General features: G+C 27.5%; 47 protein-coding genes, 1 other RNA gene and 2 pseudogenes. 13 read left to right on the top strand and 37 right to left on the bottom strand.

Translation table 11 applies throughout. The features are described from left to right. Positions 1 to 683: 683 nt before the first annotated feature. A complete protein-coding gene (locus KJQ97_RS02605; RefSeq protein ID WP_214117584.1) occupies positions 684 to 902 on the bottom strand; it encodes an XRE family transcriptional regulator in 219 nt (72 codons plus the stop codon). Between the two features lie 294 nt (positions 903 to 1,196). Here KJQ97_RS02605 and KJQ97_RS02600 point away from each other — a divergent pair, with 294 nt between their 5' ends. Beyond that, positions 1,197 to 1,520, top strand: a complete 324-nt coding sequence (locus KJQ97_RS02600) for a hypothetical protein (RefSeq protein ID WP_214119866.1) — start codon at positions 1,197 to 1,199, stop codon at positions 1,518 to 1,520. Positions 1,521 to 1,683: 163 nt separating this feature from the next. Here the strand turns inward: KJQ97_RS02600 and ssrA are convergent. From ssrA to rho, 3 genes are all read right to left on the bottom strand, one after another. Further along, positions 1,684 to 2,035, bottom strand: a transfer-messenger RNA (tmRNA) gene (gene ssrA / locus KJQ97_RS02595). 383 nt (positions 2,036 to 2,418) lie between these two features. Further along, on the bottom strand, positions 2,419 to 4,161 hold the full coding sequence (gene dnaX, locus KJQ97_RS02590) for a DNA polymerase III subunit gamma/tau (RefSeq protein WP_214119865.1): 1,743 nt from the start codon (positions 4,159 to 4,161) through the stop codon (positions 2,419 to 2,421). Between the two features lies 1 nt (position 4,162). Beyond that, complete coding sequence (gene rho / locus KJQ97_RS02585; protein ID WP_214118675.1) at positions 4,163 to 5,482, bottom strand: transcription termination factor Rho; 1,320 nt, start codon at positions 5,480 to 5,482, stop codon at positions 4,163 to 4,165. An 87-nt stretch (positions 5,483 to 5,569) separates the two neighbouring features. On the opposite strand from rho, the gene KJQ97_RS02580 reads away from it, so the two are divergent. Further along, positions 5,570 to 7,909: a heavy metal translocating P-type ATPase gene (locus KJQ97_RS02580; protein ID WP_214119864.1), complete on the top strand. Its 2,340-nt coding sequence runs from the start codon at positions 5,570 to 5,572 to the stop codon at positions 7,907 to 7,909. Between the two features lie 13 nt (positions 7,910 to 7,922). On the opposite strand, the gene KJQ97_RS02575 is transcribed toward KJQ97_RS02580, so the two are convergent. Next, positions 7,923 to 9,926: an ATP-dependent helicase gene (locus tag KJQ97_RS02575; RefSeq protein WP_214119863.1), complete on the bottom strand. Its 2,004-nt coding sequence runs from the start codon at positions 9,924 to 9,926 to the stop codon at positions 7,923 to 7,925. Next, positions 9,919 to 11,676, bottom strand: a complete 1,758-nt coding sequence (locus KJQ97_RS02570) for an LTA synthase family protein (protein WP_214119862.1) — start codon at positions 11,674 to 11,676, stop codon at positions 9,919 to 9,921. The genes KJQ97_RS02575 and KJQ97_RS02570 overlap by 8 nt, the downstream gene beginning before the upstream one ends. Positions 11,677 to 11,879: 203 nt before the next feature. Here KJQ97_RS02570 and KJQ97_RS02565 point away from each other — a divergent pair, with 203 nt between their 5' ends. Together KJQ97_RS02565 and purU are read left to right on the top strand one after the other, a co-directional pair. Next, the gene (locus tag KJQ97_RS02565) at positions 11,880 to 14,489 is read left to right on the top strand and encodes a valine--tRNA ligase (RefSeq protein ID WP_250325846.1); all 2,610 of its coding nucleotides are present in this window, start codon (positions 11,880 to 11,882) and stop codon (positions 14,487 to 14,489) included. A gap of 3 nt (positions 14,490 to 14,492) precedes the next feature. Then, the gene (gene purU, locus KJQ97_RS09805; RefSeq protein ID WP_250325845.1) at positions 14,493 to 15,320 is read left to right on the top strand and encodes a formyltetrahydrofolate deformylase; all 828 of its coding nucleotides are present in this window, start codon (positions 14,493 to 14,495) and stop codon (positions 15,318 to 15,320) included. 137 nt (positions 15,321 to 15,457) lie between these two features. Here the strand turns inward: purU and KJQ97_RS02560 are convergent, their stop codons facing one another. The 4 genes from KJQ97_RS02560 to KJQ97_RS02545 form a co-directional block, all read right to left on the bottom strand. Continuing rightward, positions 15,458 to 16,099: a hypothetical protein gene (locus tag KJQ97_RS02560; RefSeq protein ID WP_214119861.1), complete on the bottom strand. Its 642-nt coding sequence runs from the start codon at positions 16,097 to 16,099 to the stop codon at positions 15,458 to 15,460. Positions 16,100 to 16,108: 9 nt separating this feature from the next. Next, on the bottom strand, positions 16,109 to 17,122 hold the full coding sequence (locus KJQ97_RS02555) for a Cj0814 family flagellar-dependent secreted protein (protein ID WP_214119860.1): 1,014 nt from the start codon (positions 17,120 to 17,122) through the stop codon (positions 16,109 to 16,111). 15 nt (positions 17,123 to 17,137) lie between these two features. Next, positions 17,138 to 18,073 carry a hypothetical protein gene (locus KJQ97_RS02550; RefSeq protein WP_214119859.1) on the bottom strand — a complete coding sequence of 312 codons (936 nt, stop codon included), beginning with the start codon at positions 18,071 to 18,073 and terminating at the stop codon, positions 17,138 to 17,140. A 160-nt stretch (positions 18,074 to 18,233) separates the two neighbouring features. Further along, positions 18,234 to 18,989 (bottom strand): hypothetical protein, encoded by a 756-nt coding sequence (locus KJQ97_RS02545; RefSeq protein ID WP_214119858.1) that lies wholly within the window; start codon positions 18,987 to 18,989, stop codon positions 18,234 to 18,236. 157 nt (positions 18,990 to 19,146) lie between these two features. On the opposite strand from KJQ97_RS02545, the gene tatB reads away from it, so the two are divergent. The 4 genes from tatB to KJQ97_RS02525 are packed head-to-tail and all read left to right on the top strand — an operon-like array spanning position 19,147 to position 22,505. Further along, entirely contained in the window at positions 19,147 to 19,590 is a 444-nt protein-coding gene (gene tatB, locus KJQ97_RS02540; protein WP_214118044.1) for a Sec-independent protein translocase protein TatB, read from the top strand. Next, on the top strand, positions 19,583 to 20,347 hold the full coding sequence (gene tatC / locus KJQ97_RS02535; RefSeq protein ID WP_214119857.1) for a twin-arginine translocase subunit TatC: 765 nt from the start codon (positions 19,583 to 19,585) through the stop codon (positions 20,345 to 20,347). Before tatB ends, tatC begins: the two co-directional genes overlap by 8 nt. Continuing rightward, complete coding sequence (gene queA / locus KJQ97_RS02530) at positions 20,340 to 21,353, top strand: tRNA preQ1(34) S-adenosylmethionine ribosyltransferase-isomerase QueA (protein ID WP_214119856.1); 1,014 nt, start codon at positions 20,340 to 20,342, stop codon at positions 21,351 to 21,353. Before tatC ends, queA begins: the two co-directional genes overlap by 8 nt. Positions 21,354 to 21,362: 9 nt before the next feature. Next, complete coding sequence (locus tag KJQ97_RS02525) at positions 21,363 to 22,505, top strand: hypothetical protein (RefSeq protein WP_214118037.1); 1,143 nt, start codon at positions 21,363 to 21,365, stop codon at positions 22,503 to 22,505. Between the two features lie 8 nt (positions 22,506 to 22,513). Here the strand turns inward: KJQ97_RS02525 and KJQ97_RS02520 are convergent, their stop codons facing one another. The 4 genes from KJQ97_RS02520 to KJQ97_RS02505 are packed head-to-tail and all read right to left on the bottom strand — an operon-like array spanning position 22,514 to position 25,101. After that, the gene (locus KJQ97_RS02520) at positions 22,514 to 23,053 is read right to left on the bottom strand and encodes a DapH/DapD/GlmU-related protein (protein ID WP_214118035.1); all 540 of its coding nucleotides are present in this window, start codon (positions 23,051 to 23,053) and stop codon (positions 22,514 to 22,516) included. 2 nt (positions 23,054 to 23,055) lie between these two features. Then, positions 23,056 to 23,523, bottom strand: coding sequence for a DapH/DapD/GlmU-related protein (locus KJQ97_RS02515; RefSeq protein ID WP_214119867.1), 468 nt, complete (start codon positions 23,521 to 23,523; stop codon positions 23,056 to 23,058). 2 nt (positions 23,524 to 23,525) lie between these two features. Continuing rightward, positions 23,526 to 23,972 (bottom strand): cyclophilin-like fold protein, encoded by a 447-nt coding sequence (locus KJQ97_RS02510; protein WP_214119855.1) that lies wholly within the window; start codon positions 23,970 to 23,972, stop codon positions 23,526 to 23,528. Then, positions 23,938 to 25,101, bottom strand: coding sequence for an iron-containing alcohol dehydrogenase (locus tag KJQ97_RS02505; protein WP_214119854.1), 1,164 nt, complete (start codon positions 25,099 to 25,101; stop codon positions 23,938 to 23,940). The genes KJQ97_RS02510 and KJQ97_RS02505 overlap by 35 nt, the downstream gene beginning before the upstream one ends. A gap of 111 nt (positions 25,102 to 25,212) precedes the next feature. Between KJQ97_RS02505 and KJQ97_RS02500 the strand changes: the two genes are divergently transcribed. Next, positions 25,213 to 26,076, top strand: coding sequence for a LysR family transcriptional regulator (locus KJQ97_RS02500; protein WP_214119853.1), 864 nt, complete (start codon positions 25,213 to 25,215; stop codon positions 26,074 to 26,076). Between the two features lie 30 nt (positions 26,077 to 26,106). Here KJQ97_RS02500 and cetZ read toward each other — a convergent pair. The 23 genes and pseudogenes from cetZ to KJQ97_RS02395 all read right to left on the bottom strand — a co-directional run. Next, positions 26,107 to 26,535, bottom strand: a pseudogene (cetZ, locus tag KJQ97_RS10025) (energy taxis response protein CetZ); the annotation flags it as partial. Positions 26,536 to 26,640: 105 nt separating this feature from the next. Beyond that, positions 26,641 to 27,399, bottom strand: a pseudogene (locus KJQ97_RS10020) (PAS domain-containing protein); the annotation flags it as partial. Positions 27,400 to 27,542: 143 nt separating this feature from the next. After that, positions 27,543 to 29,489, bottom strand: a complete 1,947-nt coding sequence (locus KJQ97_RS02490) for an HD domain-containing phosphohydrolase (RefSeq protein WP_214118019.1) — start codon at positions 29,487 to 29,489, stop codon at positions 27,543 to 27,545. Between the two features lies 1 nt (position 29,490). Beyond that, positions 29,491 to 30,222 carry a 3'(2'),5'-bisphosphate nucleotidase CysQ gene (locus KJQ97_RS02485; protein WP_214119852.1) on the bottom strand — a complete coding sequence of 244 codons (732 nt, stop codon included), beginning with the start codon at positions 30,220 to 30,222 and terminating at the stop codon, positions 29,491 to 29,493. Then, positions 30,222 to 30,656 (bottom strand): DUF2147 domain-containing protein, encoded by a 435-nt coding sequence (locus tag KJQ97_RS02480; protein WP_214118015.1) that lies wholly within the window; start codon positions 30,654 to 30,656, stop codon positions 30,222 to 30,224. The genes KJQ97_RS02485 and KJQ97_RS02480 overlap by 1 nt, the downstream gene beginning before the upstream one ends. 4 nt (positions 30,657 to 30,660) lie before the next feature. Next, the gene (gene tsaD, locus KJQ97_RS02475; RefSeq protein WP_214119851.1) at positions 30,661 to 31,671 is read right to left on the bottom strand and encodes a tRNA (adenosine(37)-N6)-threonylcarbamoyltransferase complex transferase subunit TsaD; all 1,011 of its coding nucleotides are present in this window, start codon (positions 31,669 to 31,671) and stop codon (positions 30,661 to 30,663) included. Further along, complete coding sequence (fumC, locus tag KJQ97_RS02470) at positions 31,668 to 33,056, bottom strand: class II fumarate hydratase (RefSeq protein WP_214119850.1); 1,389 nt, start codon at positions 33,054 to 33,056, stop codon at positions 31,668 to 31,670. Before fumC ends, tsaD begins: the two co-directional genes overlap by 4 nt. Positions 33,057 to 33,067: 11 nt before the next feature. Continuing rightward, positions 33,068 to 34,327 carry a zinc-binding metallopeptidase family protein gene (locus KJQ97_RS02465; RefSeq protein WP_214119849.1) on the bottom strand — a complete coding sequence of 420 codons (1,260 nt, stop codon included), beginning with the start codon at positions 34,325 to 34,327 and terminating at the stop codon, positions 33,068 to 33,070. A 152-nt stretch (positions 34,328 to 34,479) separates the two neighbouring features. Next, positions 34,480 to 35,592 carry an NAD(P)/FAD-dependent oxidoreductase gene (locus tag KJQ97_RS02460; protein WP_214119848.1) on the bottom strand — a complete coding sequence of 371 codons (1,113 nt, stop codon included), beginning with the start codon at positions 35,590 to 35,592 and terminating at the stop codon, positions 34,480 to 34,482. Positions 35,593 to 35,603: 11 nt separating this feature from the next. Beyond that, positions 35,604 to 36,362 (bottom strand): AMIN domain-containing protein, encoded by a 759-nt coding sequence (locus KJQ97_RS09790; RefSeq protein ID WP_250325844.1) that lies wholly within the window; start codon positions 36,360 to 36,362, stop codon positions 35,604 to 35,606. After that, positions 36,362 to 37,612 carry a coproporphyrinogen III oxidase family protein gene (locus KJQ97_RS02455; protein WP_239802643.1) on the bottom strand — a complete coding sequence of 417 codons (1,251 nt, stop codon included), beginning with the start codon at positions 37,610 to 37,612 and terminating at the stop codon, positions 36,362 to 36,364. The genes KJQ97_RS09790 and KJQ97_RS02455 overlap by 1 nt, the downstream gene beginning before the upstream one ends. Positions 37,613 to 37,683: 71 nt before the next feature. Next, on the bottom strand, positions 37,684 to 38,658 hold the full coding sequence (locus KJQ97_RS02450; RefSeq protein WP_214117998.1) for a putative transporter: 975 nt from the start codon (positions 38,656 to 38,658) through the stop codon (positions 37,684 to 37,686). A 67-nt stretch (positions 38,659 to 38,725) separates the two neighbouring features. Continuing rightward, complete coding sequence (gene mrdA, locus KJQ97_RS02445; protein WP_214119847.1) at positions 38,726 to 40,537, bottom strand: penicillin-binding protein 2; 1,812 nt, start codon at positions 40,535 to 40,537, stop codon at positions 38,726 to 38,728. Between the two features lie 451 nt (positions 40,538 to 40,988). Continuing rightward, complete coding sequence (gene yihA, locus KJQ97_RS02440) at positions 40,989 to 41,567, bottom strand: ribosome biogenesis GTP-binding protein YihA/YsxC (protein WP_214119846.1); 579 nt, start codon at positions 41,565 to 41,567, stop codon at positions 40,989 to 40,991. Further along, the gene (lptA, locus tag KJQ97_RS02435) at positions 41,564 to 42,016 is read right to left on the bottom strand and encodes a lipopolysaccharide transport periplasmic protein LptA (protein ID WP_214119845.1); all 453 of its coding nucleotides are present in this window, start codon (positions 42,014 to 42,016) and stop codon (positions 41,564 to 41,566) included. The genes yihA and lptA overlap by 4 nt, the downstream gene beginning before the upstream one ends. Continuing rightward, positions 42,001 to 42,498, bottom strand: coding sequence for an LPS export ABC transporter periplasmic protein LptC (lptC, locus tag KJQ97_RS02430; RefSeq protein WP_214117990.1), 498 nt, complete (start codon positions 42,496 to 42,498; stop codon positions 42,001 to 42,003). The genes lptA and lptC overlap by 16 nt, the downstream gene beginning before the upstream one ends. Further along, on the bottom strand, positions 42,492 to 42,968 hold the full coding sequence (locus KJQ97_RS02425) for a KdsC family phosphatase (RefSeq protein ID WP_214117989.1): 477 nt from the start codon (positions 42,966 to 42,968) through the stop codon (positions 42,492 to 42,494). Before KJQ97_RS02425 ends, lptC begins: the two co-directional genes overlap by 7 nt. A gap of 2 nt (positions 42,969 to 42,970) precedes the next feature. Beyond that, the gene (locus tag KJQ97_RS09900) at positions 42,971 to 43,726 is read right to left on the bottom strand and encodes a septal ring lytic transglycosylase RlpA family protein (RefSeq protein WP_284444073.1); all 756 of its coding nucleotides are present in this window, start codon (positions 43,724 to 43,726) and stop codon (positions 42,971 to 42,973) included. Next, on the bottom strand, positions 43,723 to 44,805 hold the full coding sequence (locus KJQ97_RS02415; RefSeq protein WP_214117987.1) for a lytic transglycosylase domain-containing protein: 1,083 nt from the start codon (positions 44,803 to 44,805) through the stop codon (positions 43,723 to 43,725). The genes KJQ97_RS09900 and KJQ97_RS02415 overlap by 4 nt, the downstream gene beginning before the upstream one ends. Further along, complete coding sequence (locus tag KJQ97_RS02410; protein ID WP_214119844.1) at positions 44,802 to 45,557, bottom strand: TatD family hydrolase; 756 nt, start codon at positions 45,555 to 45,557, stop codon at positions 44,802 to 44,804. The genes KJQ97_RS02415 and KJQ97_RS02410 overlap by 4 nt, the downstream gene beginning before the upstream one ends. 2 nt (positions 45,558 to 45,559) lie before the next feature. Continuing rightward, a complete protein-coding gene (locus KJQ97_RS02405; RefSeq protein WP_214117982.1) occupies positions 45,560 to 46,807 on the bottom strand; it encodes a GGDEF domain-containing response regulator in 1,248 nt (415 codons plus the stop codon). Further along, the gene (locus KJQ97_RS02400) at positions 46,804 to 48,324 is read right to left on the bottom strand and encodes an AAA family ATPase (RefSeq protein ID WP_214119843.1); all 1,521 of its coding nucleotides are present in this window, start codon (positions 48,322 to 48,324) and stop codon (positions 46,804 to 46,806) included. The genes KJQ97_RS02405 and KJQ97_RS02400 overlap by 4 nt, the downstream gene beginning before the upstream one ends. Continuing rightward, entirely contained in the window at positions 48,321 to 49,157 is an 837-nt protein-coding gene (locus KJQ97_RS02395; protein ID WP_214119842.1) for an NAD(+)/NADH kinase, read from the bottom strand. Before KJQ97_RS02395 ends, KJQ97_RS02400 begins: the two co-directional genes overlap by 4 nt. Positions 49,158 to 49,244: 87 nt before the next feature. Between KJQ97_RS02395 and aspS the strand changes: the two genes are divergently transcribed. The 4 genes from aspS (at position 49,245) to KJQ97_RS02375 (ending at position 53,982) form a co-directional block, all read left to right on the top strand. Next, positions 49,245 to 51,002, top strand: a complete 1,758-nt coding sequence (aspS, locus tag KJQ97_RS02390) for an aspartate--tRNA ligase (protein WP_214119841.1) — start codon at positions 49,245 to 49,247, stop codon at positions 51,000 to 51,002. Positions 51,003 to 51,032: 30 nt separating this feature from the next. After that, the gene (locus tag KJQ97_RS02385) at positions 51,033 to 52,952 is read left to right on the top strand and encodes a capsule polysaccharide biogenesis protein (RefSeq protein WP_214119840.1); all 1,920 of its coding nucleotides are present in this window, start codon (positions 51,033 to 51,035) and stop codon (positions 52,950 to 52,952) included. Positions 52,953 to 53,026: 74 nt separating this feature from the next. Then, the gene (locus tag KJQ97_RS02380) at positions 53,027 to 53,413 is read left to right on the top strand and encodes a hypothetical protein (RefSeq protein ID WP_214119839.1); all 387 of its coding nucleotides are present in this window, start codon (positions 53,027 to 53,029) and stop codon (positions 53,411 to 53,413) included. 329 nt (positions 53,414 to 53,742) lie between these two features. Beyond that, positions 53,743 to 53,982, top strand: coding sequence for a hypothetical protein (locus KJQ97_RS02375; protein ID WP_214119838.1), 240 nt, complete (start codon positions 53,743 to 53,745; stop codon positions 53,980 to 53,982). The last annotated feature ends 99 nt before the right edge of the window (positions 53,983 to 54,081 follow it).

The raw sequence follows: 54,081 nt of genomic DNA, 5'->3' as shown, positions 1-54,081 counted from the left end.
CTAAAGAATTGTCTAAAAACCTAGCAAAAATCGGCGAAAACACTTATTTTTAAAGTTAAAAACCATAAAAAATAAATTTTTCCTTTCGGTGGGGGGGCGGCGAATTTTTAAAAGCGTAAAAAAAATCTGATGTGGCGAGTTTATAAAATATGCTTTTAAATTAACAAAAACATATCTAAAATCGTTTTAGATATAAAATTAGTATCTTAAGTATGTTTTAGTAAAGATTTTTGATTTTAAGCGTAATTTTGAAAGATTTAAATCATCCAATTGCTTATAAAAGCTTTCACTCTTATAAGCATTAAAACCGCACCGCAGTTTTTTTGGATTGATTTTGCCTTAAGCTAAAGCTAAGCAGTGCAAGTTTATAATGCCTTTAGGTTTTTTTGAATTGTGCTTTACTTAGAAACTTTTTAAAGTTTTAAGTAAAGCGATTACAAGAATTAAAAATAAAATATATTCTATCATCTTTAATCCACCATATCTTTCCACCCAAAAAAACAAAAATTAAAAATAATTTTTAAATCATCTTTAACTCTTAAGCTTTAGCAAAAGACACAAGTATTTTACCAATTTTTCCTTAAAAAAATTTAAATAATTAATCGTTTGTTAATTTTTTTGTGGTATGTGGGGTGGCGAATTTAAATTCTTAAAAAATAAAGAATTTAAATTCAGAATTAGGATTATTTTTTATCAATTTCTAAAAGCTTATCGTTTATTATTTTTTCATACTTCATAGCTTTTTCATAGTAATAAATAAATGCTTCAACCCAAGCAGGTGCTTCTTTTCCATCTCTATGCCAACCATAAAGAGTACTTACAGGCAATTTTACAATTTCAGCAAAATCGTTTATTGTTAGTTTTAATTCTTTTAATTTTAATAAAAAATCTTTTTTTGTCATTTCTACTCCTTAAAAAAAAATTATGAAGATAATAGCATTTTTATATATATTTGTCAAATTACAAAATATTTTTTTGTAAATAACAAATAATTAAGTTTAATTTAAGAATATTATGTTACATTTCGCTTATATTTAGTTAAATACAAAATAAAAATAAGTAAATTACTAAATAATTACAAACGAAAGGAGACTAACCAAATGCCATAAAAAAACAAAAAAAAGATTTTAAAACGGATAAAAAACAAGTTGCTTTAAAAAACCAAAAAACCAAAAAAAATTAAAAGGATAAAAAAAATGAATTATTTAGATAGAACTAAATTAAGCGTAGAAACAAGACTAGCAAGAGAGATTAAACAAGAACTTGCAAATAAAGGCACTAATTCAAAAGTAGCTAAAAAGTTTTTAAAGTTTTTCACTCAAAACAAGTTAAACATTTGCGAGTATCAAAAAGCAAATGGGTTTAATTTACATCAAGTGCTAAAAGCTGAAAAACTGATAAACACTGATTTAATGGTAATTTTTAACGATGAGATATTTATTGAAAACATCTCATCTTTAAAACCAGACGAAAACATAGAAAATCATATGTTTTCAGCAATCAAAAGGCTTTTTGCTTAAGAGCCTTTTAGCCCTTGTTACGAGCAAGGGCTTTTATTTTAAGTAAAAATTATAAATAAAAGGATAAAAAATGTAAAACTTGTTAAAATAATAATATTATATAAATTAGATTAGTTTTTATATATATCTAATTAGCTTTAGAAAAGAATGGAAAAAATAAGAATGGTGGAGCTGTGGAGATTTGAACTCCAGTCCAAAACTAGCTCAAAACCAGCGTCTACATGCTTAGTAGGCTGCTTAAATTCATTTTTGCCAAGTGCAGCTTACGACTTTAGCAAAAACTAAGGCTTTTATTTTATTTAAAGTCTAGCCAAAGCTTTAAACTAGCTTGAATGATGACCCGCTAATGCTATTACAAGCTTTAAGCATCGCAGGGCTCAACTGAACTTACGCAGCGTAAGCGTAAGCAGGAGCTAATTCTTTTTTGTTTGCGTTTAATTTTAATTTAGCGTTTAACGTAGCAACACGGCATGCAGCTAATCCCTTACTAATCCTGTCGAAACCTAGTCAGCCCCAAGAAAAGTAAAGTTGTGATTATATCAAATTAACATTATTTTTCAAGGTCTATTTTCACTTAAAGGTCCTAAAGCATTTGTAATTAAATCTAATTTTTTCTTAATTTCTAATTGTTCTTTACTTAATTTTAAATGCTCTATTTCTAAATTTATATTTTTTTCTTCAATATTTTCAGGCTCTATTACAAATTTAGATAATTCTAATTCGCCTAAATGCCTAGATATATTAAAATCTTGCTCTTTATTAAACTCATTAGCCTTATTTTCTAAATCAATACTACTTTGAAAATCTGGCTCTATTACAAATTTAGATAATTCTAATTCGCCTAAATGCCTAGATATATTAAAATCTTGCTCTTTATTAAACTCATTAGGTTTAGTTTCTAATGAAGTTTTTTTTTATCTAGCTCTGCATTGATTATTTTTGCATTTTTAGTTTTAAAAAACGCACTACATTTAGCTAAAACATTTTTAATATTATCTCTTAAAATAACCTTTTCTTTCTCATTATAAGGCGGCATTACATGTAATTCTAAAGTATCATTTTCTATTTTAATTTTTACTAATGATTCAAATAAAATATTTTGAAGTTCAGGTTCGTATTGCTCTAAAATATCATCTGGTATTTCATAAATATTATCTTCGTCTTCAAAAGCCATATTAGAATCTAAAAAATCATCGCTTTGATACTCAGGATATTTAATCTCTTCTTCATAAGTATTGTAATTATTTTGAAATTCCTGTTTTAAATTCTTATTTGAATTATTTTCAAAATTAGTATTATTTATTTTAGGATAATTACTTTCTTCTTTTATTGCTTCATTTTTTACATTTTGTTTCGTTAAATCACTAATTAAAACTAATTTTGCATCATTAAAGATACTAGCAAATACATTCTTTACAACGCTTGTGTAATATTGTTTAAAATACTGCTTATCTTCTTCATTTTTAGGGTTTATTTTAATACAAAACTCACTACCATCAAAACTCACAAAAGAAGCACATTCTTTAAATATTTCTCCTAATTTATAATCTCTTTTAGCAATCATAGTTACAAAATTTAAGTAATCTTGCTCGTTTTTATTTATATTTTCTACTTTTAAATCTTCATCTATGCTTTTTAATTTTGTAGCGTCTTTTAACATAAATGCTAAAATGTATAAAATAAATTCATCATCATCGCTAATCTTTGTCATATTTTTAGCCTTTGCTAAAATATGAAAAAATCTATCGTATAAAATTAAAGAAAAATTTGGATTTTTATTAGCAAAACTATCTTTTAAAAAAGAACTCATCTCATCAATTACTACACTTGCTTCATAAGATTTAGCAAGTTCTAAAAATCTAAAAATACCATTATCATTTGAGCTTAAAACATCAGCAAAAAATTGCTTTATAATATTTGGCTCTATTAAACCTAGCATTAAAGCTATGCTTTCTTTATTAAGTTTTCTTTGAGAATAAATTATGCCTTGCTCTAATAAAGTAAGACTATCTCTTAAAGACCCGCCACCGCTTCTAGCAATAAGAGTTAAAGCTTCTTTTTCATAAGGAATTTGCTCATTTGCTAATATAAATTCCATTCTACTCACAATATCTTGTAAAGGAATTTTTTTAAATCTAAAATGTAAAACCCTGCTTAAAATAGTAGCTGGTAATTTATGCACATCGGTTGTTGCTAAAATAAATTTAACATGACTAGGTGGTTCTTCAAGTGTTTTTAAAAGCGCATTAAAGGCTTCACGAGTAAGCATATGCACTTCATCAATTATAAAAATCTTAAATCTTGAATGAAGTGGTGCATATTTTGTATTTTCTATTAAATCTTGAATACTATCAATACCACGATTACTAGCCGCATCAAGCTCATAAATATCTATTCCATCATTACTAACGCAACTAGCACACATTCCGCAAGGTTTTGAGCTAATCCCACGCTCACAATTTAGTGCTTTTGCTAATATCCTAGCAGAGCTAGTCTTTCCACTCCCGCGAAGACCAGAAAAAAGATAAGCATTAGCTATGTTTTTACTATCTAGTGCATATTTTAAACTCTTACTAACAGCACTTTGCCCTACTAAATCATCGTAATTTTTTGGACGATATTTAAGTGATAAATTTTGCATATTATTCATTTAATCCTGACAATAATTCTTCATTATTTTGAGTTTTTAGCATTTTTGCATATAAAAATTTAAGTGCTTCTACATCTTCCATAGAATTCATAGCTGAACGAATTGCCCAAATCTTAGGTAAGTTAATTGGCCCTTGTAATAATTCTTCTTTTCTCGTTCCACTCTTTGTAATATTTATAGCTGGATATATTCTTCTATCTGAAATATTTCTATCAAGAACGATTTCGCTATTTCCTGTTCCTTTAAACTCTTCAAAAATCACATCATCCATTCTTGAACCCGTATCAATTAAAGCAGTTGCAACTATTGTTAAGCTTCCACCATGCTCAATATTTCTAGCAGCTCCAAAAAATCTTTTTGGCTTATGAAGTGCATTTGCATCAACACCACCACTTAAAACCTTACCACTACTAGGAGTTGCAGTATTATAAGCACGAGCAAGTCTTGTGATACTATCAAGTAAGATTATTACATCTTTACCCATTTCTACTAAACGCTTAGCTTTTTCAATCACAAGTTCAGCCACACGCACATGATTTAATGCAGGTTGATCAAATGTAGAGCTAAAAACTTCACCTTTTACACATCTTTGCATATCAGTTACTTCTTCAGGTCGCTCATCAATTAAAAGCACTATTAGTTGGCTTTCAGGATGATTTTTAGCAATTGCAGTTGCTAATTCTTTCATTAATTCAGTTTTTCCTGTTCTAGGTGGTGCTACTATTAATCCACGCTGACCTTTTCCAATAGGTGTGAATAAATCAAGCACCCTACCCGTTAGCTTTAAAGGGTCGTATTCAAGTTGTAATTTTTCTGTTGGAAAAATTGGAGTTAAGTTATCAAATAAAGCTCTTTTTTTAGCTTCTGCTAAAGGCAAATAATTAATCGCTTCAATTTTCAAAAGTGCATAATATTTTTCTTGTTCTCTTGGCTCTCTTACTTGACCTGTTACGATATCACCCACTCTTAAAGCAAATTTTTTAATCTGTGAATTACTAACATAAGCATCGTTTGCACTATCGCTTAAATTCGCATCCATAGCTCTTAAAAAGCCGTAACCTTCTTGGTTAATCTCTAAAATACCTGTAAAGAGTATAAAACCACCTTTTTTTGTTTGAGCTTTTAATATTTCAAACATTAGCTCTTGTCTTCTAAATTCCATCGGATTTTCAACACCAGCTTCGTTTGCGATTTCTATTAGTTTTTCAAGAGTTAGTAGTTTTAATTCTTCTATTTTATATCCATCTACTGGAATATGCTTTTTTTGATTTTTTTTATCTTGCTTTTGTTCTGTTTGTATATCTTTATCCATTGATTTCCTTATTTGTAAAAAACGAAGTATTAAAAATTATTTTATAAATTAAAAATAAAATTGTCAATAAAATTAAAGGAAATTATCTTGAAGTGCTCTCATTGTAAAATAGATTTTGATAAAAATAGTATGATTTTTCAAGGCAATAACGCATTTTGCTGTAATGGTTGTAAAAATGTTTTTAATCTCATAAATGAAAATAATTTAGAAGATTTTTACAAAAATGCTTCAAATTTATCTAAAATTAATGAGCAAATTTCTTATGATGAGAACTCTTTTTTCATAGAAAAAGAAAATAATTATGAAAAAATTTTAATTTTAATAGATAATTTACATTGCGCAGCTTGTGTATGGCTTATTGAAAAAATGCTGCTTAAAAATGAAGGTGTATTAGAAATTAATATAAATTATCAAACAAAAAGAGCAAGTATAGAATATAATCCTAATAAAACTAAAGCAAAAGATATATTAAATATAATAATATCTCTAGGCTATATCCCACTAGCTTACAATCCAAATACAACAATGAAAGCTAAAAGAACTCATATTGAGTTTTATTCAAAACTAATTGTAGCAATTGCTTGTGTTATGAATATTATGTGGCTTAGTATCGCAAGATATGCTGGGTATTTTTCTAGTATGGAGCAAAGCGTTCAAGATATTATTAATTTTGCTGAATTTGTTTTATGTACTCCTGTGCTTTTTTATAGTGCTTCATCTATGTTTAAGAGCGCAATTTCTGCTTTAAAAAATAAGATTTTAAATATGGATTGTCTAGTTACTTTTGGGGCTAGTTTGGTTTATATTTATAGTATTTATGCTATGTTTGCAAGACTTTCTTATGTGTATTTTGATAGCGTAGCTATGATAATTTGCTTTGTTTTTATAGGTAGATTTTTAGAACAATTATCATATAAACAAGCTTTAGAAAATATTGATTTTTTAAGTGATTTATTAAACGCTAGTGTAAATATTGTTAAAAATGACAAAATAGAAAAAATAAGCGTTACTAAAATAAAAAAAGATGATGTAATTAGAGTGTTTTTAGGGGATAAAATCTTAATAGATGGCACTTGCAAAAGCTTACAAGCTAGATTAAATCTAAGTGCTATTACAGGAGAGAGTGAATTAGTTGATATTAAGCAAGGAGATTTTATAAAAAGTGCTAGCGTGGTTGAATGTGCTAGTTTTGATTACATAGCAAATTGCACTTTTCAAGATAGCTATATTAATAAACTTGCAAAATTACTAAATAAAACCAAAAAATCAAACCTAGAAAAACTAACTGATAAAATTGGTGTTTATTTTTGTTATGCGATTTTTAGCATTGCGTTTTTGTGCTTTTTATATAATATGAGCGATATTCAAGAAGCAATTATTAGAAGCGTTAGTTTATTAATTATTGCTTGTCCTTGCGCTCTTGCACTTAGCGCTCCTGTTGGAAATCTTTTATGCTTACACGAAGCTTTAAAGCTTAAAGTATTATTTAAAAACTCAAATTATATTGAAAATCTTAGCAAAATTGACATAGCTGTATTTGACAAAACTGGGGTTTTAACAAAATCAAAATTAGAATTATTAAGCCAAATAAATCTAAATGATTATGAAAAAAGCATTTTAAAAGCAATTTTAGATAAAAATAATCACTTCATAGCAAGTTCGCTAAATGAATATATAAAAGATACTAAGCCTAGTTTAAAAGACTTTAAGCTCACGCAATTAAGCGGCTTAGGAGTGATTGCAGAATTTGAAAATGATAAATACTATCTAGGCTCTGCAAAATTATTAAATAGTCATAATATTAATGCAAATTCTAAAAACGAAACTGAAATGTTTTTTGCTAAAAATGATGAGATTTTAGAGCATTTTGTATTTTCTAATCAATTAAATGATGATGCTTTAGAGCTAATAAATTATTTTAAAAAGCAAAATATAAAAGTAATAATGCTATCAGGAGATAAGCAAAAGCCTTGCGAAAAAATAGCAAAAGAACTACAAATTGATGATTTATATAGTGAATGCTTGCCCGAAGATAAGCTTAAAATAATTCAAAATCTTAGTAAAACTAATAAAGTCTTAATGGTAGGTGATGGCATAAATGACGCACTAGCTTTAAAATTAGCATTAGTATCAATTAGCTTTAAAAACGCTACTAATTTAGCCCTTAATTCAAGTGATATAATTATGCTTGATAATAAATTAATAGGCATTAAAAACTCTCATTTATTAGCAAAAAGAACTTATAGACTAATAAAAACAAACCTAGCATTAAGCTTTTTATACAATATAATTAGCATTCCACTAGCTTTTATGGGGCTTATAAATCCATTAATTGCTAGCATTTTTATGTCGCTTAGCTCAATTTGTGTGATACTTAATTCTATAAGAATTAAAAATTATGCTAAAAAAATAAAGAATTTAAAATAAGGTTTAAATTCTTTTAATTTTTCTTACCTTCATCAATAAAAATTGAGCGTATTGCGTCTGTTTTATCATCTTCTTTTTGCCTTTTAGCCCAGCTCATAATAAGTTCATCTTTTGCCCTTGTAAGTGCTACATAAAATAATCTTCGCTCTTCATCAATACCCCCAGCACTTTTGCTAAGCTTTAGATTTGGAAACCTACCTTGCGCTAAGTCAATCAAATAAACAATTTCAAATTCCAAACCTTTACTAGCATGAACGGTTAAAAGCTGAACTCCTTTAGTATTTTCATAATCAATATTTAAAATAGTTTTTTCATAAAATTCTTTAAAAGTATTATAGTTTTTCGCATCGTCTAAAATATATTTACAATTATTTTTAATATTTTCTAGCTTTTGCTCTTTTATCTCATTTACTATTTTTGCACCTTTAAAAGAACGCTTAGCTGCAAGATTATTGATAATCAAGCTAAAAATCTTAGATGAATAAGCATTGTTTAATAAAACGCTAGGATTATCAATATTTTCATTTTCTTTTAAGAATTTATAAAGTTCTTCAAGAAAGGTTACATTATCAAATTTTAATTCTTTTAACAATAAAACAGGATTATTTTTAAACTCGGTTGCTAAAAAGCTAAACTCACTTTGCTTAGCTTGATTTTGAGTGCTTGCAAACAGACCAAAAGCCTCATCGCTTTTAGCTAAAAAATCGTAATTATCTTTTTTAATAGGTCTTAAAATACCTTCTAATAAAGAGCCATTTCCTAATTCTAAAAATGCTTTATAAATAATATTTACCTTAGCATTTCCAACGCCTTTACTCTCTAATAAAATCCCTAAAAAGCTTAAAATATCACTATTTTTATTAGTTAAATTAGCTAGATTTATAAGAGTATTTATTTCTTTTAATTCATAAAAACTACTGCCACCTTTTCTAGCTATTTTAATACCCTTTTGCTTTAGGCTTCTTTCCATTAAATCACCACTTGAATTATTGCGATAAATCACTGCAATATCAGCTCTATTATTTGCTTCAAGTTTGCTTAAAATATCATTGGCAATGAATTCATATTGTTCGTTTGCTAGATTAAAACTATGTAATTTAATAGGTTTTGTAGCTTCTTTTCTAGTTACGATTAGCTCTTTTGGATATAGCCTTTCGTTTTTTGTAATAACCCTATTTGCAAATTCTAAAATATTACTAACACTTCTATAGTTTTTATTAAGTGAATAAATTCTAGCATTTTTATATCTGTCTTTAAAACTTCCAATTATTTCTATATTTGCCCCATTAAACGCATAAATGCTTTGGTCATAATCTCCTACGCAAAAAAGAGATTTTTTAGGGATTGAGTCTAAAATCGCACTTTGAAGATTATTTGTATCTTGATATTCATCTACTAAAACTTCATAAAAAGGCTCATTTTTATAATCATTTGTGAAAAAATCCTTAGCATTTAGTAATAAATCATCAAAATCATAATAATTATGAGCTTTTTTTTGTTCTTCGTATTCGCTTAAAACTTTGCAATAAAAATTAATATTATCGCCTTGCTCTTCATAATTAGCCTTCAAATATCCACGAAAATCATCAACTAAATTAGTATTATTAAACCTTGAATAAATATCGGCTAAATATGAATAATCAAACAAATCATCTTTATTAGGAGAATATTTTTCGTAAATACTTTTTAGCAAGGCTCTTAATTCACTATTTCGCTTAAGCTGAATATTTTTATGCTTTTTAAGATATTCAAGACTAATTGCGTGAAATGTCCCACTTACAATGCCTTTTATCTTGCTTGAGCCGAGTTTTTTTTCAAGTCTTGCTATCATTTCACGAGCGGCTTTGTTTGTAAATGTAAGTAGCATAATGCTATTTGCTTTAGCACCATCATTTAATAATTTTTCTATCCTTGCAACTATTGTGCTTGTCTTTCCTGTTCCTGCACTTGCTATTATCAAATTACTACCTAAACTAGTATTAACCGCCGCAAATTGTTCATCATTTAATCTATTCAATTATGTTTCCTTTATAAACTAAATACCAAGAAAGTGCTTGAGCCATTCTCAAATACCCCCCCCCGCTAGTTATTTTTCCATTTTCAAATTCTATTTCAAAACCATATTTATTAGTAGCTAAAATTTCCTTTTTTTCTAACGAAAAACAAGGACTTCCGAAACTAAAATATTCATAACCTTTAGGGGCGATTAGGTTTATAATACTAGCACTTATATCAAGATGATTTGTTATCTTACAAGTTGGATAAATCTTAGCCTTTGGATAATACATTATAACAGGTACTGAATGGGTGATAAATAAATCATTGCTATCATCTATATTAAATCTACCATAATGATCACCCGTAATTACAAAAAGACTATCAGGCTCATTTTGTGCTGTTTTTTCTATCCAATTTACTAAAGTCTTTTGATACCAATAAATGGTAGCTAATTCGTTTTTGTACTTTGTGCTTAATTTTTCTATCTTATCAAATGGGATAACAAAATCATTTTTTTGCATAAATGCTAAATCATAAATCTTGTGATTAGTAATAGTCATTAAAACATTAAAGCTATTATCTTTTGAGTTTTCAGCCAAGTACTCTAATGCCACATCATCCAATATTCCCATATCAGTATACAACGGTTCTTTTAGATTGTGTTTTCTTGCCCAAGTAATCATATTATCTTTATGATATTCATTTATGAAGCCTGTTTTTTTTCCAAGATCTCCTACATTACTCCAGTTTTTAGTATTTCCCATATAAAAAAATGATTTATATCCTATTTGGTTAAAATGACTAGCTAAAGAAGTTTTAGGGGTTATTATTTTGTTATAATAGTATAAATTATCCTCTTCATTAAAATATATACCCAAAAATTGTAATTGTAAACTTTGTGCTGTACCACTGGCATTCTCTAATGCTTTTATATATGTAGCTTTACTTTTGACAAAGTTTTGAATATCGCTAAAAAGCTCACTAAATTTATCATCCATCACCCAATCTGATAGGCTTTCGCTTATAATATAGTAAATTTTGCGTGGTTTTATAACTAATTCATCATTTTTTACACGCTTTATATATTCATACAAATTTATTTTGCCGTTGCAAGGATTTATGTCAAAAGATTTACATGCAGCTTCTTTTGGGGTACCTATATTAAAATAAGCAAAATCTATATTTTTTTTCTTCATTTCTTTTCTTACAGCTATAAAAAACCCTTTCATATGCCCTAATAGACTGCTTTGAAGTATATGATTGTCTTGTGCTTTTATAACGTCAAAAAGAATTTTTTGTGTAAATGAGAATTTTTGATTAATACCAAACAATACAAAACAAATTACAAATAAAAAACTGAAAGCTATTTGCTTGTAATTTAACTTTTTATCTTTCTTTATAGAAAATAAAAAATTGTGAAACTTATTTGCTAATAATATAAAAAGTAAAAAGATAATAGTAGCAGGTAAAATACCTAGATTATCGTTTATTGCTATACTTAATAGCTGACTCATTTCTTCATGTTTAAATAAAAATAAATTACTATCAAAATTACTTCTAAAAATACCAAAATATATAAAAAACATAAGATTTATAAAAGCAATAACAAATATCTCTATATTGAAAATAAACTTAGAAACAAACTTATTAAAATTAAATCTTAGCGTTAGTAAAGAAAATAAATAATAAGCCCCAATAAAGCCAGAGCAAAATTGTAAATCAAATCTCATGCCATCGTATATAGCAGTAAAAATATCTTTAGATTTCATTGTTTTTTCATAAAACATTATAATAAATGAAATTCTAAAGAAAAAACAAGTAAATAAGTAAAATATAAAAACTAAAAAAGAACGAATTAGCAAATTCATAATAACTACCTTTCTAAAATTAAAATCCAAAAAGTCTAGCAAAATAACCTAAAAATAAGCAAAAATTAATAAAATGGCAAAAAACACTAATTTAAGGATTATTTATGAGCGATTTTTACAATCCAAAAGAAATTGAAAAAGATTATTATGAATTTTGCAAACAAAAAGGCTATTTTGAAATAGATGGAAATAAAAACATTCAAGAAAATGGCAAAAACTTTGCAATTATGATGCCACCGCCAAATGTTACAGGTGTTTTACATATAGGACACGCACTTACATTTACCTTGCAAGACATTATTACAAGATATAAAAGAATGGATGGCTTTAAGGTGCTTTATCAACCTGGACTTGACCACGCAGGCATTGCCACTCAAAATGTAGTTGAAAAGCAACTATTAGCAAAAGGGATTAAAAAAGAAGAATTAGGCCGTGAAAAATTCATAGAAAAAGTATGGGAATGGAAAGAGCAAAGCGGTGGAGCTATAGTTAAGCAAATGCAAGCACTAGGCATTACCCCTGCCTTTTCAAGACTTCGTTTTACTATGGATGAAGGGCTTCAAAATGCTGTTAAAAAAGCTTTTGTGGACCTTTATAATAAAGGCTTAATAGAGCAAAATAACAGAATGATAAACTGGTGCACAAAAGATGGAGCATTAAGTGATATTGAGGTTGAATATGAAGAAAATAAAGGCAAACTTTATCATATAAGATATTTTTTAAATGATAAGGATTATTTAGTAGTTGCAACTACTAGACCTGAGACTTATTTTGGCGATACTGCCGTAATGATAAATCCTAATGATGAAAGATATAAGCACTTAGTTGGTAAAGAAGTTACGCTGCCTATTATAAATCGTAAAATAAAAATCATAGCTGATAGCCATGTTGATATGAGCTTTGGAACAGGAATTGTAAAAGTAACACCAGCTCACGATAATAATGACTATGAAGTAGGACTTAGACATAATCTAGAGTTTTTAACTATTTTTGATGAAAATGGGATTTTAAACGAGCATTGTGCTGAGTTTAAAGGACTTGAAAGACTTGAGGCTAGAAAAATAGTAGTTGATAAACTAAACGAATTAGGCTTTATTGAAAAAATTGAAGATTATGTAAATCAAGTTGGACATTGTTATCGTTGTAAAAATATCGTTGAGCCGTATATTTCTAAACAATGGTTTGTAAAAACCGACATTGCAACAAAAGTTATAGAAAAAGTAAATAATGGTGATGCTAAGTTTTATCCAGCTCATTGGATAAATAGCTTTAATGCTTGGTTAAGAGAATTACGCCCTTGGTGTATCAGCAGACAACTTTGGTGGGGACATCAAATTCCTGTTTATTATTGTGATGAGTGCGAACATATTCATGTAAGTGAAAGCAAGGTAGAAAAATGCGAAAAATGTGGCTGTGATAGTATCACTCAAGATAAAGATGTGCTTGATACTTGGTTTAGCTCGGGACTTTGGGCATTTTCAACTCTAGGTTATAACAATGGCGATTTTGGTAAAGGCACTTTATGGAATGAAAGCGATATAAAAGACTTTTATCCAAATTCGCTTTTAATTACAGGCTTTGATATATTATTTTTCTGGGTATGTAGAATGCTATTTCAAAGTGAAAATGAGCTAGGCGAAATCCCATTTAAAGATATCTACCTTCACGCACTTGTAAAAGATGAAAACGGACAAAAAATGAGTAAGAGTAAAGGCAATGTAATTGACCCACTTGATAGCATTGATAAATATAGTGCTGACATACTACGTTTTACTTTAGCACTTTTAGCCGTTCAAGGAAGAGATATAAGAATGAGTGAAGATAGAATGATTTTAGTTCGTAACTTCACAAATAAGCTTTATAATGCGGTAAATTTCTTACTACTTAAAGGTAAGGATTATAAGATACTAGGTAGCTATAAAACAACACTAGGTATTTATATAAACGCAGAATTTCAAAAATGCGTAAATGAAACTCGCAAAAACTTAGATGAATATAGATTTAATGATGCTGCTATGAATATTTATAAGTTTTTATGGGATGAGTTTTGTGATTATGGAATTGAGTTTAGCAAGGCTGATGAGAGTAGTATAGATGAGCTTGCTAGTGTGTTTTTAAACGCTATGAAATTGCTTAGTCCATTTATGCCATTTATTAGTGATTATTTATATCATAAATTAGGCAGCACAAGTATTTTTGAAAATGGCTCAATTATGGTAGAAAAGTACCCTAAAATAAATGAGATTTCAACCACTGAAGAGCAAATTATCAAAAACTACGAGCTTTGCAAAGAAGCGATTAATAGCCTAAGAAGTATCAAAAAAACAGCAAATATTACTGATAAAAATGCTCCGGCACAAATTATAAGCGAACATAAATTTGATGAATATTATCTAAAACTAATAGCAAAATTAGCTAAAGTAGGAGAATTAAGCCAAGATGAGAATCCTAAAGAAAGCTTTAGCGTAAATGTTAGCACGAACCTAAAAACCGCTATTTTTGTAGATAGCAAAGCACTTGATGAAATGAAAGCTAAGTTAGAAAATAGATATAAAAAAGTTCTAGCAGAATACGAAAAGCTAAACAAAATGCTAAGCAATGAAAAATTCGTAGCTAACGCACCAGCACAAGTTGTAGAACAAAACAAAATTGCTATGCAAAAAGCTGAAAACGAATTAAATGAAATAAAAGCTGAATTAAATAACATAGGATAAATTATGAATGAATATATCTTAAAAATCACTTGCCCTGATAAAAAAGGGCTTGTGGCTATTATCTCAAATGAGATTTATAAGGCGGGATTTAATATAGAAAGCAATAATGAATTTGTAAATAGCGATACAAATTCTTTTTATTTTCTAGCGATTTTAAGCTCAAGTGAAAGTGTAAAAGATGATTTTATAAATAATTTAAAACAGATTTTAAAAGACGCACAAATCACATTTAGCCCAAAAAGAAAGAAAAACATAATAATCCTAGCTTCAAAAGAGCTTCATTGTTTAGGTGATTTGCTACTTGCAAACTATGAAGATGAACTAAATGCGAATATCTTAAAAGTTATGGCAAATCACGATTTAAGCGATTTTGTGAAAAGATTTGATATAGATTTTAGCCTAATTGATACTAGCAAAGATAAAGAACTTTACGAGCAAGATATAATTCAAGAGATTAAAAAATACAATGTTGATTATATAGTATTAGCAAAATATATGCGGATTTTAAGCCCAAATTTTGTAAATACTTTTAAAGATAAAATCATCAATATTCATCATTCTTTTTTACCTGCATTTATCGGTGCAAATCCATATCTACAAGCTTATGAGCGTGGGGTTAAAATCATAGGAGCAAGTGCGCATTTTGTAACGGATAATTTAGATGAAGGGCCTATTATTTTTCAAGACATAGTTAGAGTAAATCACACTTATAATTCAAAAGATTTAAGAAAAGCAGGTAAAAAAATAGAAACTCTAGTGCTAAGAAATGCCCTTGAAAAAGTGTTTGATGATAAAGTATTTATTGCAGGTAATAAAACAATTATATTTTAAAAAATTTTGAAAATACAATTAGGGTTTAAGTTTTTAAACCTTAATTGTATTAAACTCCTTAGCTTATTAAACAAATATAATAATTTTTGATTAGTTTTAAAATTATGCTAATTTTTACGATTTTAAATTCTTTTAATCTAAACTTTTTTATCGTATAAATTCTCGCCATTTTTATAGGCTAAAAATATAGCCAACAAATCTCTTTCATCTTTAATATTTTGAATATTAATTTTGCTAAGTATTTCTTCCATACTTTCACGAGTGCTAGTGCCTTTTACTTCTATGGCTTCAAATGGTTTTTCTTTAGTTTGTTCTTCTTTTTCTTCTTGTTTAATTTCTTCTTTTGTATTTATTGCATTATTTCTTAAATTTTCTTTTTCTTTAACTCTAGCTTGTAATTCTTCAACGCTTGGCATTTTCTTACTATCTATATAACCTAAAGGAAAATCATCAGGCAAACCTAAAGATGGCATATTTAGTGAGTTTAGCGTTCTATCAAGCTCTTTTTTATCAATTTCTACCCAATTTTTCATAAATTCTTTGCTTATTTCTTCTACTAAATCAGGGTCTAATGCTCCAAACACACAATAACCTGCCTTTTCTCCAAGATTTAGATTTTTATCATTTATTGGATTGTAAGTCGGATCGTTTTCTAGCTTTTGCTGGGCTAGTTTAAGATATTCTAAACTAGCCCCATCATTTGCTTTATTTTGTGAGTTTTTATTATTAAGTGTATTTACATAAGTATTTGAAAAATTATTTACTCCATTAACCATCATAACAAATCCTTATACTTTCATATCAAATAAACTTATATTTTTTTGGCTGTATTGTAAAGCCACTTGCAAAAACTCTTCAAATGTTTCGTAATTATCTATATCTTTAGGAGCTTTTAGATTTTTACCACTTAGCATTTCATATAATAATTTTTGATATCGCTTCATAATACTTTCAAATTCTTTACCATCAAACCCATCTACATTTTGTAATTTTAATGAGCTAAGTTCTTTTGGCAAAGCTCCATAATTTAACCTATCCATAGGAGTAAATCTATCCTCTCCTATTTGCTTAGCATAATCAGTTCGCTCACCTTCTACCAAAAAATAATTACTACTAAGAGCTGCAATTAGTAAGCCACCTTTTGTATATTCGCTGTTTTCAGTTTTATAATGTTCTTCATGTGGATTCCAGCAAACTGAAGCAGAGTTTCTAAGCCATTTAGCGTAAATATTATCATCTCGTGTTTCATAATAATTAAAAACATTACCATCTGCACCAAAAATGGTTGATAATGAGTATGTGTCTTTGTGCTTTGAAAAAACATTAGAAAACTCTTTAGATTTAAAATAATTATTAAATTTGTCATCATTATCAAATATTTGAGTAACTTCTAAGGTGCTTTTTCTCATTTCATATAAATGTGGGGTGTTTGACAAAGTATCTTTAGAAAAACTATCGTTTGAGTTTAAAAATTCATCTCCTACAACTTGTCTTACAACATTATAAGCATTACCAACGCTTTTTGCTATATCAATTGATTTACAAATTTTATAAAGTGATATTGCATTTTCATTATGTTCTACTAAAGATTTTAAACTATCGCTATGTATTTTAAAATCTTCCGGAATACCTGCTGCTTTGTTAAAATCACTTGTAAAAAAGCCATCTTTATCAATTCCGTATCCTAATACTTCACCTACCTTTTTATCATCTGCTTTATTGTCTACTTTTTTAATCTCGTTATTTGTTTCTTTTTTGCTTATATTAGTTATTTGATATGTTGAATAAGAATTTATTTTCATAATTATTCCTTTATTTTAAATTCTTTTATCATATAAATTCTCGCTATCTTTATACGCCATTAAAATAGCTAATAAATCTCTTTCATCTTTGATATTTTGAATATCAAGTTTGCTAAGTATTTCTTCCATACTTTCACGAGTGCTAGTGCCTTTTACTTCTATGGGTTTTCTTTTTATATTCTCATCTTTTTCGGAATTTTCTTGTGAATATTTCTCTCCAAAATGTTTTTCATAACCATTTTGCTCTTTGTATAAATCAACTTCTATTTTTAAAGCCAAATAACCGATTTTAAATTCATCTAAATCATCAAGAGCAAATAAATCCATAAGCCTATCCATAAAGCCACCACTCCCACAAAAGACATCTCCTAGCTTTATATTGCCTTGAGAAAATCTGCTTAGATAAAACTCAGGCACGCTAGTATCTCCAAAATTTGTATCATTAGTAGCAAATCTAACGCCCACAATCTCGTTTTGCTTTAAAAACTCTAAAAGTTTTAAATCGTTTTTAATAAATGCTTGATTATAAATATTATTAGCTTTTGTATTTATTTGTAAAGCGTCTAGCTTAGAAAGAGCCTTTTTGTCATCGTTTTCGTTGAAAAATGCAGGGTGTAAAGAATTAATCACTTTTACCATTTCTTCAGCTCCGACACTCTTGCCCGTTTCTATCCAGTATTCTCGCTCTTTTTTACTCATTCCATAAAAAAGCATACCTTCCATAAACTCGCTTTCAAGCATAGCGTGAAGCTCTGGATGCTTAGATTTATTTACACCCAAAAGTATTCTTTGCGTATTATTTGGCTCATAAGTTCCACATTCATCTTGTGGAACATCTTTTAATAAATTCATAACTTGTTCTTTTAGATTATCTTTAGGAGTTTGAGTGGTTGGAATTTGATTTTTAATATTTGTTTGATAATTTATATAATTGTTATTTGTTATTTGCATTTTAAACCCCCGTTATTTTTCTATATCGGTAGATTTAAAAAAATATTAATAGATATTTAATTTATATCTAAACTCTTTTATAAAATTTTTAGCTTTAATTCTTATTTATATAAAATATTAATCTATATTCATTTTAACAATTTTATAACTTTCCTTTATTTTAAACTCTTTTATCATATAAATTCTCGCTATCTTTATACGCCATTAAAATAGCTAATAAATCTCTTTCATCTTTGATATTTTGAATATTAATTTTGCTAAGTATTTCTTCCATACTTTCACGAGTGCTTGTGCCTTTTACTTCTATGGCTTCGAATGGTTTTTTATCTTCGGTTTTGTCTTTTTTATCTTCAACTTTTTCATCATTTTCATTTATGCTAGATATTTCATCACTTGGCTTTGGATTTTTGCTATCTTGAATATTTTCACTATTTTGAATATTTTCATGCTCTTTGCCTTGTTTTATCTCATCAATTCTTGCTAGATATCTTTGCTTAAACTCATCTTCGCTAATATTTCTTGCATTAAATAGCTTTGCTATTATTACATCTTGATCCCATTTATAATCTCCTGAGCTATCCGAATGCTCCTTTAAAAAATCTTTTAAATCTTTTTGCACATCTTGATTTGCTTCAGGACTAAAGGCTCTTTCATAAATTGTATTCGTATACATATCGCCATATAAAGCATCTTGATGTTCAAGTAACATATAAATAACCATACTTTGAATTTTTGCTTCATTGCTATTAGTTGGGTAATTAAAATCCAAGCTATCGTGAGTATCGGGGTAAAACATTTTAATAAAATCATCATATCTTTTTGCATTTTCTTTATTTTCAAGTCTTCCTTGAACTAATGCTTGATTATTATTTACCTTTTGTAATGGTAAGTTATAATTATTTGAATTAATTTTCATATTTTACCCCTTTAAAATAATTTAATAATTAGTAAATATATTAATTAAATATAACTAAATATAACTTTAAAAAGATTAAGTAGCAAAACTTAATTTAAACTAACGATTAAAAAAAATTAGATAAATTCAGCAAAAAATTATCTAAAAGAGTTTTATTATGAGTTTTATGGAAATTGTTATTATTTTAATAGTTGCTGTTTTGGTTTTAGGACCTGAAAAACTACCTGGCACTATAGTTGAAATCGCAAAATTATTAAAGGCTGTTAAAAAACAAATTAACGAAGCTAAATCAAGTATAGAAAACGAAATCAATATTAGCGAATTAAAAGATGAAGCTAGAAAATATAAAGAAGAAATCACAAAAGCAAATGATAGTATCAGAAAAAAACTAAGCTTTGAAGAATTTGATGAGATTAAAAATACTTTAAGTGATTTTGAAAAAGACGCACAAAATGCTTTAAATAGCACTATTGATAGTGTAAAAAATACAGAAAACTCAAATCAAAATTCAAATTCTACAGAAGAAAAAAATATAAATACAGAAGAAAAGCAACTTAGCAAAAGAGAACAATTTTTAAAAGAAAAGAGCGAAAATGTTTGAAGAATTAAAACCACATTTAATTGAACTTAGAAAAAGATTATTTATTAGTGTAGTTGCTTTGATTTTAGCTTTTTTTGTATGTTTTGTATTTTGGAAACCAATACTGCATTTTATTTGTGTTCCACTTATGAATGTATTGCCTGAAGGCTCTGAAATTATATTTTATAAACCACAAGAGAATTTCTTCACTGCTATGCAAGTTTCTTTATTTGCAGCATTTCTTGTAGCATTGCCTATAATTTTGTGGCAAGCTTGGAAATTTGTTGAACCAGGTTTATATGAGAATGAAAAAAGATTTGTAGTGCCTTTTGTATTTAGTGCTACTATTATGTTTTTAATTGGTGCGGCGTTTTGTTATTATTTAGTAGTTCCTATTGCTTTTGATTTTTTAATCAATTTTAGCGGTGGAGAATATAAGGCTATGCCTTCAATTTCTGAATATGTGAGCTTTTTTACAAAATTAGTAATTGCATTTGGATTAGGATATGAATTACCTGTTGCTATATTTTTCTTAGCAAAAATTGGTCTTGTAACTGAAAAAACTCTTATTAGAAATTTTAGAGTTGCTATATTAGTTATTTTTATATTTGCAGCAATTATGACCCCGCCTGATGTATTTTCGCAATTTTTAATGGCAATTCCTTTAATTGGGCTTTATGCTATTTCAATTTATATTGCTAAAGTAGTAAATCCAGCTGACCCTGATATAGATAGCGAAGATGATGAAAAAGAATTATTAGAAGATAAAAATGCTTGATAATTTACTAAGTTCTTATGATTATGATTTGCCAGAAGAATTAATAGCAAAATACCCTGCAAATCCTGCTGATAGTGCAAAACTATTAGTATATGAAAAAAATAGTGGAAAAATTACTCATAGTGTATTTTATGAATTAGCTAATTTTTTGCCTGAATGTGCTTTGATTTTTAATGATACTAAAGTATTTAAAGCTAGATTTTATGGCAATAAAATTAGTGGTGCAAAATGTGAATTATTTATAAATAAAATTCTAGCAAATGATGAGTTTTTAGTGCAAGTTAGGGGTAAAGTTAAAGAAGATGATATTTTAATTTTTCAAGATAATTTAAACGCAAAAATATTAAAGCTAAACGCAGATGGCACCAGAATTGTGAAATTTTGCAAAAACAATGAAGTTTTAAAAACCGATGAAGTTTTAACAATTAGCGAAAAAATCGGACATATTCCACTACCACCATATCTTAAAAGAATGGATAATTTAGATGATGAGATAAATTATCAAAGTGTGTTTGCTAAAAATATTGGAGCTGTTGCAGCACCTACTGCGTCATTGCATTTTACGAATAGAGTTTTAGATAGTCTAAAAGATAAAAAAAGCGCTTATATTACTTTACATGTTGGTGCAGGAACTTTTGCTAGCGTAGAATGTGAAAACATACAAGAACATAAAATGCATAGCGAATACTTTAATCTAAGCGATGAAGCAATAAAATTAATTAATAGTGATATACCTATTTTAGGGGTTGGCACAACTGCTACAAGAACAATAGAGTATTATGCAAGGACAAAAAAAAGTAGTGGTGAATGTGATTTATTTTTAAACCCATCTAATAGGCCAATTAGACAAAATTATTTATTAACAAATTTTCATTTGCCAAAATCAACTTTAATTATGTTAGTAGCTAGTTTTATAGGTAGGCAAAATACTTTAAAACTTTATGAAGAAGCTATTAAAAATAAATATAAATTTTACTCATACGGCGATGCAATGCTTATTATTTGAAAGGAAAATATGAAAAAATTATTATTAATTTTAATCTCAACCTATCTATTTGCAGATTCTAAAATAGATTTTTCTGATAAAGATACAATACTTTTATTTGTAGTTTTAGGTGGCTTAATAGTTTTATTATTAGCTTATATTTACAAGCTAAAAATGAAATTAAAAACTAAAAAAGTAAAAATGTTTAGTGTTAGCGATGAAGCAGAATTTGAAAGTGAAAGTTTTGAAAAATCATCTTTATATTTTGATTTACAAGAAGTATTTTTGTATTTTTTCAAAACGCTAAATTACGAAGCTAGTGTTAAAAATAATATATTTTTAGTTAGACAAGATATGTTATATCTAAACGATAACAATGAAAAATGTATGCCAAATAGGTATTTTTATGGAGATTATACAAATATTATCAATGCTATTTGGGCTGCTGCTGATTTGATTAATCAAAATGTAGAAAATGAAACCATATTTATTGATATTGGAATTATGAATAATATGCAAAATAGAACTCTTTTATGCGTTGATATTGGAGTTTGTGGGGTTGTTGATGATAAAAAAACTGAACTATTTAAAAGCTTTACTAATCCTAAAAAATTATCTATATCAGAACAATTACATAAATTTAGTGGATATATGAAAAAAATTGATGGTTCTAGCTATGCCTTTAAGGATACAAATGAAAGAATTAATCACGCAATCTGTCTTAGTATCCCAATACTAATCAATGATAAAGAAAATAATTTACCAGATGTAACTCCAAAAGATAGATTAAGTGTTTTAATAGTTCATAACAATATTGACATATCAAAAACAATCACTGCAAATCTTGAAAGCTATGAAATAAACTGCATTCAAAACCAATCAAGTAATGGTCTTTTAGAAAAAATTGAAGATGGGGTAAATTGCGCTTATAGAGCTGTTTTATTAGACGCAAATCTAATTAATACTTTTAATGAATATGATTTAAATCGTTTAGTAAAAGCACAAGATGAATATTGCTTTAAATTAATTCTTATACTAAATAATCATAAAATAACACCTAATATTGAAAAGATTATTCAAGAAGTAGATTTCCTACCATTACCATATACAATTGATAATATTCGCTCAATTGTAAATATCATAAAAACTCAACAAGAAAAATTATTAAGCTAATTTATTAATTAGCTTAATTTTATAGTTTTAATTAATTTAGCTGGAACCCCTGCTACTATTTGAAATTCCTCAACATCTTTAGTGACCACCGCACCAGCTGCTATTATTGAGCCTTTTTTAATTTTTACTCCGCTAAGTATTGTGGCATTTGAACCAATCCAAACATTATCTTCTATTGTTATTGGTTTTAATACCATATCAGAGCGTTTAAATGGATTTATATCATGATTTATGGTAGCTAATACTACATTATGCCCTATTAAAACATTATTTCCAATATAAATTCCACCTTGGTCTTGAAATTTACAACCACTATTTATAAATACATTTTTGCCTACTGAAATATTTTTACCGCAATCTGTATTAAAAGGCGGAAATAAAGTAAAACTTTCATCTACTTCTTTACCAATTAATTGAGAAAATAATTTATTTAATTCTTCTGGTTCATTATAAGTATTGTTAATTTTAAAAGTTATTTTCATAGCTTCTTTAGCTTGTTTAAGCATAAGTTTATGCTCAATAGAATTTGCTTTTACATACTTAATCATAATTAATCCTTCGCACCAGCTGCTATTATTGAGCCTTTTTTAATTTTTACTCCGCTAAGTATTGTGGCATTTGACCCAATCCAAACATTATCTTCTATTGTTATTGGCTTTAATACCATATCAGAGCGTTTAAATGGATTTATATCATGATTTATAGTAGCTAATACTACATTATGCCCTATTAAAACATTATTTCCTATATAAATTCCTCCTTGGTCTTGAAATTTACAACCGCTATTTATAAATACATTTTTGCCTACTGAAATATTTTTACCACAATCCGTATTAAAAGGCGGAAATAAAGTAAAACTTTTATCTACTTCTTTACCAATTAATTGAGAAAATAATTTATTTAATTCTTCTGGTTCATTATAAGTATTGTTAATTTTAAAAGTTATTTTCATAGCTTCTTTAGCTTGTTTAAGCATAAGTTTATGCTCAATAGAATTTGCTTTTACATACTTAATCATAATTAATCCTTATTTTTAACATAAAACCTAGCATTAATTTTGCCATTACCTAAAAGCTTTTTTAACTCATCTTTACTAATGCCATAAATTGTTCCTAATTTAGTAAAACTCCAAGAATTATTATCATAATAAATTACTATATTATTAGCATTATATAAAATCAAATCAAGTGCTTTAGCTTGAAAATATTTATCATTAGTAGGAAGATTTTTATCAATTCTTCCTACCTTTTCAAACCCACCATAATCATTCATTAAAACATTCAAATCAGACTTTTGTAATACTTCATAAAGAGCAGTTGATGATGAATTACTTTCTAATTTTATTCTTAATTCTTGATTATTTATTTCAACATATATTTCATCATTGCTAAATCCATTTAACACACAAAAAGCTCCTAAACCAATAAAAATGCTAAAAACTTTTCTTAAGTATATGAATAATTTCATCTTTATTAAGCTCCTTATAACCACCATTTAAAATGAATACATTATTAGCAATATCTTCAATCAAGCTTTCATCTACTAATAAATCTTTTATATTCATACAAAGACCTAGCTCACTCATCCAATCTTTCATAGCAAGTAGCCCTAATTTAGCTATTTCTTCATCGCTTTTATTATCTTTTATATCCCAGACATTAATAGCAAACCTTTTAAATTTATCAATATTATAAGGCATTATGTATTCATAATACGCCAAACTAATAGCACTTAAAGTAGCTCCGTGCGTTGCATTGGTAAAGCCACCAATTGCCTGACCTATCATATGAACCATCCAATCTCCATTTTTACCACAATGAAGCATAGTATTTAATGCTAGAGTACTTGCCCACATAATATCACTTCTAGCCTTATAATCATTAGGATTTTTGTTTGCAATTTTGCTTGATGAGATTATTGAACGCATAAGCCCTTCTGCTAAATAATCACTCACATTATCATCTTCTTTTGAAAAATATTGCTCTAAAATATGATTAAACGCATCATAAATTCCATTTATCATTTGGTATTTGCTAAGACTGAAAGTGTATTTAGGATTTAATATAGAAAACTTAGGAAATACTCTTTTATCATTAAAAACTTTTCCTATTTTTTGATGAGTTTTTTCATTTGTAATTACACTACCACCATTCATTTCAGAGCCTGTCCCACACATTGTCAAAATACAACCTAACGAAACTACATCACAATTTGGCTCAAGTTGATTTATAAAATACCTATCCCAATAATCATCGCTTGAGTTTATACTAACTGCTAAAGCTTTTGTATAATCACAAACAGAACCACCACCTAAAGCTAATAAAAAATCAGCTTTATGCTCTCTTGCTATCTTTACACCTGAGTTTAATTTTTCTAAAGTAGGATTTGGCATAACACCATCAATATATGCTACATTTTTGCCTAATTTATCTAGTATTTTTACAATTTGGTTAAAAATACCATTTTTATGCACCGAGCCGCAACCATAAACCAAAACAATGTTTTTACCATATTTACTTAATTCAAATTCTAAAGATTGCTCTACTTCATCAGTAAAATAAATCTTAGTTGGATTGTGAAAAATAAAATTATTCATAAAAAATCTCCTTGTTTTAAAAGTAAAATAATTTTATTTATTTTTAAAAGAAATATCAAATACTTATAATATATAATTAATTATAAAAATTAATTATTTCTAAGGAATATTATGGAAATTAGAGTTTTAAAATATTTTATAGAATCTGCAAAATTACAAAATATAACTAAAGCAGCTAATAAATTAAATCTTACTCAACCAAATCTATCAAGACAATTAAAAGATTTAGAAACAAAATTAGGGCAAAAACTTTTTATTAGGACAAATTATAAAATCATTCTCACAAAAGAAGGAGAAATGCTTTATAAAAGAGCTTGTGATATTTTAGATTTAGTTGATAAAACCAAGCAAGAATTTAAAAATTTAAAAGATTTTAATGGTGGAGATGTTTATATAGGCTGTGCTGAATCAATTGGAATAGTCAAAATAGCAAGAACTGCTAAAAAGCTACAAAATAAAAATATTAAGTTTCATATATTTAGTGGAAACTATGAAAATGTGGTAAATAAATTACAAAATTCTTTAATAGACTTTGCCGTTGTAGTTCAAGAATTTGATATTAGCAATTTTAGTTATTTAGATTTAAATCATAGTGATACTTGGGGGATTATTATGAAAAATACTTCAAAATACGCTAAGCAAAAAGATATAAGCATAAATGATTTATTTCAAATGCCACTTATAGTATCAAGACAAGGTTTTACGCAAGAAATGCCAAATGTTTTAAGGCAAAATCAAGATAAGCTAAATATAGTAGCTACTTATGATTTATTATACAATGCTGCAATTTTTGTTAAAGAAGATATTGGATACGCATTATCTCTTGATAAATTAATTAACACTAATGATGATTTATGTTTTAAGCCTATAAACCCATTAATTACTTCTAATTTAAGGTTAATTTGGATTGATGATAAATTAAGTGATGTTGCGAGAATTTTTTTAAAAGAATTGCAAAAAGACTTAAAAAACTAATTTGAAATTCCTAAGAATTTCAAATTATATTTATTTATTTTCTTCCATAGCTCTTGCTACTTCTTCTGAACTTTGTTTGATTTTATTCATACATTCATTTGCAGTATTTGCTAACACAACACTATCATTTACTTGAGCTATGCTTTTATTTATACTCTCAACAACATTAGCACTAACATTTCTAATAGAATTAATTGTTAAAGTAATTTCATTAATTGATGTTGCAGTCCTTTCAGCAAGTTTTCTAACCTCATCAGCAACCACAGCAAAACCACGACCATGCTCGCCAGCACGAGCGGCTTCAATAGCAGCATTTAATGCTAATAAATTAGTTTGCTCTGCAATATCTTTAATAGTTTGAATAACAGATACAATCTCATCTGATTGAGTATTTAACGAATTAACCAATTCACTACTTTCATTCATAATTTCTGCTATTTCTTGGACATTTTGCACGGTTTTAGCAATAACTTTACTACCTTCATTTGTGCTTTCATCATTTTTTTGTGCTAACTCGCTTACGATTTTATTTTTATTCAAATCTCTTATTACTTGCTCGCTAACATCACTTGCGAATTTAATTACCTTATAAACCTTACCTTCAACATTATAAACAGGATTGTAACTTGCTTCTAAATATACAGGATTATTATCTTTTGTATATCTTATAAATTGACCTGATTGAAAATGTCCGCTTCTTAAATCTTCCCAAAATTTTCTATAATCACTGCTTTTTACATATTCACTATCACAAAACATAGAATGATGTTTACCTATAATTTCGCTTTTTCTGTAATTTAATGTATTTAAAAAATTATCATTTGCATCAAGTATTTCCCCGTTTGGAGTGAATTCAATTAAAGCCATAGACTTACTTGCCGCATTAATTGTATTTTTTAAATCCAACAATTCATTTTCGTGTTCTGTAACATCAGCAGCAAACTTAATTACTTTATAAACTTGATTTTGTTCATCTACTATTGGTAAATAATTTGCTTCTAAATAAACTACTTGACCATCTTTTGCAAATCTTTTAAACTGACCACTTTGTGGAATATTTCTTGATAATTCTTGCCAAAAGATTGAATAATCACTTGAATTAACATAATGTTTATCACAAAATATTCTATGATGCTTACCTTTTATCTCTGCTAGTGTATATTTCGTAGCTTTTAAAAAATGCTCATTTGCATCAACAATATTTCCTTTAGTATCAAATTCTATAATCGCCATTTCTTTATAAATAGCTTTTAAAATAGCTTCTTTATCTTTTAACTCGTTAATAATCTTGTCTTGTATTTCTTTATTATTTTTAAAAAACATTAAATTACTCCTAATTTTAAAAAAAGGAGCGATTATAAATAATTTTATTTAAAAAAGTATTAATAGTTTAAATTAAAGCAAATAATTAATCCAAATCAATGAAAAATTAATTTGGATTAATCTAAAAAATCAACAAATTACAATCACATTAAATTATCATCAATATATTTATCAACATATTTTTCTTTTATTGCAAATATTTCTTCTTTACAAGCAAAAAATGCTTCAACCACTTTAGGGTCAAATTGAAAACCTGAATTATCACTAATATATTTGCAAACTTCATCAAGTGGCCAAGCTTTTTTATAACATCTATCACTTGCAAGCGCATCAAAAACATCAGCTAAAGAAACAATTCTTGCATAAATATGAATATCATCACCTTTTTTACCCATTGGATAGCCACCACCTGCATATTTTTCGTGGTGTTCGTGAGCGATGATTGCTGCTGCTTCCATAATTTTGCCTTTAAACCTATGCAACATTTCATATCCTATTTGTGCGTGTTTTTGCATAGTTTTAAATTCTTTTTCATCAAGTCTTCCAGGTTTATTTAAAATAGCATCGGGAATTCCAATCTTACCAATATCGTGAGTTGGAGCACCATAACTAATTAGCGTTACTTCTTCTTCGCTTAATCCCATTTGTCTTGCTATAGCTTCGCTTATTTTACCTACTCTTTTTACATGATTTCCTGTTTCTTCACTTTTGCTCTCAACCATTTCAGCTATTGAATAAATTAAATCTTTTTGAGCGTTTAAAATATCTTCTTGGAATTTCATTCCTTCATAAATCTTACCTGAATAATCAGCTGCAATTCTTAGATAATCTAAATCATCTTTATCAAAATTATTATTAATATCTGTAAGTTTATTTAAAGCTTGGAATACCCCAATAACTTCGTGCTCACTATTTAAAATAGGCATAGCTAAAATTGATTTAGTGCTATATTTTGTTCTCTCATCATTTGAGCTATCAAAATACGGATTGCTTTTTGGATTATTTTCTAAAATAGCTTCTTTTGTCTCAATTGCACGACCTACTATTCCTTTACCAAAAGGAACTCTAATCTCACCTACTCCATCAGCGTGTAAGGTATAATATTCTTTTCTTTCATTATCAATAAACCATACACTACATCTATCAGCTTGAATGTTTTGTTTAACCATTTCGCCTAAGGTATTTAGGTTGGCTTTAGAATCAGAGTTTTTAGAAATTTGAGAAAAGCATTCAAGTATGGTTTCTAGTTTTTGTTCTTGGTCTAAATTATGTCTTTTCAATACATTTATCATATCACTTTGATAATTTGTATTAAATTGCATAAATGAACCATTTTTAATAATCATTCCATAATCTTTTAAGATATTAAATTCTCTTAATTCTTCTTCTATTTTATCTTTAAAGCAATATTTAATGTGATATACATGGAAAATCACATCATCTCTTACTTGCTCTTGTATTTTTTTTAATAATTTTGGAGTTAAGTGTTTTGAATCTTGTGCTAGTTTTTCTAAACTTGAATCAAAACTAACATCAGCAATTACTTGTCTTATATCAGTTCTTTTATTGATTAATTCCACTATATCATCGTGATAATAAGTATCTGAAGTAAAATATATACTATCTTTATCATAGCTTAAAATAAAGCCAAAACTACCTTCAGTGTGATAGCTCTTAACTGGCTCTATTGTTATATCATCTATTAATAATTTATCTCCTACATTAATTTCTTTATAAACTATAGCAGGACTTCCATTTGGCAATTTTATCTTTGCAAAATCAGGCCAAATTTTATTGTTAAAAAAATGCTCTTTGAGATTATCTATACTTTCTTTACTAGCATATATACAAATACTATCTTGAAGTTTTAAAAAATAATTATCAACATATAAAGCAATAGCACAAATATGGTCTAAATGAGTGTGAGAAATAAAAACATGCTTTATAAAATTATCATCAGTTGGTTTTGGTAAAAATCCAGCATCAATCACACCATTTAAACTAAATTGAATGCAAGTTAAATTATCACTTAAATATTTGCTAACCGAAGAACCTTCAAAAACTATTCTATGTGTGTTAAAAATATTCATATTAATCCTTATTAAATACACTTGAAAACGCTATAAAAGGTTTGCAAGAAAAATTGGGCGTATTATAATTCAATTTTTGTTTATCAAGCCCTAACATTAATCCACCACTTTGATTTATTAAAAAATCCCCAGCAGCTAAATCCCAAGAATTGAGCCTTTCGTATCTTAAATATACATCAGCATCACCTTCTAATAAAGCACAAAACTTTAATGCAGAGCCTATATTTAATGCCGAGTATCCGTAGCTAAATGGAATTTTACTATTATTTATATCTTGTTCTTTTCTTAAAGATACTAAAGCTTTATTTGATTCTTTTTTAACTTTATTTAGGATTTCTTGATTTTTATAAACTGGCATATTTTTAGCTGAATAATACAAATTCTTATTGCAAACATCATAAATTACACCTAAAATTGGTCTTGTATTTTCAATCAAGCTAATACAAACGCAAAAATTTTTTCTATTTTTTAAATAGTTATTAGTTCCATCAAGTGGGTCAATTAGCCAAAATAAAGTTTTTTTTCTTTTTTCATAATCTAAAATCTGTTCTTCAGAACATATATTAATTTTACTTTTTCCTAAAATATCAAATATGATTTCATTAGCTTTTAAATCAGCTGAACTAACTAAAGTTCCATCTGGTTTTGTATTAATTAAAGGGTGTTTTATATCAATTATTTCATCTCCAGCAATTCTTGCTGCTCTTTTAGCAAGAGTTAATAACTCTTGCATTATTTTTCCTTAATCCAAGTCTGACTTCTTCCTATTAAAGAAAATCCAACATATCCTCTTAAAATTAATTTATCATCTTTAAAAGTTGCATTTGCTCTATATAATTTACCACTTTCTGGGTCAATTATGTAACCACTTTTATAAGAATTTTCACCATCTTTTTTTAATTTATAAAGCAATGGCGCACCTACTATTTTCATCTTTCTAGCATCTTCTGCATAAGTAAAATAATCATAAGTTTTTTCACAAGATTTACAAAGTTCATCATCGCCATATTCAAACAATTTAACAACTTTGCCAAATAATTCATTATTTTCTTCATAAATATGCCATCTAGCAGTTTTTTTACCATTTTCATCAATACTTATATAATTACCATAATCCTTAGCTAATAAACTACCTAATAATCCTAAACATAAAAATATTTTTTTCATTAAATTAAAGCCTTTTAAAATTTTTTGATTTTGGGTTTATTATATCATCACTTATATTTACAAAATCTTTATTTTTGTATGCAATAACCCCTGCTCTTGCTATCATTAAAGCATTATCAGAACAATATTTAAGCGGAGCTAATAATAATTGCATATTGTTTTTTTTACAAATTTCATCTAATTTAGACCTAAGCAATAAATTAGCACTTGCACCACCAACTACGCCTAATGCTTTATAATTTTTATTATGTAAAACTATGTTTAATTTATTAATTATATGCTTACAAGCAATTCTTTGAAATGCTGCTGCTATATTTGCTTTTTGAGTATCTAAAGTATTATTTGCTATACAATCATTAATAGCTAATCTCACTTGATTTTTAATACCCGAAAATGAATACTCAAGCCTACTTTTACTTGGGATTGGTAAAGAAAACTCATAAGTATTATTGCTTTCATTTTTTGCTAATTCTTCAATAAATACCCCACCAGGATAACCAAGTCCTAGCATTTTTGCAACTTTATCAAAACTCTCTCCAAAACTATCATCACTTGTAGTTGCTATTAAATTTATATCATATTCTTTAGTAATCTCAAGTATCATAGTATGACCGCCACTTACAAGCAAAACTAAAAAATCATTCATTATTTCTTTATCTAAAAATAAAGAACAAATATGACCTTTTAAATGATTTATCGCAATTAATGGTATATTTAAAGCCACACTTAAAGCCTTAGCCATTGCAACTCCGCTTTGAAGCGATACTGATAATCCTGGCTCATTAGTAACTGCAATTGCCTTTAATTCATTTAAAAAAGGCTTGGTTTTAGCTAATATTTTAGGTAAAGCTTCAGTATGTAGCCTTGATGCAAGTTCTGGCACAACTCCACCAAATTCATTATGCTCATCTTGAGATATTTTTTCATAAAATAAACATTCATAAGTATTTACATTAATAACTGCGATGCTTGAATCATCGCAGCTACTTTCTATTGCTAAAAGTAATTCTCTCATTTTGGCTTAATCATATTTGCAGGAACTACAAATTTATCAAAATCTTCTTCACTAACTAAGCCTAATTCTAAGCAAGATTCTTTTAGGCTAATTCCTTTTTTGTGAGCATTTTTTGCAACTTTTGCTGCATTTTCATAGCCAATATGTGGATTTAATGCAGTTACTAGCATTAAAGAATTATTTAAATTATAAGTAATTTTATCAATATTTGGAGTAATTCCTATAGCACAATTATCATTAAAACTAATCATACCATCAGCTAATAATCTTAAACTTTGTAAGAAATTATAAATAATCACAGGCTTAAATACATTTAGCTCAAAATTACCTTGAGAAGCTGCAAAACCAATTGCCGCATCATTTCCCATTACTTGAACGCTAAGCATTGTTAAAGCTTCACTTTGAGTAGGATTTACTTTACCTGGCATAATTGAGCTTCCTGGCTCATTTTCAGGGATACTAAGCTCTCCTAAACCACATCTAGGACCACTTGCAAGCCATCTAATATCGTTTGCTATTTTCATTAAATTTGCTGCAAGGGCTTTAAATGCTCCGTGTAAAAATACTAAAGCATCGTGACTTGTAAGTCCGTGGAATTTGTTTGGACTACTTATAAATTTAGTGCCTAAAAGTTCGCTTAATTTTGCTGATACTTTTTCACTAAGTTCTGGATGAGCATTAATTCCAGTTCCAACAGCTGTTCCGCCAATTGTTAGCTCTCTTACATCTTCAAGTGCTTTTAAAATATGTCTTTTTGAGCTTTGCAACATATATACATATCCACTAAATTCTTGACCTAAAGTAAGTGGGGTTGCATCTTGCAAGTGAGTTCTTCCGATTTTAATTATATTTTCAAATTCTTTTGCTTTTTTATCTAGTGTTTTTTCTAGAATTTCTATTGCAGGAATTAAAGTCCTTTCAGTTTCTAAAACTGCAACTATATGCATTGCAGTTGGGAATGTGTCATTTGAGCTTTGGCTCATATTTACATGGTCGTTTGGATGGACTATTTTTTCTTTAGTAAAATCCATTCCGCTAAGTTTAGTAGCAAGATTTGCTATAACTTCATTTAGGTTCATATTTGTTTGTGTGCCTGAACCTGTTTGCCATATAGCAAGTGGGAATTCATCATTATGTTTATTAGCTAAAATCTCATCACAAGCTTTAACGATTGCATCTTTTTTTACATTGTCTAATTTACCTAAATCATTATTTACTAAAGCTAAAGACTTCTTAAGATGCGCAAAAGCGTGGATTAATTCTACAGGCATTTTTTCTGTGCCGATTTTGAAATTCTCTAAACTTCTTTGTGTTTGTGCTGCCCACAATTTATCTGCAGGAACTTTAACTTCACCCATTGTATCGTGTTCTATACGAAAACTCATTTTATCTCCTTTTATTTGTAGTTTTTAATTAAATCAAATGTTGTGTTTTTAATAATATCTATTGTGCTAATCTCACATCTTTCATAAATACTATGTGGGCTTAAGATATTTGGACCTATTGAAGCACATAATAATTCATTTTGCTTAGTTTTTAGCACTCCGCATTCAAGCCCTGCGTGAATACTACTCATACTAGCTTTTGGATTATATTTTTGTAAAGAATTAAGCACTGCATAAGTAAAATCATTTGGTATAGGCTCCCAAGGCTCATCTTTAGCAAGTAGTCTTACTTCATAATTATTAAAATGTGCTTTGGTTTTATAAAAGACTTCATCTAAATCTGCTGAATTATCGCTTCTTGCAAATAATTCAAGCTTTAATTCATCATTATTTTGACTAATAATTGCTAGATTTACGCTAGTTTTTACTATATTTAAATCCCTTGAATAAGACCAAACTCCGTGTTTATAACTAGTAATTAGACTTAAAATATCTTCTTGAATTACTTTTTCGCCTTTACTCTCAAGCTTGGTTATTTCAATATTTTCGCTAGATTTAAGTTCAGTGTCGCTATAAAAAATAGCCTTAGCATTTACACTTATGCTATTAGTTCTTTCCCCACCACTAAAGCTTACTAATTCAGCATCGTTTTTATATAAAAATAAAGCTAAATCACTAATAGCACTAGGAATGTTTTTAATAATATCAATCCCACTATGACCGCCTTTATAGCCTTTAGTATGAGCTTCATATAAATATTTTTTACTAGGGTTTTTATAATTTAGCTTAATATTTACATTCATCATTAAACTCGCCGCACAACCAATTATTACTCTATCTACACACTCGCTATCAAGATTTAATAAGTGTTTTGAGCTAATTTTTAGCTCTAAATTATTTGCACCTATAAGCCCTACTTCTTCATTAGCAGTAAATAAACATTCAAGGTCGCTAAACTCATTCATAGCTTCCATCATAATGGCAATTCCTATACCATTATCAGCACCTAAGGTTGAATTATTTGCTTTAATAAACCCATCACTTTCTATTATATTTATATTAGGTGCATCTCCAACACAAACCATATCATAATGGCTTTGCAAACATATATTAGGATTTCCCTTTTTGCATAAAATATTTTCAGCCTTATCAACTAATACTTCAAAACCTTTTGATTTTGCATAATTAATTAAAAAATCTTTTAATTTAACTGCATCAAAACTACAATGCGGAATTGCTGCAATTTGTTTAAAGTTTTCTAAAACTCCCATTCTTTCTCCTTATTTTTAAGCAAACATTAGATTTTAAAGTTTAATAAAGAGTAAGATTTGTGTGTAATTTTGTAATTTATTTTAAAGTGTGTAAATTCGTAATATTTTTGTAAAATTTAATTCAAATTCTAAAAAGAATTTGAATTAAAAATTTATAGACCTTTAAATCCAAATAATTTATATTGCCATTTTAATTCTGTGATTTTTTTAAGAACTTTTGCTAAAAATCCACTAAAATCTTTGCCTTGAATACTTGCAACGGCATATTTTTCACTAAGAGAGCAAACGCTTCCTTGGTCTTTATAAATAAATGTTTCTTTAAATTCTTCATTATTTAACCTAGCACTTAAACTTCTTGCTAAATAATTACCTTGCTTGCAAGCTATTTGAGCTGTTGGAGCAAATGGTCTATCATTATTCATAATTAAAGAACAATCTCCTAAAATATAACAATTTGAATAATTTGGCGCTTGTAAAAACCCATTAACTAATATTCTATTATTTTTGTTTTCAAATACACTATTTTTAATAACTTCACTTCCCTTAACACCAGCTGTAAAAATTATATTTTTTGAATCTATATAAGTATCTTCATTGTTTAAATACAATCTATCCCCAACTTTTTTAATAATTTTATGAGATGTTAAAACTTTTACGCCTAATTTTTCAAGATAATTTCTTGCTACTTTTGCCAAATCTTTGTTATACATAGGCAAAATCTCATCCATAGCTTCAACTATGCTAATTTTTGCATCAATTCCTTTGCTTTTGCAAACTTGAGCTATAGAAGCACATAATTCAACACCACTAAATCCAGCTCCACAAATTACAATATTTTTATAAATACTTTCAGATTTTTCTAAATTAGAATAAATAATTTCTTTAGTTTTTAAAGCGTCTTCATAAGTTCCAATTTCATAAGCTTCATCAAGCCCTTCTATACCAAAAGTATTTTTATTAGCACCTAAACCTACATAAATCTCATCAAAATCATAATCAGTATTTTTACAATATAATTTATTTCCTTCAATTTTAATAGCACTATCTTGAATAATTACAATTTCACTAGGAATTATATCTTTTAAAGGAATTTTGATATTTTTTTCACTCTCATTTGCTGCAATTTTATGTAATTCTGTAGTTTTATAATGATATGAATTATTATTAATTAGCAAAAATTCAGCCTTTGTTAAATCTTCCTTGCTTAGACTTTTAATTAAAGATAAGTTCGCATATCCAGCACCTAAAAAAATTATTTTTTTCATAACACCCCTTTTTATTGTAATTTAATTAAATATTCTTTAGATTTTTTTTCAATATTATAATTATATATACCATCAAGTTTTATTACAAGTCGATAAAAATTTCTATGAACTCCAGTATAAATTTCATCAAAATAATTAGCTTTTATTTCAAATGATTTATTTTTTAAACTTGGATTAATTTTAAAATCCATAACAATTCTATTTGGTTTTTTTAAACTAAATTCCCTAATTAATTCGCTATTTGTTTTAATTGAAATATTTTTTTTGTCTATAACTATTTTAAAATTATTTGATATGTCTAATGATAAAGGTGTATATTCTGTAGTTTTACTAATTTTATTTTCTTTGTTTTCTTCTTTCTTAACTTCAGTAATTTTAGTAGTATTTTGCTCCACATTAGAATTGTCATCATTAGCATTTTCTTGATTTTTTAATGCAAGTTTTATTTTATCAACTTCTTTTAATTCAGTTTTTGCTTCTTCTTTATCTTGGTTTGTAAGCTCTTGGGCGTCAAGTAGCATATAAACTTTATGCCAATCAAGAGCTTCATTAATATCTAATTCAAATTCTTTCAATGTCCCATCTACATTTGTATAAATAAGTTTCATTTTATTTAAAATTCTAGCATCGCTTGGAACACTAAAAGCTGTTTTTTTAAATTCCTTTATCTCTTCAATAGGACTTGGATTATTGATTTTTACAATAGGCACAAATGGATTTTCTCTAGCAAAAAGCATTGAGCTTATTAGTAAAAATAAATATTTTTTCATTATAAATCCTTTCTAAAATAAGCCCTTACTAAATCCATATTTATATAAAATTCTTTCATCAAGGTAAGTGCTAGATATTTACCAAAAAAAGTATTATTAATAATACCATTATTTATGTTAATTGCTCCAATAGTCTGCATTGCTTTTAGTTTTAGCCCTAAGTGTTTTTCTAAATCACAATTATAATTAGAATTAAAATTATTAATATTCAAATTGTCCTTAAAAAACTCTGTTAGAAAAATATAATTAATTCTATCTTCAGGACTAAAATCTATGTGAGCTAATTTTTGATTTTTACCAGCTAAAACCTTAGCTTTATAATCATCTAATTTAAAAGCATTTACTAAAAGCTTATTATTTGTAAAAGAAAAAGCCCCACTACCAGCACCAATGTATTCGTGATGTGTGCTTACATATTCATCATTAAAACTAGTTCTATCCTTAGAAAAACTCCAAGAGTTATTTTGCTCATAATCACTAAAGTATTCGCAAATTATCTTATAAAATTCATATTCATTATCTTGTTTATCTATGCCTAATTTAGCTGCAATTATTTCTTTAGTAAGATTAGATTTCATCAGTGGATATAAAGTAATTTGTGATGGAGCAATATTTTTAGCTAATTCAATATCTTTTATTAACATTTGTTTTGTTTGTGATGGAAAATTAAAAATCAAATCAATACTAAAAGTTGGTAAAATCCCATTAGCTAATTCTAATTTTTTTACTAATTCTTTTTGATTTCCAAACTTTTCTAAACGATTAACTTTTCTTAAAATTTCATCATCAAAACTCTGCACCCCACAACTAAGCCTATCAATAAGCCCTTTAAAGTCTTTTAAAGCTTCAGGCTTTATATGATTTGGGTCACTCTCACAAGAAATCTCTTCAATACTAAATAAATCCTTACATAAACTAAGTGTTTTTATAAGTTCTGCTTCATTGATTAAAGTAGTTCCACCACCAACATAAAGTGTATTAAAATCGTATCCTAAATCCTTAAATTGCTGTAATTCAATTCTTAAAGTTTTAAAATATTCTTTACATAATTCTTCATCATAAGCAAATTTGTGAAAGCTACAATAAGGACAAAAAGTATGGCAAAACGGAACATGAATATATAGCATTACCTTTTTACCATCTTTAGATTTTTCTAAATTAACTTCATTTTTAAAATTAAACTTAGACTTAAGCTCTTTGTTAAGAAAATTGCAAGTATATTTTAAAGCTTGATTTTGTAAAAAATTCATTAATAACCTTTATTAAAAATTAAAAAATGCCATTAGTTTATACAAATAAAATTAATTCAAAATAACATAAATTAAGAATTAATTTTAAAATTAATATGCTCTTCAAATTCTTTTAAACGCTTGTGAATACTTCTTAATTCTGTAATAGTTGTCCAGTTTTTAGTAAGAACACTAAAACTTGAGCGAACACTACTAAAAGCATTATTGATTTGAACTAAAACACCTAGGGCAATTATTCCTAAGAATAAATTTTGCCCTACTATCAAATAAGCAAAAATCACCATAAATTGCTCGTATAAATATAGCCAAACATCAAAATATCCATAGTGCAAAAACAATCTTTTGTAATTAAACTTAAGCCCTGTAAAAAGCTCAAACATTTGCTCTGGTAATGCGTGATTGGTTCTATCATTTTCTGCATAAACTAACTCTTTTCTAAAAGCAGCTTCGGCTTTTTGATTGTTATATTCAAGATTAGGAAGTTTAATTCCAACAAACCAAGATATAATAAGACCACCAACGCTTGTTAATAAAGCCCACATAATTAAACCTGATTGAAAATTAAAAATAGGCAAAACTAAATTAGCCCCTAAAGTATATAAAATAGGCAAAAAAGCAATCAAGGTCATAAAAGCCTTTATAATATCAACACCCAAGCTCTCAACGATTTTTGCAAATCTATATATATCTTCTTGAATACGCTGTGATGAGCCTTCTATATAATCATTATTCTTACGCCAAGCCTTAAGATAAGCAAATGTAATAGCTTCTCTCCAAGCAAAAGCAAAATGCCTAGAAAAAAACGCTGTTAATGTAGCTATTAAAATATAAGGTAAAGCTATAAATAAAAAATCACTCAAGCCACTTAAAAACTGCTCGTAGGTGCTATTTTGTGGTGCTGCTTGTAAGAGATTATAAAAATCTTTATACCAATTATTGATTTGTACATTAAGTAAGGTTTGAGAAAAAATTGCAAGTAAAATAAGCAAACTCCCGCCCCAAGACCATAAAAACCATTTTTTAGATAAATAAAATGCTCTAAACATATAAATCCTTGCAAAAAAATAGGCTAATCATAATAATTTATCTTTAATACATTTAGAATTTGAAATATCATTTATGTTTTTTAAATCCCTTTTGATATTGCTCATCAATATAGCCTAATTCTAATAATTTATTAAATATTTTTGCAACAATTGGCCCAGAAGTAGCACCTCCGTGCATTCCATGCTCAACTAGAACAACCACGGCATATTTTGGCTCTTCATAAGGTCCATAAGCATTCATCCAAGCGTGGCTTCTTGTATAATATTCCATATTTTCTTCTTTCATACGCTTTTTTTCACTTTGAGAAATCCCTACTACTTGCGCTGTGCCTGTTTTAGCTGCTAATGTGATTTTACTCTCCAATAAAGGTTTATATCCTGTGCCTTTAGGTGTATTTGCTACATCATACATAGCTGCTCTAATATATTTTAAATCTTGTTGTTCGCTTTGAGTAAAAATATCTTTTTTAACAATTTCAACTTTTTCTTTATTTATTTCATCTACAAAATGTGGCTTTATTTCGTATCCACTAGCTAATTTTGCTGTATAGACTGCTACTTGCATTGGAGTTGCTAGGAAATTACCTTGCCCTATGCTAGTAATTAAAGTTTCACCTTGATACCAAGGCTGATTATATCTTGAACTTTTCCATACTTTATTTGGTAATATACCAACACTCTCAAGTGGTAAATCAATATCTGTTTTTCTACCAAATCCAAGCTTATATAAACTTGCACTTATATCAGCTATTCCAACTTTTAAACTGCCTTTATAAAAATAATCATCACAACTTGACCTAATAGCAGTTCTTAAATCCATAACCCCATGCCCATATACATTATGGCATCTAAATTTTCTACCACCAAAATCAAAAGAACCAGAACAAGTAAAAGTAGTATTTGTATCTATTTTACCACTTTGTAAAAACGATAAGCCTACGCCCATTTTGACAACCGAACCTGGTGGATAACGACCATTTATAATCTTATTTGTAAATGGATGGTCTAAATCTTGTATCATCATATCCCATTCGTTTTGTGAAATTCCAGTAACAAAAGGATTTAAATCATACTCTGGATAAGAACCTGCTGCAACAATTGAGCCATCTTCAATATTTAAAACAACTGCTGAACCACTAATATTTTTAAATAATTCATCTAAGTATTGCTGCATTCTTATATCAATAGTGAGTTTTATGTCATTTTCCATAATTGGTTTTTTAAACTCAATTTCTTCTACTTCTTGATTGATGGAATTTACTTTTGTAACTTTTTTACCAGGCGTGCCTTGTAATATATCATCATAATATTTTTCTATGCCTGTTTTTCCAATTTTTTTTGTAACTTTTACAACATCATTATTTACCATATCTTCAGCATTTGCCCTTGCCACATAGCCTATTATATGACTTGCTAAAGAATTAAATGGATATAGTCTTTTAACACTTGGTTTTATTAATATATTATCATCTAAATTCAGCTCAAAATAACAAGGATTTATCTTCTCATACTCTATAAAATCTATAATTTCTATTTCATCTTGATTGTAATAGCTATTTTCTCTTTTATATATTTTAATAATTTTATCAATATCTAAATCACTAAAGCATTTTAGAATTTTATTAGTTGTTACATCTAATAAATTACTACTTAAATGTGGTTTTAAAGATATTGAAAATCCGAGCTGATTAACAGCTAATGGGGTATTATTTCTATCTAATATTATCCCTCTAATAGGCGGAATTAATTCTTCTTTGGTTGAATTCTTTTGTGCTAGTTCTTCATAATAATCATTGCTATAAATACTAAGCCAATATACCCTAGAAAGTAGCATTATAAAAAATGACAATATTACAAAAATTACAAATTTTAATCTCACACAATACCTCTAAACAAAATAATTGATAATAAAGATTCAAGGCATATATAATAAATAAAAATATTGCTTAATTTAAGCACTTCTAGTTCAAATAAATAAGAAAATAATAAATTTAAAAATATATCTATAAAATATACAAATATTATAAAAATACTTATCAAAATATCCCTATTTTTAAGTTTGTAAATCAACTTATCATAAAAATAATAAAAAAATATTAAAAACGCTATTGTAGTGCTAAACAGCACTAATCCGTGGGTTATTTCAATAAGACATAGATATAAAATAATAAGCAAGCTAGTTTTATCAAAACCACTTTTTTTAAAATGTATAATCAAAAATACAAAAAAAACTCCGAGTAAAGGTGGTAAAAAAAATGTAATAGAGCATAGTAATTGGTAAAAAAATAAAACAAATATTGTTATATAATAGCTTAACCCAACTCGTTCTTTCATTTAATAAACTCATATATTTTTTCCTGCAATTTATCTATACCTTTTTTACTAGCACTTGATACATAAATTGCATCTTTATATTTTGATTTTAGTTTTGAAAATTCACTCTGATTTAATTTATCAATTTTTGTAAAAACCTTTATATAAATTTGATTTTCATTCATAAAATATTGTAAATATTCATAAACACCTTCATCTATATCTAAATCATCGTGTCTTGAGTCTATTAAATGAATAAAACATTTTATTTCTTTTCTTTTTTGTAAAAATTCATTTAAATTCTTGTTCCAAGCAGCTTTTTTATCCTTAGAAACCCTTGCATATCCAAAACCTGGTAAATCTATTAAAATCAATTTGTTTTTATCCGCAAATGTAACTTCAAAAAAATTAATTAATTGAGTTTTTCCTGGAGTTGAAGATGATTTTGCAAGACCTTTGTGATTTGCTAAAGCATTTATTAAAGAGCTTTTACCTACATTAGAACGACCTAAAAAAGCAATTTCACCTAAATTATATTCTTGTGTTTGAAAATATTTTTCACAAGATATTAAAAATTTTGCACTTACTATATTCATTTTGCTATCTCAAAAATTAATTTAACTGGCTTATTAGCTTTATCGCTTTTTACTTTATATGTTCCATCATTTTGGTTTATATAAATATAATCTGCTGATAATTCTTTGTTATTTTCTGTAATTTTAACATTCCCTATAAGCTCATAAGTATTTTTATTTACATCATAAACAATCTTATCTGCTTTACCTTTGAAATTATCTTTATTTAAACTTATAGAAAAACTTGTTACATATTGTGCTTCATAGCTAGCAATTTTATTATCCTTATTTGTTCTTATTGTCAATACTTGACAATTTAAATAATCTTTACCTTGCCTTATGCTAACATCTTTGCTAAATACCCCAGTTTGATTATCTTTATTACCTTCAAAAATTTTTGCATTAATCTCAATTTTTTCAGCATATAAACTACATAAAGATAATAATAAAATAACTATTTTTCTATACATAAATCAACCTCTTTTAATAATAAATCTGAAGAATTTAAATTATAACTAAAAGAATTAGCATTAATTAAACTATTATTATAGGTTACTTTAGTTTTACTCAAAGAGCTTAAGATTTTTTCATTTATTGAATAATTTAATACATCGCTTTCAAGCTTAATTAGATTATCTTTATATTTAACATCGCCATTTAATACTATAATATTATTTTCTTTAGTTGCCTTATTACTACTTAAATGCTTTTCTAAATCATTTATACTCAAATCTATCAAATTATCTTGATTATTTATTTTGTAATATTGCTTAGCATAAGCTATTTTTTCAAGCTTATTACTAAGCTCATAACCAATAATGTCATTAGCTTCAAGGCTTTTAAAATCAAGTTGATAATTCATCTTATCAATATCATAAGGCTTTTGTATTATTATAAAAAAAAGCATAGATAGCATAGAAACTAAAATAATATTAAAAGTTTTTATTAACACTTAATCCACTGCTTTAATTGATTATTTTCTTTTACAATAATTTCAAGCATTTCATGCACACAACCATATCCACCTTTTGTATTTAAAATTCTTCCAAAAATTTTTGCCCCATCTTTAGGAATAAAAGGTAGCTTAACAGATTTTAAAAGGTCTAAATCGTTATAATAGTCCCCTATTGCAGCAACTTCATCAAAAGTAATATTTAAATCTTTCAGTAATGTTTTAGCACAACTTAGCTTATCTTTAATACCACAATATACATATTCAATGCCTAAATCTCTTGCCCTATTTAAAACAACTTCAGAACTTCTTCCTGTAATAATTGCAAATTTTATACCCAATTCTTTAGCTTTTAAAATAGCAGCTCCATCTTTTACATTAAATTCTTTAATCAAATCAGCATTAGGAGAATAAATAATTTTACCATCACTTAAACATCCATCAATATCTAAAATAACTAATTTAATCATTCTTACTCCCTAAATATAAATGAACCTAGAAAATTAGCTAAGTTTATAAAATCCTTTGCTTCTTCTTCACTTCTAAAGCCTTTTAAAAACACTCTATAAAATCCATCGCTAGAATTTAATACTTTACTTGTATAACCTTTATAATTTGCATATCTTTTTGCTAAATTATAAGCATTTGCAGAGCTTTTAAACGCTCCTATTTGTATCATAAAATCTCCACCCATAATACTATTTACACTATTTTGAATGTTGGAATTTGTATTAGATATTTGAGGTTTAATATTGTCTTGATTAAAGCCTAATATAGTTAATTTTACCCTTGCAGTGCCTTTTTTAGTCATATCTATTTCATGCGCTGCACGATTTGATAAATCAATAATTCTTCCAGCAACAAATGGCCCTCTATCATTAACTCTTACTACAACACTTTTTCCATTTTCTAAATTATCAACCCTAACCATTGTATTCATAGGTAAAGTTTTATGAGCTGCTGTCATAGAATTTGTATTAAAAGTTTCTCCATTTGAAGTCTTTTTACCATGAAAACCTGGACCATACCAACTAGCAATGCCAGTTTCAGTATCTCCAATATCAACCTTACTTGGATAATAAGTCTTACCATTTATTGTATAAGGTCTCATTGTAGCTGGAGTATTTGGTTTAGCTACTCCATAATTATAATTTTGGTTTAAGCTACTTGTAGTTGAACAAGCAGCAAATAAAAATAAAAAACTAGCGAAAACTAAATATTTTTTCAATTTTTAGCCTCCTTACTATCATCATATACTAATACAGGAATTAATAAGGTTTGATTAATTCCAATTCTATCATCTTTTAAATTATTATAAGCTCTTAAAGCATTTGTAGAAACACCATTTTTCTTAGCTATTGCATATATTGTATCACCTTGTTTTACCCTATAGCTTATTACATTTTTTACATTATTTTTAGCATACTTAATAGGATTTGAGTTATCTTTATAAGCTGCTATCTTTTCTATTGGTAAATAAGCATAATAATTATAAGGTGGTGCAAAATCGCCTTTAAATTGTGGGTTTAAATCTTTAAATTCACTTAAGCTAATCCCAGCTTTTCTAGCAATTGATGATAAACTCTCTTTTGGTTTTACATCAACTTTACCTATATTAAGTGCCATAACTTGATTTAACAAATAAATATCACCATACTTAGCAATATCATTTTCTGCTATTAAACTAGTACTTAAAATCTTTTTGAAAAATCTTCTTGTTTCTTTAGGTAAATATTTTTGGTCTTCATCTAATAATACACTTAATTCATCACTACCTGCATTTTTAATAGCTTTTCTAACACAGCCATTTCCACAATTGTAGGCAAAAATAGCTAAATACCATTTACCAAATTCATCTTTTAGCCTATGCAAATATTTTGCAGCAGCAACACTAGCAGCTACAACATCTTTTCTTTCATCAATAAATTTGTCAATTTTTAGACCAAAATTCTTAGCAGTAGGTTCCATAAATTGCCAAACACCTGTAGCTTTTACTCCAGATTTAGCATCTGTTTTAAAATTACTCTCAACCATAGCAAGATATAAAAAAACATCAGGAACACCTTCTTTTTTTAAAATTGCTTTAATAATTGGAATATTCATATTAGCTTCATTCAATACTTTTGTAAAATAAAGCACTTCTCTTTCACTCATATCGTAAAAAATTTCCATAAAAGATTGGTCTTGTAAATATCTTAAATCTACATCAATACTTTTTAAGATTTTTTCTTGTTTATCGTATTTATCTACTGAAAAATTCGCATATAAACAAATACTTGTAACTATTAATAATATAAATTTTTTCAAATTAATCCTTTAAATAATTTTTTTGCGTTATTTGTTGTAAGTTCTTCTATCTCCTCAATTGATTTATTTAGTATTTCTGCCATTTTTTGTGCAACTAATTTGCAATATTTTGGCTCATTTAAAGTCCCCCTGTGTGGATGCGGGGTAAGATAAGGTGAATCAGTTTCTATAAGTAATCTATCTGTTTTGATTTTAGGTAAGATTTCAACTAAGTTTTTTGCATTTTTAAATGTAAGCACTCCTCCAATTCCATAATAAAATCTATCGCTTAATTCCAATAGAATTGGACTTGCATTAAAACAATGCAATACTCCAAAAGCTTCTTTATAAGCCTTTAATATTTCTAAAGAATCAGCATTTGCGTCTCTTATATGTATTATTAATGGTAGTTTTCGTTCAATTGATAGTTCAATCTGTTTTTTGAATACTTCTTTTTGTAGCTTTTTTTCTTCTTCGCTAGGATTTTTATAATAATCTAAACCACATTCTCCTATTGCAACACATTTACTATCTTCTAAAAAACTCTTTAAGTAGTCTAAATCAAAATCTTGTATATCATAAGGATGAACTCCAGCAGCAAAATATACATTATCATATTTATGTGAAATATCACGAGCTTTTTGTAATGTTTTTATATCAGCACCTGGAATAATATGAAGTTTTACTTCTTCATTACTAGCATTAAGCAAAACTTCATCTAAGATATCATCATATCTTTCATCATCTAAATGTGTATGAGTATCAATTATCACTATTATTCGCCTTCATAAACTTCAACTCTATCACGACCATTTCTTTTAGCGTCGTATAAAGCTTCATCAGCTTTTTTAATCATTTCTTCTATTTCTGATTTTTTAGAGCCTACTGCAACTCCTATTGAAGCTGTGAAATTAATTGGTTTATCAAGATACATAGCAGGAGTTGATTTAATTGCGCTTCTAATTTTCACTGCCATTTTAATAGCGTCTTCTTTCTTAATATTTTTAATTAATAAACAAAATTCTTCGCCACCAAATCTAGCAACCATATCCCCGCCCTTAACTTGTTCAAGTAGAGTCTGACCACATTGAACAATAACGCTATCTCCTGCAGCATGACCTAGTGTATCGTTAATGTTTTTAAATTTATCTATATCTATCATTAATACAGCAAAATCAACATCATCATTGATTTTTGAATAATATTCTTTGCTAGCCTCAAAAAAGCTTTTTCTATTATTTAATTTTGTTAAAAAGTCCTTTTCAGCACTTTCTTTTAGTTGTTCTGAATAATAAATTAAATCTATACTATTATTAATCCTACAAATAATATTCTCTCTTGAAAATGGTTTTTGAATAAAATCATTTGCTCCGGTTTTTAGCATTCTAGCACCAACATCATCACTTCCGTGAGCTGTTAAAACTATTATTCCTAATTGATTTTTATTATAAGATTTTCTAACTTCTTTTATAAGCTCTTCACCAGAAACTGCTGGCATTTCTTTGTCTGTTAAAATAAGTTTTACATCAGGGTGTTGTTCTAAATATCCTAATGCTTCAGCTCCATGAGCTGCTGGGAAAACTTGGAATTTGTAAGCTTGCAAAATATTTTTAATAATATTTCTCATAGCCATTGAATCTTCAGCCACTATAATTTTCGTATTTTCGTTTCTTTGTAAGCGTTCAATAATATCTATTATATAATCAACACATTCGCTACCTTCTTTTAGCACATAATCAACAATGTCTTTATCCATAAAACTTTTTCTTGTAGCGTCATCATCAAGTCCAGTTAGAATAATACTTGGAATTTTCTTAGATAGAGCATAATCAACAACTTGACCATGCATAGCATCAGGCAAACATAAATCAAGTAATGCAGCAAAATACTGATTATTATCTAGCAACTCTTTAGCCTCTGCAAAATCATAAGCTACATCAAATTCGCAATTTAATGCGCCACTAACTTTTTTTGCTATTGCTTTAGCTAACATCTTATTGTCATCTACTAATAGTAATTTCATTCTTTTCCTTCTAATATGGTTTTTGCAAAATCTAAGGCTGATTGGCTGATATTCTCATCACTAATCATTCTTGCAAGTTCATTTGCTACTTCATCTTTTCTAAGCTCTCTTGCAAAGCTTTTATTGTTTTCTTTACTTACTAAAAAATGCTGATTTGCTTTTGCACAAATCCAAGGCATATGAGTTATTACAAATATTTGATAATGCTTACTCAATTTACTAATTACATTTGCAATACTAATAGCCTCTTTTCCGCTTAAATTAGCATCTATCTCATCTAAAAATATATAACCATTCGCATAATCAATAAAATCAGCAAAACTAGCCAAAAATGCAAGTCTTAATCTATTTAACTCGCCCGAGCTAATCTCTTTAAAACCTGCTTTATTTAGACTGATTTCAAATCTATCTATGCCGTTAATTCCTAGTTCAAATTCCACTAACCTAAGAGCAATTTTGTCTAAGTATAACAAATTTAGATAATCATTAATTTTACACTCAAGTTCATTAAGGTAAATTAATCTTATTTTTGATATAGCTTTCGCATCGCTTATAAGCTTATTTTTTAGAGTTTTAAGCTCTTTTTCAATATTGTCTTTTTCGTAATCAATATTTTCATAAATATTTAATTCTTTTTCTTTATCTTTAAGAATATTTAACGCATCTTCAACGCTTCCATAACGCTTTACTAGATAATGAAGCTTTTCTAGTCTATTTAAAATCTCTTCAATATCTAATTCACTACTATCATTATTTAAATCATTATAAATATCATTTAATTCATTCATAGCACTTACAAAAAATTCACTATCAATATTAGCTAATCTTAAAAGCTCTAAAACACTGCTCTCATAGGTAAAAATGCCTTCTGATTTTCTTAAAGCTTGTTCTATTTTATCTCTTTTTGAAAGCTTGGTTTTAATATCTAATAATTTTTCATATTCGCCTATTTTTGGATTTATATCTTTAATTTTTTTAATTTCTAAGCTTAATAATTCTTTTAAATCATTGATTTTATTTTCATCTTCACATAATTTTTTGTATTCTTTTTCTAATTCATCTAATTTTTTAAAATTATTTTTATATTCATTTAAAGTATTTTCATAATTTTGCTCTTTTTTAATTATAATTAAATCTAGCATTTTTAATAAATAATTTGGCTCAAAATCATCATAATTTTTAGCCGATAAATAGCGAATATTACTAGCATTTAGCTCACTCATAATCTTTTTTGAAACTGCTTGATTGTTTATAAAATATCTAGTAACTTTATCCTTTTTAACCCTAAAAACATTTGGATTAGAATTTTCTATACTTTCATCATTTATCTTATCATCTATGCTAATTTCTAAAAGACTTGCACTGCTTTCAAAAATTCCAAAAGCTGCTAATATGCTTTTAAAAATCACTGATTTTCCAGCTCCACTAGAACCTGTAAAAACTATAAGACCATTTTTAAATTCTAAGTTAAGTTCATCAAAAGTTATATTATTTGTAAAATATAATCTTTCTATCATCTTACTTCTCCCCAATTAAGCTTTTCATTTAAAACCCTAAAATAAGAGCTATTTTTACGCCTAATGATATTTGCTCTTACATTACTAAGCCCTATTCTAACGCTTTTAAATTCATCTTTATTAAATACTTCTTGCCCATCTATACTTAAAGTGCAATTTGCACTCATAACATCAATAAAAAAACTTTTAGGTAATACTATTGGTCTTTGAGTAAGCGAATGAGAACAAATTGGAGTTAGCATAAAAACACGGCTTAATGGATAAATAATTGAGCCGCCTGCACTAAGATTATAAGCAGTTGAGCCTGAAGGAGTGGAGATTATAAGCCCATCGGCATTATAGTTATTAAAAATATCTCCTTTAAAACTCGTTTTTATATCCGCTAATAATAAATGATTTGCTCTATTAAATACTGCGTCATTAAAAGCATATTTTTGTAAGATTTTGCCATTATTTAGCTTTATTTGAACACTTAGTAAAAATGGTCGCTCAAGTTTATATGAACCACTTAAAAACTCATTCATACCGGTTTCAAATTCTGTAGTTTTAAACTCCGTTAAAAAGCCTAAATTACCGGCATTTACTCCAAATACAGGAATATTAGAATTTGCTAGATATCTACAAGCTGAAATTATATTTCCATCTCCACCTAAGGATATTAATAATCCCACATTTTCTAAATCAAATTCTATTTCATTTTTTCTATCATTTATATATATTAAATATTCAATATTTTTACTATTAAGATAATTTTTTATATTATTTAATTCCAAACTATCTTCTAAACCTAATTTGCAAAATATAATTATTTTTTTAATTTCTTTATTTTTCATAATCTTTTCTTATTCTTTTTATTATAAATTTACAATTTTTGAGTAAAAATCAATTAATTTAATAAAAATTCATGTTAAGGAAAGAAATTGAGAACACATTATAGCACTGAGCTTAGCATTAAAAACATTGATGAAGAAGTAGTTGTAGCTGGATTTGTAAATAGCTACCGCGACCATGGTGGAGTTGTATTTTTAGATTTAAGAGATAAAGAAGGTATTATTCAATTAGTATGTGACCCTGAAATAAACAAAAATGCTCACGAAATAGCAAGCAGCTTAAGAGATGAGTATGTAATAAGTGCTAAAGGTAAGATTAGAGCTAGAGGCGAAGGTTTAGTAAATCCAAGACTAAAAACCGGAGAAATTGAAATAGTATGTAGCAAAATTGAACTAATTAATAGTGCAAAAGCACTACCTTTTGATATAAATGATTTAAATGTTAATGAAGAATTAAGACTAAAATATAGATTTTTAAGTCTTAGAAATCCTAAATTATTAGATAATTTTAAAAAGCGTTCAATCATTACAACAGCAGCTAGAAATGCTTTAACAAAATTAGGATTTATGGAAGTAGAAACTCCGATTTTAACAAAAGCTACACCTGAAGGTGCAAGAGATTATTTAGTTCCATCTCGTGTGCATGAAGGCGAATTTTATGCGTTACCACAAAGCCCACAATTATTCAAACAACTTTTAATGGTTGCTGGGTTTGATAAATACTTTCAAATTGCAAAATGCTTTAGAGATGAAGATTTAAGAGCTGATAGACAACCTGAATTTACTCAAATAGATGTTGAGATGAGTTTTTGCGACCAAGAAATGGTTATGCAAAATGCTGAAACTTTCTTAAGAGAAACATTTGCAAGTGTTGGCATTATAATGCCTGAAAAAGTAAAAAGAATGACCTATAATGAAGCAATGGAGCTTTATGGAAGTGATAAACCTGATTTAAGATTTGATATGCCGATGATTGATGTTGCACACATTTTTGCAAAGTCAAATAACGCTATTTTTAGCGAACCTGCAAAAGATACTAAGAAAAATCGTGTAAAAGCAATTATTGTTAAAAATGGAGATAATATTTTTTCAAAACGCCAAATGCAAGGATTTGAAGAATATGTTAGAAAATTTGGTGCTAAAGGTCTAGCGTTTATTCAAATGAAAGAAGATGGACCAAAAGGACCATTAACTAAATTTTTTGATGATGAAGGTGCTGAACTTATAAATTTCTTAAAAGAAAAAGCAGATTTTAGTGTAGGAGATGTAGTATTCTTCGGCGTTGGTGCTAAAAAAACCGTTTTAGATTATATGGGAAGATTTAGATTATTCTTAGCGAATGAATTAAAGATTATTGATGAAAATAAATTTGAGTTTTTATGGGTTGTTGACTTTCCTATGTTTGAGCAAAATGATGATGGAAGCTATTCGGCAATGCACCATCCATTCACAATGCCAAAAAATATCGATGCACCAATTGATGAGATAAATTCTATTGCTTATGATATAGTATTAAACGGAGTTGAGCTTGGTGGTGGAAGTATAAGGATTCATAGAAGCGATATTCAACAAAAAGTATTTAAATTACTTGGAATTAGTGAAGATGAACAAAAAGAAAAATTTGGCTTTTTACTAGATGCGTTAAGCTATGGAGCACCTAGTCATGGTGGATTTGCAATAGGGCTTGATAGATTATTAATGCTAGTTACAAAATCTAGCTCAATTAGAGATGTAATAGCATTCCCTAAAACTCAAAGAGCGCAATGCCTAATGACTGACGCACCAAGCAAAGTTGCTTATGCTCAGCTAAATGAATTACACATTGCACTAAAAGAAAGTAAAAAATAATTTTTACCCCTAAAAAGGGGTTTTTATCCTATGTTAATTAGATATTTTAAACAATACAAACTTCGTAAAAATGTTAAAAACTTTTTAAATCTTTCTTGGCGTGATGCAAGTTGCAATGGTATTTATTATGGCTGGGGAAGAAAGGAAAGTGGCAAAATAGCCAAGAAATTAGCTAAAAAAAATAATGCTAAATTTTGCTTACTTGAAGATGGGCTTATTCGCTCTTTAGGGCTTGGCATTAATGATAAAAATAGCTTTTCACTAGTATTTGATGATATTGGGATTTATTACGATGCAACCGCTGCTAGTAGATTAGAAAATATTTTAAATACTTACGAGTTTAGCGAAGATGAATTACAAAAAGCAAGAAAAGCTATCAAATATCTGGTAGATAACAATATAAGCAAATATAATAATGCTTACAAGGAATTTGAATTAGGGAATAAAGATAATGTTTTAGTGATTTTACAGAGTGCAAATGATCTATCACTTAAATATGGTTTAGCTAATAATATTAATTCACTTGATATGATTAAAGACACAATTAAAGAAAACCCTAGTTCTAAAATTTATGTAAAAATTCATCCAGATACACTAAATGGCAAAAAACAAAGCGATATAAACATAAATGAAATTCCACAAGAATGTGAGATTATAAGCGATAGTTATAATCCAATAATCTTACTTCAAAACTTTAAAAAGGTTTATACAAAAACTTCAACAATGGGGTTTGAAGCTTTACTTTGCGGGTGTGAATGTGTGTGCTATGGAATGCCTTTTTATGCAGGATGGGGAATTACAAAAGATAAACAAAAATGTGAGCGTAGAATAAAAATAAGAAATATTGAAGAAATATTTTATACTATGTATTTTTTATATACGAAATATTATAATCCCTACTCTGAAGATATTTCAGATATTTTTGATACTATGAAAACCATAGTGCAATTTAGAGAAATTTATAAGGCTAATTCAGGGAGATTATTTTTCTTTGGGTTTTTATGGTATAAGAGATTTTATATTAAGCATTATTTTAAATCGGACAATAATCAAATTATTTATATTTCATCGCTTAAAAAACTAAAAAAATACAATTTAAACGAAAAAGATAAAGCATTCATTTGGGGTAAAACCTATGAAAAATCAGAACTTTTAAAATACTTTAAAAATGTTAGTATTGTTGAAGATGGATTTATTCGCTCAATTGGGCTAGGTTCTAATTACGCCACACCCTACTCGCTTGTAGTTGATGATATAGGGATTTATTTTGACCCAAATACCCCAAGTAGATTAGAATATATCCTAAAAAATACCAATTTTAGCGATGAGTTAATAGAAGAAGCAAAAGAGATTAGAAAACTAATTTTAGATAATTCATTTTCTAAATACAATTGTTTAAAACATAAAGAACTACCAAAAAGGGAGCAAAAAACAATACTAATTCCAGCACAAGTAGAAGATGATGCCTCTATCAAATGTGGTGGTTTAGGATATGACACTTTAAAACTAATAAAACAAGTTAGAGCTGAAAACCCAGAAGCTTATATAATATATAAAGTTCATCCTGATGTAGTAGCCGGTAATCGCAAAGGACTTAAGGATGAGAAAATTATTCTTAAATACTGTGATGAAATTATAACTAATATTAGCATTGATAGTTGTATAAAAGCCTGTGATGAGGTTCATACTATCACATCAACAGCAGGCTATGACGCATTAATTCGTGATAAAGTAGTAGTAACTTATGGAGCTCCGTTTTACGCCGGCTGGGGACTAACTATAGATAAAAACATAACTCCAGAGATCCTATCTCGCCGCGGAAGACAACTAAATATCAATGGGCTGATAGCTGGTATTATGATTATATACCCTAGATACTTAAGTTTTTCTAAAATGTTTGGAAAATGTATAAGTACTATCAAAAAGCTTATTGCTAAAAAATCAATATAACTAACTATGCCATCAACACAATTTTAATATGTTAACAAATTTTCTATATCATAATTTAAAAAAAGGACATTGAGGTGCAAACAAAACAACCACACCCACAATTTAATAGTTCTAAAAGACAAATAAAATTACTAAGTTATGCAGATTCTAACGAAATTGAAATTAAGAATGATAAATACGAAAATATATTTAGCGAAGATGAATTCAATAAAATTATTAATGAGTTTTTTCCGATGCAAGAAAAAGTACCAGCTACTACTTTGAAATACGACAATGAAGAGAAATTTAAAATAAAATGTGAAAATAGTATTTGCTCTCTAGGCATTAAATTAAACAAGGATAATATGATAAAAATTACTAAAACAGACAAGATATACACACATTTGGTGAAATCTGCAGCTTTATCTAGACAAAACTTTAATGGCAAAAAAATAGCTTTAGATTGGCAATATACCAGCTAGCCTACTTTTCAAACTTAGTGAACTTTCGATTCAAATATAGAAATAGAAATAAATGTAAGATTAGAGGAATATAACACCATAGTAGGTGAAAGTAGCTTAAATCATGAAGAAAAAGAAAGAGGTCTTGATTTTTATTCTTTGAAAGAAAACAATTTCTGCAAAGCGCTTTCAATTTTTTTAACGAGAATGACTATGTTAAATTAGAAGATAAATTATATATCTATTCGAACGGAAGTGATGGCGTATATTTTGAAGAAATTTTAGAAAATAATGATGAAAATCATAACGAACTCTTTAATAACATTAGATATACACATATGATTCATTGTATGCTTGATGCAAGTAAACAATATTTTACTCATATTGAATATCAAATACTAAAATACTCAAAAGAGAGCTTTAATAATAAATTTAAAATTACAATTACTGAAGATGGTTTTAAAAGTCAAAAAACTCTAAGCAAATATAAATTATTTAGGATTGATAATGCAAAAATTCCAATAGAGGATGGTAGAATACTTTATAAGATAATAAACAAATGTTTTTTAAATAATAATAGAGTAATATAATATTTTTATAAAAATCACAGATAAAGCTAATAAATTAGTATGTAAAGATACCTACTATACTAATTATTTTTATTTGCATCATAATTATTACAATTATGA

It is taken from the genome of Campylobacter sp. 2018MI01, assembly GCF_018501205.1.
In the GTDB taxonomy this organism is placed as follows: Bacteria; Campylobacterota; Campylobacteria; order Campylobacterales; family Campylobacteraceae; genus Campylobacter_E.
This window is presented reverse-complemented; position numbering and strand designations above follow the sequence as displayed.

Excerpts from the sequence above, each read along its gene's own strand:
- KJQ97_RS02500 (WP_214119853.1), top strand. The coding sequence starts at position 25,213 with ATGGAAATTAGAGTTTTAAAATATTTTATAGAATCTGCAAAATTACAA.
- queA (WP_214119856.1), top strand. The coding sequence starts at position 20,340 with ATGCTTGATAATTTACTAAGTTCTTATGATTATGATTTGCCAGAAGAA.
- tatC (WP_214119857.1), top strand. The coding sequence starts at position 19,583 with ATGTTTGAAGAATTAAAACCACATTTAATTGAACTTAGAAAAAGATTA.
- KJQ97_RS02600 (WP_214119866.1), top strand. The coding sequence starts at position 1,197 with ATGAATTATTTAGATAGAACTAAATTAAGCGTAGAAACAAGACTAGCA.
- tatB (WP_214118044.1), top strand. The coding sequence starts at position 19,147 with ATGAGTTTTATGGAAATTGTTATTATTTTAATAGTTGCTGTTTTGGTT.
- KJQ97_RS02605 (WP_214117584.1), bottom strand. The coding sequence starts at position 902 with ATGACAAAAAAAGATTTTTTATTAAAATTAAAAGAATTAAAACTAACA.
- KJQ97_RS02480 (WP_214118015.1), bottom strand. The coding sequence starts at position 30,656 with ATGAAAAAAATATTTTTATGTTTAGGATTATTAGGTAGTTTATTAGCT.
- KJQ97_RS02395 (WP_214119842.1), bottom strand. The coding sequence starts at position 49,157 with ATGAAAAATAAAGAAATTAAAAAAATAATTATATTTTGCAAATTAGGT.
- KJQ97_RS02375 (WP_214119838.1), top strand. The coding sequence starts at position 53,743 with ATGCTTGATGCAAGTAAACAATATTTTACTCATATTGAATATCAAATA.
- KJQ97_RS02455 (WP_239802643.1), bottom strand. The coding sequence starts at position 37,612 with ATGAATTTTTTACAAAATCAAGCTTTAAAATATACTTGCAATTTTCTT.
- KJQ97_RS02425 (WP_214117989.1), bottom strand. The coding sequence starts at position 42,968 with ATGATTAAATTAGTTATTTTAGATATTGATGGATGTTTAAGTGATGGT.
- KJQ97_RS02525 (WP_214118037.1), top strand. The coding sequence starts at position 21,363 with ATGAAAAAATTATTATTAATTTTAATCTCAACCTATCTATTTGCAGAT.
- KJQ97_RS02460 (WP_214119848.1), bottom strand. The coding sequence starts at position 35,592 with ATGAAAAAAATAATTTTTTTAGGTGCTGGATATGCGAACTTATCTTTA.
- purU (WP_250325845.1), top strand. The coding sequence starts at position 14,493 with ATGAATGAATATATCTTAAAAATCACTTGCCCTGATAAAAAAGGGCTT.
- KJQ97_RS02385 (WP_214119840.1), top strand. The coding sequence starts at position 51,033 with ATGTTAATTAGATATTTTAAACAATACAAACTTCGTAAAAATGTTAAA.
- rho (WP_214118675.1), bottom strand. The coding sequence starts at position 5,482 with ATGGATAAAGATATACAAACAGAACAAAAGCAAGATAAAAAAAATCAA.
- dnaX (WP_214119865.1), bottom strand. The coding sequence starts at position 4,161 with ATGCAAAATTTATCACTTAAATATCGTCCAAAAAATTACGATGATTTA.
- KJQ97_RS09790 (WP_250325844.1), bottom strand. The coding sequence starts at position 36,362 with ATGAAAAAATATTTATTTTTACTAATAAGCTCAATGCTTTTTGCTAGA.
- KJQ97_RS02560 (WP_214119861.1), bottom strand. The coding sequence starts at position 16,099 with ATGATGGTTAATGGAGTAAATAATTTTTCAAATACTTATGTAAATACA.
- KJQ97_RS02450 (WP_214117998.1), bottom strand. The coding sequence starts at position 38,658 with ATGTTTAGAGCATTTTATTTATCTAAAAAATGGTTTTTATGGTCTTGG.
- KJQ97_RS02400 (WP_214119843.1), bottom strand. The coding sequence starts at position 48,324 with ATGATAGAAAGATTATATTTTACAAATAATATAACTTTTGATGAACTT.
- KJQ97_RS02405 (WP_214117982.1), bottom strand. The coding sequence starts at position 46,807 with ATGAAATTACTATTAGTAGATGACAATAAGATGTTAGCTAAAGCAATA.
- KJQ97_RS02550 (WP_214119859.1), bottom strand. The coding sequence starts at position 18,073 with ATGCAAATAACAAATAACAATTATATAAATTATCAAACAAATATTAAA.
- KJQ97_RS02515 (WP_214119867.1), bottom strand. The coding sequence starts at position 23,523 with ATGATTAAGTATGTAAAAGCAAATTCTATTGAGCATAAACTTATGCTT.
- fumC (WP_214119850.1), bottom strand. The coding sequence starts at position 33,056 with ATGAGTTTTCGTATAGAACACGATACAATGGGTGAAGTTAAAGTTCCT.
- KJQ97_RS02510 (WP_214119855.1), bottom strand. The coding sequence starts at position 23,972 with ATGAAATTATTCATATACTTAAGAAAAGTTTTTAGCATTTTTATTGGT.
- KJQ97_RS02485 (WP_214119852.1), bottom strand. The coding sequence starts at position 30,222 with ATGCAAGAGTTATTAACTCTTGCTAAAAGAGCAGCAAGAATTGCTGGA.
- lptA (WP_214119845.1), bottom strand. The coding sequence starts at position 42,016 with ATGTATAGAAAAATAGTTATTTTATTATTATCTTTATGTAGTTTATAT.
- yihA (WP_214119846.1), bottom strand. The coding sequence starts at position 41,567 with ATGAATATAGTAAGTGCAAAATTTTTAATATCTTGTGAAAAATATTTT.
- KJQ97_RS02570 (WP_214119862.1), bottom strand. The coding sequence starts at position 11,676 with ATGAAATCTAAAGATATTTTTACTGCTATATACGATGGCATGAGATTT.
- tsaD (WP_214119851.1), bottom strand. The coding sequence starts at position 31,671 with ATGAGAGAATTACTTTTAGCAATAGAAAGTAGCTGCGATGATTCAAGC.
- KJQ97_RS02490 (WP_214118019.1), bottom strand. The coding sequence starts at position 29,489 with ATGAATATTTTTAACACACATAGAATAGTTTTTGAAGGTTCTTCGGTT.
- KJQ97_RS02545 (WP_214119858.1), bottom strand. The coding sequence starts at position 18,989 with ATGAAAATTAATTCAAATAATTATAACTTACCATTACAAAAGGTAAAT.
- KJQ97_RS02565 (WP_250325846.1), top strand. The coding sequence starts at position 11,880 with ATGAGCGATTTTTACAATCCAAAAGAAATTGAAAAAGATTATTATGAA.
- KJQ97_RS02555 (WP_214119860.1), bottom strand. The coding sequence starts at position 17,122 with ATGAAAATAAATTCTTATTCAACATATCAAATAACTAATATAAGCAAA.
- KJQ97_RS02505 (WP_214119854.1), bottom strand. The coding sequence starts at position 25,101 with ATGAATAATTTTATTTTTCACAATCCAACTAAGATTTATTTTACTGAT.
- KJQ97_RS02465 (WP_214119849.1), bottom strand. The coding sequence starts at position 34,327 with ATGGGAGTTTTAGAAAACTTTAAACAAATTGCAGCAATTCCGCATTGT.
- KJQ97_RS02520 (WP_214118035.1), bottom strand. The coding sequence starts at position 23,053 with ATGATTAAGTATGTAAAAGCAAATTCTATTGAGCATAAACTTATGCTT.